Genomic DNA, 42661 nt, shown 5'->3' on the forward strand with positions numbered 1-42661 from the left:
CCGGCCAACCCGTCGCCCGGCAACGGCGGACCGCCGTCGCGCATCGACAGCGAGCGCACCGACCCGCAGCCGATCGCGTTCCGCGAGGTGTTCCCCACCGAGGCCATCACGCTCGGCGGACGCACCTTCACCCGCGACCGCTGGTCGCTCAACCGGGACCCGTCGTACGCGGCCAGGGGCTCGATGCTCCAGACCCTGCGGCAGGAGAGGTGCCGCAAGATCGTCCGTGCCACCTTCATCCACCGGGCCAGCTCGCTGGCCGTCACGTCCGGGCTCGCGGTCATGCCGACGAAGGAGGCCGCGCTCACGGTGAGCCAGGCCGGTGACCCCGGCAATTACGAGTGGTTCCGCGGCATGGGCGGCAAGCACACCCCGAACCTCGACCGGGCCGGCGGGTACGCCGCGACCACGGTCCGCGGCCGGTACGTCGCCTACGCGTACGTGCAGTGGGCGAACGGCAAGGAGGCCCTGCCCGGCGACCCCGTGATCAAGCAGGCGGCCCGCCAGTTCCTGGACTACGACCTGCGCGCGGTCAAGGCCCGCGCCAAGAACTGACCCGCCCCCCGCGTTGAGTTGCGGCGTGTTGTTATGGCGCGTTCCATAACAACAACACGCCGCAAGTCAACGGAGTTCGTCGCTCTGGGAAGGCTCCTGCTGGGGCGGCTCGTCGGCCCGCTCCATCGCGGCGGCCGCGGCGGCGGCGTTGAGGGTGCGGACGCGCCGGGTCTCCTGGGCGCGCCTGGCCAGGCTCTCGGAGCCCGGGTAGCGAATCTCCTCCAGCGACAGGCCGTGGGCGGCCGCCACATTCACGCCTGAGTCGCGTACACGGGCGGCGAGCACCTGCGCGGGCCACTCGACCTCGCGCCGCCCGTCCCCGACCATCAGCAGCGCCCCGACGAGCGCGCGGACCATCGAATGGCAGAACGCGTCCGCCTCCACGGTCGCGAGAGCGAGGTACGGGTCGCGGTCGTCGCGGGCCCAGTCGTAGCGCAGCAGCTCCCGGATCGTCGTCGCGCCCTCCCGCTTGCGGCAGTACGCGGCGAAGTCGGCCTCCCCCACCAGACGCCCGGCGGCGTCGTTCATCCGATCCAGGCTCAGCGGCCGCGGATGCCACAGCACGTCGTGGCGGCGCAGCGGCTCCACGCCGACGGGGTTGTCGCACACCCGGTACACGTAGCGGCGCGACAGCGCCGAGAAGCGGGCGTCGAAGCCCTCCGGCGCGACCGAGACGCGCCACACCCGCACATCCGGCGGCAGCAGCCCCGCGAGGCGGCGCGGCATCGTGCCGTTGATCGCCGAGTAGGCCGCGACCGGCACCACCAGATGGGCGACCTGTCCCCGGGCGTGGACGCCGGCGTCCGTGCGGCCGGCGACGGTGAGCATGGGCGGTGGATCCAGGCGCAGCATGCGCGCCAGCGCGTCCTCGATGACGCCCTGGACGGTCCGCTGGTTCGGCTGTCTCGCCCAGCCCGCGAAGCCCGACCCGTCGTAGGAGATATCGAGCCGGAGTCGTACCAGTGCGGTCATGTCAGCCGGATTGTCCCTCTGCAACGTCCGTCCGTTCCCCCCGATGAGCCAGTTCATCGGGCACCTTTCTGACACGCTCCCCCGGCGATCGTCGCCCCCCTGCCATGACCATGAGATCAAGTCTGGCAAAGATCAAGGCCCGCCGTCCCGTTCGGAACGGCGGGCCCTAACGAAGATCGAGCAAACGCTCGGCCAGGTCACGCGGGCGGATTACTCCTTGTCGCCCTTGGACTCGGTGGCCTCGGCGCTGTCCTCGGCCTCAGCCTCGGGCTCGGCCTTGCTGAGGGTGACGTCGCCCTCGGCGGGCACGTCCTCCTCGCTGACCTTCGGCGCCGCCTTGGCGGTGGCGGCCGGCATCGGCTCCTGCACCAGTTCGATGACCGCCATGGGGGCGTTGTCGCCCTTGCGGGGGCCGATCTTGGTGATGCGGGTGTAGCCGCCGGGACGGCCCTCGAAGCTCGGCGCGATCTCGGTGAAGAGCTCGTGGACGACGCCCTTGTCGCGGATCGTCCTGGCCACCAGGCGGCGGTTGTGCAGGTCGCCCTTCTTCGCCTTGGTGATCAGCTTCTCCGCCAGCGGACGCACCCGGCGGGCCTTGGCCTCGGTGGTGGTGATCCGGCCGTGCTCGAACAGCGCCGTCGCCAGGTTCGCCAGGATCAGCTTCTGGTGCGCCGGGCTGCCGCCGAAGCGGGTGCCCTTGGTGGGCTTGGGCATGGTGCTTCCTTCCTGCGCCGGCCGTACCAGGTACCGGCGTCAGCTGGTTCCGGACGGCCGGGGAACGCGTCTGTGAACACGGGCCCCGGCCGCCGGAATCGGGATTGTCAGTACTGCTCGGTCTCGGCGTAGCCCTGGTCGTCGTCGACGTAGGCGTCCGCCGCCGCGCTCGGGTCGAACCCGGGCGGGGAGTCCTTGAGGGACAGGCCCATGTCGTTGAGCTTCTGCTTGACCTCTTCGATCGACTTGGCGCCGAAATTCCTTATATCGAGGAGGTCCTGCTCGCTGCGCGCGACGAGCTCGCCCACGGAGTGGATGCCCTCGCGCTTGAGGCAGTTGTAGGAGCGGACGGTGAGGTTCAGCTCCTCGATCGGCAGGGCCAGGTCCGCGGCGAGCGCGGCGTCCGTCGGGGACGGGCCCATGTCGATGCCCTCGGCCTCGACGTTGAGCTCCCGGGCGAGGCCGAACAGCTCCACGAGGGTCTTGCCGGCGGAGGCGACCGCGTCGCGCGGCAGCATCGCCTGCTTGGTCTCCACGTCCAGGATGAGGCGGTCGAAGTCGGTGCGCTGCTCGACTCGGGTCGCCTCGACCTTGTAGGTGACCTTCAGCACGGGCGAGTAGATGGAGTCGATCGGGATCCGGCCGATCTCCTGGCCCGGCTGCTTGTTCTGCGCGGCGGAGACGTAGCCGCGGCCGCGCTCGACCGTCAGCTCCATCTCCAGCTTGGCCTTGTTGTTCAGCGTGGCGATGCGCAGGTCCGGGTTGTGGACCTCGACACCGGCCGGCGGCGCGATGTCGGCCGCGGTCACCTCGCCCGGGCCCTGCTTGCGCAGGTACATCACGACGGGCTCGTCGTGCTCGGACGAGACCACCAGCTCCTTGAGGTTCAGGATGATGTCGGTGACATCCTCCTTGACCCCGGGGACGGTGCTGAACTCGTGCAGCACGCCCTCGATCCGGATGCTGGTGACGGCCGCGCCGGGAATCGAGGAGAGCAGGGTGCGGCGGAGCGAGTTGCCGATCGTGTAGCCGAAGCCCGGCTCCAGCGGCTCGATGGTGAACCGCGACCGGTACTCGTCGACCTGCTCCTCGGTGAGAGTCGGACGCTGAGCGATGAGCATGGTGCTGCCTTCTTTCCGCGGTGCCCGCTATTTGACTACCGCGTTCTCGAGTGTTCCCCGAACCGCCGGGATCCCACGCGGGGACCCCGGCGGACGTTGAGCCCTACTTGGAGTAGAGCTCGACGATCAGCTGCTCCTGGACGGGAGCGTCGATCTGCTGCCGGACCGGCATCGAGTGCACGAAGATCCGCATCTTCTCGCCGTCCACCCCGAGCCACGCCGGGACGGGACGGTCGCCGACCTCGGCCTTGGCGACCTGGAACGGCGTCGACTCCAGCGACTTGGGCTTGACGTCGACGATGTCGGCCTCGCTCACGAGGGCCGACGGGATGTTGACCTTCTTGCCGTTGACCCGGATGTGGCCGTGGCGGATGAGCTGGCGGGCCATGTCGCGGGACTTGGCGAAGCCCCCGCGGTAGACCACGTTGTCGAGCCGGCGCTCCAGCAGCGTGAGCAGGTTGTCACCCGTCTTGCCCTGCTGGCGGTTCGCCTCGACGTAGTAGTTGTGGAACTGCCGCTCCAGCACGCCGTAGATGCGCCGCGCCTTCTGCTTCTCACGAAGCTGCAGCAGGTACTCGGTCTCCTTCGGCCGGCCGCGACCGTGCTCACCCGGAGGGTAGGGACGGATCTCGATCGGGCACTTGGGGCCCTCGCACTTGCTGCCCTTGAGGAACAGCTTCATCTTCTCGCGGCGGCAGAGCTTGCAGTCCGCACCGGTGTAACGAGCCATTGTTCTAGATCTCCCCTGCCTCAGACCCGCCGGCGCTTGGGCGGGCGGCAGCCGTTGTGCGGAACGGGCGTGACGTCCTGGATCGAGCCCACCTCGAGGCCGGTCGCCTGAAGCGAGCGGATGGCGGTCTCGCGGCCCGAGCCCGGGCCCTTCACGAAGACGTCGACCTTGCGCATGCCGTGCTCCATCGCGCGCCGGGCGGCGGCCTCGGCGGCCTGCTGCGCGGCGAACGGGGTGGACTTGCGCGAGCCCTTGAAGCCGACGTGGCCCGAGGAGGCCCAGGAGATCACGTTGCCGTTGGGGTCGGTGATCGAAACGATCGTGTTGTTGAACGTGCTCTTGATGTGGGCGTGCCCGTGAGCGACGTTCTTCTTCTCTTTGCGGCGCACCTTCTTGGCGCCGACACGGCTCTTAGGAGGCATCTGCTCTCTCTACTCTTGAGGTCATCGATCCGGTGACGGCCCCGCTCGGGGACCGCGCGGACTACTTCTTGCCGACCTTCTTCTTGCCGGCCACGGTCTTCTTCTTGCCCTTGCGGGTCCGCGCGTTGGTCTGCGTGCGCTGACCGTGCACGGGGAGCCCGCGGCGGTGCCGGATGCCCTGGTAGCACCCGATCTCGATCTTGCGGCGAATGTCCGCCTGGACCTCGCGGCGAAGATCACCCTCGATCTTGTAGTTCGTCTCGATCCAGTCGCGAAGCTTGATGATCTCTTCGTCGCCGATCTGGTGGACGCGCATGTCGCCGCTGATCCCGGTGCCCTCAAGGGTCTCCAGCGCCCGCGTGCGGCCGATGCCGAAGATGTAGGTGAGAGCGACCTCCAGGCGCTTGTCGCGCGGGAGGTCAACGCCGATGAGGCGTGCCATCGTGGGCAGTTCCCTTCATTTCGCGGAGGTATGGACGCATCGCCTCCGCACACACCCTGCCCGGGTGGCGGCCTCGGCCTCCGGCGGTCCGAGGGTGGTCCTCCACACGACGGTGCCGTACGTCCTTACCAAGGACGTACGGCCGCGTTGAAGGCTGCGATGCGCTTGCTGTTGTGCGGGCTGGCGTCAGCCCTGGCGCTGCTTGTGGCGCGGGTCGGAGCAGATCACCATGACCCGGCCGTGCCGGCGGATGACGCGGCACTTGCTGCAGATCTTCTTGACGCTCGGCTTGACCTTCACTGGGTCTCCTAGGGATCAGGGTCACCCCCGCGCCGCCACGCACGGGGAAGGCAACCCCAGTGGGATGGGATTTACTTGTAGCGGTAGACGATCCGACCGCGCGTGAGGTCGTAGGGGCTCAACTCCACAACGACGCGGTCGTCCGGCAGGATCCGGATGTAGTGCATCCGCATCTTGCCGCTGATGTGGGCGAGCACCTTGTGCCCGTTGTCGAGCTCCACCTTGAACATGGCGTTCGGGAGGGACTCGATGACGGTGCCCTCGATCTCGATGGCCCCTTCTTTCTTGGGCATGTCCTCCGCGCTTCACTGGTCGGGTCATTGGACTCGGCCCGGCTCCCCCGAGGAGAATCGGCCGCAACCCACCGCCACGACACACGAAGCGTCCGGAACAGGGAATCACGCGGCCGACGACGGACCGACAAAGGAGTCTACGTCAACCGGTCGCCCAATGCGAAATCAACGCATGATACGGGTGGGGAGACGACTCCCGACCCAAGCATACATCGCCGGGGACGTTGTACCTTTCGGGGAGAGATACGTTCGAGGAGGATCAGCATGCCGAGCTATGACTTCGCGCTGATCCTCAGCCGTCCCCTGTACGAAGACGAACTGGACCCGCTGTTCGACCGCACGCACGGCGCGGTCACGGTGTCGATCATCAGCAGGCCCGAGCACGACGACCGTCCTCCAGCCCCCACCCGCCGCCATCCAAACGACGAGCCCCGCTCGGAAGCCCGTCTGGGCAACGCGTCCTGCTCCTGGTCCGGCGGCACACTCGCCGCGGCGATCATGGAGGTGATGGAGCATGTCGAGTCCAGCGCGCCCGGCCTGCACATCCTCCGGGTCGAGGCCGACCCGCTGCTGACGATCCGCGACATCGCCGAGCGGGTGGGACGATCCCTGGACTCGGTCCGGCACGCGATCACCGGCTCCCGCGGCGTCACCGGCTTCCCGTCCTCGGAGATGTCGACCGCCGGCCACCGGCTGTGGCGCTGGTCCAAGGTCGCCGCCTGGTACGGCATCGACGACCCCCAGCTCATCGAGGCCGGGCCGACCGTCCAGGCGATCAACGGCTGGCTCGCCCTCCGCGACGTGGTCCCCGACGTGGCTCCCGCGCCCGAGGAGGTCACCTCGGCGTTGTCCCTGGTCATCCCGCACGTCGCCTGACGGCCGCGGCCCGCGGTCGGACGGTGCGGCCGGCGGGCACGAAGATCGTCTCGGCGGCCGGGGGCGCCGACCGGGCGCCTCGCCCGCGGGTCCATGATGGTGATTGGGCAAGGGGAGGGGATCGATGGCGATCATCGCGCAGCTGAGCGACATCCACCTCGCGGCCGGCCGCGACGGGCGGGTCGACGACGGTTCCGGGCCGGTCCGCGCCCTGCGGGCCGCCGTGTCGAGCCTGCTCTCCCTGCCCGCGCGCCCGGACGCCGTCGTCCTCACCGGAGACCTCGCCGACGGCGGGCTGTCCGCGGAGTACGCGCGGCTGCACGCGCTGCTGTCGCCGCTGCCGATGCCCGTCTACCCGATGCCCGGCAACCACGACGACCGCGACGAGATGCGGAAGGCCTTCAAGGACCACCCCGCCGTGGCGGGGATCGGGGGCGCGCCGCAGTCCCCCGTCCAGTACGCGGTCGACGTGGCGGGCGTCCGGCTCGTCTGCTGCGACACCACCGTGGACGGTCATCCGCACGGGCACATGAGCGAGGACCGGCTCGCCTGGCTCGACCGGACGCTCCGCGACGCCCCCGACACCCCGACCGTCGTCGCGACCCATCACCCGACTTTCCCGATCGGCATCCGGTTCATCGACGACATGCGGTTCGTCGACCCCGCCGGATTCGCCTCCGTGATCTCCAGGCACCGCCAGGTGGTCCGGGTGATCTCCGGCCACGTCCACCGCGGCTCGGTCGGCTCGCTCGCGGGGACCGTGTGCACCACCTGCCCCAGCACCTACCGTCAGCTGTTCCTCGACCTGACCCAGCCGGGCCGCGCCGCGGTCACCGGGGAACCCGCGGGGTTCGCCATCCACCTCGTCGGGCGGGACGGCACGGCCACGACGCACTTCGTCCCGACCGGCAACTACCGGCCGCTGATGGACGTGGAGTAAGCGCCGGAGGCGGGTCAGCAGCCGCTTCTGCGGCCGCCGAAGAGGGTGCCGATCAGCAGCATCGCGCCCCACGGGCCCGCGACCCAGATCCACCACGGGTACACCCAGCCCGTCGAGAGCGCGATGATCAGCCAGATCGTGAAGTTGATCCCGCTGACCGACGCCCACGCGGCCCACATCGTGCGGTTGCCGGTGACGTCCAGGCCGCTCCGCGTCGCGGCCCTGACCGGCGACTCGGTGCTCTTCGGCTGCGTCGCCGGGACGGGAAGCTGGTAGAGGTCCTCCTCCGGCAGGTCCGCGGTGACCTCCTCGAGCTGCCCGAGCGTCTTGGCCTCGTAGACCGCTTCCAGCCGCTCGTGCAGTTCGTCCATCGTGATCCGGCCCTCGCCGCAGTGGTCCCGCAGGCTCGCCGCCACCCGGTCACGGTCGGCGTCCGACGCCCGCATGTCAGGGTTCGGCGCCATCGTTCCTCCAGTCAGCGAGAAGCATCACTTCCCATTATGGGCGGAGGAAAGCCCCAAGCGCCCCCCTCGGCGGGTGTCCCGTCCGTCTGCGAGGACCCCCGGCGGACGCCTACTCTCCGAGCTTCCCGAACCACTCCCGGCCCTCGTCCAGGGCCGTCAGGACGCGGGGGCCGTCGGGCGTGACCGCGAACGTGTGCTCGAAGTGCGCCGAGGAACGCCCGTCCAGGGTGACGACCGTCCAGCCGTCCGCCAGTTCCACGGTCTGCTTCGTGCCGAGGTTCACCATGGGCTCGACCGCGAAGCACATCCCCGGCTCCAGGACGGGTCCGTGCCCCGGCTCGCCGTGGTTGGGGATGAGCGGGTCCATGTGCATCTCGGTCCCGATGCCGTGCCCGCCGTAGCCCTCGACGATGCCGTAGGCGCCCTGAAAGCGAATGTAAGCCTCGATCGCGTGCGACATGTCCGTGAGCCTGGCTCCGGCCGTTCCAGCCGCGAGACCGTGCCACAGGGACGTCTCGGTGACCTCCAGGAGCCGCCGCAGCTCCGCGGTGATCTCCCCGACCGGGACGGTGATCGCCGCGTCGCCGTGCCAGCCCTCCACGATCGCGCCGCAGTCGATGGAGATGACGTCGCCGTCGCGCAGCACCTTCCCGCCGTCCGGGATGCCGTGCACGATCTCCTCGTTGACCGACGCGCAGATCGTCCCCGTGAAGCCGTAGTAGCCCTTGAAGGACGGGACGCCGCCGTGGTCGCGGATGTGCCGCTCGGCGATCGTGTCGAGGTCCAGGGTCGTGATCCCCGGCTTGACCGCCTCCCGCAGCACCTCCAGCGTCCGGCCGACCAGGAGCCCGGCCGCGCGCATCAGCTCGATCTGCTCCGCGGTCTTCATCTGGATCGCGGGCCTGCGCCGTCTAAACATGTCTTCTCCGTGAACGGGACCGCCGGGACCGCTCAACGCGGCCCCGGCGGGCGGGTGCGGGGACGCCCTCCACGGCGTCCCCGCTTCCAACGTCACTCCCCAGCGGCCCCTGGGTCACTTCTCCAGCGGACGGAGGGCGGCCAAGGCGCGCTTGGTGACCTCCTCGACCGGGCCCGTCGCGTCTATGCCGACGAGGATGTGCTCGTCGGCATAGAACTGCACCAGCGGGGCCGTGTCCTGCTTGTAGACCTCAAGGCGGTGCATGACGACCTCTTCCTTGTCGTCGTCACGCTGGAACAGGTGCCCGCCGCAGTCGTCGCAGATGTCGTCCTGCTTGTCGTCGAAGTCGACGTGCCAGATGCGGCCGCAGCGGTCGCAGGTACGCCGGCCCGACAGCCGCCGGACGACCTCGTCCTCGTCGACCACCAGCTCCAGGACCATGTCGAGGCGGGCGTCCCACTCGGCGAGGATCTTCTTCAGCGTCTCCGCCTGGGGGACGTTGCGCGGGAAGCCGTCCAGCAGGAACCCGTCGCGCGCATCGTCCTCCCCGAGCCGGTCGCGGACCATCGCGATCGTGACCTCGTCGGGCACCAGGTCGCCGCGGTCCATGTACTGCTTGGCCTTCCGGCCGAGCTCGGTGCCGCCGCTCACGTTGGCGCGGAAGATGTCACCTGTCGAGATCTTCGGGATGGACAGATGAGATGCGATGAACTGGGCCTGCGTCCCCTTGCCCGCTCCAGGGGGGCCCACCAGGACGATACGCACTACCGCAGGAAACCCTCGTAGTTGCGCTGCTGCAGCTGACTTTCGATCTGCTTCACGGTATCCAGTCCGACGCCGACGATGATGAGGATGCTCGCGCCACCGAAGGGGAACTCCTGGGTCGCGTTCAGGAGTGCGAACGCCACCATCGGAATCAGCGACACGAGCCCCAGGTACAGGGCACCGGGTGTGGTGATCCGGGTCAGCACGTAGTCGAGGTATTCGGCAGTCGGCCGACCAGGGCGGATACCTGGGATGAATCCACCATACTTCTTCATGTTGTCGGCAACTTCAGTGGGGTTGAACGTGATCGCCACGTAGAAGTAGGTGAAGAAGATGATGAAGGCGAAGTAGACCGCCATGTGCCAGGCGTTGTCCTGCTGGAGGTAGGGCTGGACCTTCTGCAGCCACTTGGTGTCGGGCCACAGCTGGGTCGCCAGAACCGGCAGGTAGAGCAGCGAGGACGCGAAGATGATCGGGATGATGCCGGCCTGGTTCACCTTCAGCGGGATGTAGGTCGAGGTGCCGCCGTACATGCGGCGGCCGACCATCCGCTTGGCGTACTGGACGGGGATGCGCCGCTGGGCCTGCTCGACGAACACGACACCGGCCATGATCGCCAGGCCGACGATCAGCACCACCGCGAAGACGAAGCCGCCCTTGGCCTTGAAGATGCTCCAGAACTGGGCGGGGAAGACCGCCACCACCTGCGTGAAGATCAGCAGCGACATGCCGTTGCCGACACCCCGGTCGGTGATCAGCTCGCCCAGCCACATGATGACCGTCGTGCCGGCCACCATGATGATCACCATCGTGATGATCGGGAAGAGACCCGTCTCGTACAGGATGTCGTCCGAACCGGAGACACCCTGGAACAGCTGCCCCGTGCTCGCCATCGCGACGATGCCGGTGGCCTGGAGGATCGCCAACCCGACCGTCAGGTAACGGGTGTACTGGGTGATCTTCGTCGTGCCGGACTGGCCCTCCTTCTTCAGGGCCTCGAGTCGCGGGATCACCACCGTCAGCAGCTGAAGGATGATGCTCGCCGTGATGTAGGGCATGATGCCCAACGCGAAGATCGAAAGTCTCAGCAGCGCACCGCCGCTGAACAGGTCGACCAGGCCGTAGAGCTGGTTGCCCTCCTTGGCCGCGTCGGCGGTCTGCTTCAACACCTCCACGTTCACGTTCGGCGTCGGAAAGACCGAGCCGAGCCTGAAGATCAAGATGATGAACAACGTGAAGAGCAGTTTTTTACGCAGGTCAGGCGTACGGAAAGCCCGAGCGAACGCGGTCAGCACCATTCCTCCTGCGTGACTGGCGAGTTCATGGCCGCCGAGGGGCCGGTTACAGGTCCATGATTTCGGGCGGAGGATACCCGCTGAGATACCGGAGTGCGGAATCTCACCCGGATCGCCTTCGCCCGTGTGACTCTAACAGCAGATGCGACCGGGGCCGTCCCGCCCGGCGCGGGGGCCTCCCGGCCCCCGGCGCAAGGCGAACACGGCCCCGGCATCGAAGGTGTCCCTCTTACAGCTCGTCCGCGGTTCCACCGGCAGCGGCGATCTTCTCCTTGGCGGAACCGGAGAAGGCGTGCACCTTCACCTGGACCGCGACGGAGATGTCGCCGGTGCCGAGGACCTTGACCGGACGGCCGCGGCGCACCGCGCCCCTCGCCGCAAGGTCCTCCGCCGTCACCTCGCCGCCCTCGGGGTAGAGCTCGGCGAGCCTGTCCAGGTTCACCACCTGGAACTCGACCCGGTTCGGGTTCTTGAAGCCCTTCAGCTTCGGAACCCGGCGGATCAGCGGCATCTGGCCGCCCTCGAACCCCACGGGGACGGTGCTGCGGGCCTTGGTGCCCTTGGTGCCGCGACCGGCCGTCTTGCCCTTGGACGCCTCGCCGCGGCCCTTGCGGGTCTTGCGGCGGTTGGCGCCGGGGGCCGGACGCAGGTCGTGCACCTTGAGCGGGGTGCCCTCGGTCTCGGTGGCGTCGTCCTTCTTACCGAGATCAGCCGCCATGTCAGTCGACCTCCTCGACGGTGACCAGGTGCGACACCGTCCGGATCATGCCGAGCACCTCCGGGCGGTCCTCCCGGACCACGCTCTGCCCGATCTTCTTCAGACCGAGGGTGCGCAGCGTGTCACGCTGGTTCTGCTTCTCGCTGATCACCGACTTCGTCTGCGTGATCTTCAGATTGCTCATGTGTTCGCGACCTCCGGCCTCGGCTCGCTGCCCGCGGCGCGGGCCCGCAGCATCGCGGCCGGCGCGACGTCCTCGATCGGCAGGCCGCGCTTGGCCGCGATCTCCTCGGGACGCTTGAGCGCCTTCAGGCCCGCGATCGTCGCGTGCACGATGTTGATCGCGTTGTCGCTGCCGAGCGACTTGCTCAGCACGTCCTGGATGCCGGCGGCCTCCAGCACCGCGCGCACCGGGCCACCCGCGATCACACCGGTACCGGGGCTCGCCGGACGCAGCAGGACCTCGCCCGCCGCATCCCGCGCCTGCACCAGGTGCGGGATGGTGCCCTGGATCCGCGGCACCTTGAAGAAGTGCTTCTTGGCCTCCTCGACGCCCTTGGCGATCGCCGCGGGCACCTCCTTGGCCTTGCCGTAGCCGACGCCGACGGTGCCGTTGCCGTCACCGACGATCACCAGGGCGGTGAAGCTGAAGCGACGCCCGCCCTTGACGACCTTGGCGACACGGTTGATCGCCACGACCTTCTCGATGTACGACTGGCCCTTGTCGGCGCCACCGCGGCGGTCGTCGCGGCGGTCGCGACGGTCGCCACCCTGACCGCCGCCACGCCTCTGCGCTGCCATCAGTGGTTCCTCTCGTTAGCCATATCCCGGGGCATCAGACTTCCAGGCCCCCTTCGCGCGCACCGTCCGCGACGGCGGCGATGCGGCCGTGGTACTTGTTGCCGCCGCGGTCGAACACGACCGCGGACACCCCGGCGTCCTGGGCCCGCCGGGCGACGAGCTCGCCGACCTTGCGGGACTTGGCGGTCTTGTCGCCGGAGTCGGCGCGCAGGTCCGCCTCCATCGTCGACGCGCTGGCCAGCGTGTGGCCCTTGTCGTCGTCGATGACCTGGACGAACACGTGCCGGCTGGAGCGGGTCACGACCAGGCGGGGACGCACGGCGGTGCCGAGGACCCTCTTGCGCACCCGCAGGTGCCGGCGCCTGCGGGAAAGGGCACGACGGCTCGTGGCCTTGCCGGCGAGGCTCTTGGTGCCTGCCATGGTTACTTACCAGCCTTTCCGACCTTGCGGCGGACGTACTCACCCTCGTACCGCACGCCCTTGCCCTTGTAGGGGTCGGGCTTGCGCAGCTTGCGGATGTTGGCGGCGACCTCGCCGACCTTCTGCTTGTCGATGCCCTCGACGACCAGCTGGGTCGGCCGCTCCACCGTGAAGCTGATCCCCTCGGGGGGCTCGACGGTGATCGTGTGGCTGTACCCGAGCGAGAACTCCAGGTTCTGGCCCTTGGCCACCACACGGTAACCGACGCCCTGGATGACCAGGGTCTTCTTGTAGCCGTCGGTGACCCCGACGACCATGTTGTTGATGAGCGTCCGCGTGAGCCCGTGCAGGCCGCGCACCTTGTTGATGTCGTTCGGCCGGGTCACGGTCAGGGTGCCGTCCTCCATCTGAACCTCGATGGGCTCGGCGATGGTGTGCGACAGCGTGCCCTTCGGCCCCTTGACGGTGACCTCGCGGCCGTCGATGTCGACCTCGACACCGCTGGGCACGGTGATGGGGTGACGTCCGATTCGAGACATTTTCTAGAGCCCTCCCCTCACCAGACGTAGGCGAGGACTTCGCCGCCCACGCCGCGCTTGCCCGCCTGCCGGTCGGTCATCAGGCCGGAGGACGTCGAGATGATCGCGACGCCCAGCCCGCCGAGGACCCTGGGCAGGTTGTCCTTCTTCGCGTACACGCGCAGACCCGGCTTCGAGACGCGCTTGATCCCGGCGATCGAGCGCTCCCGGGTCGGGCCGAACTTCAGCTCGATGTTGAGCTTCTTGCCGACCTCGGCGTCCTCCACGCTCCAGCCGGTGATGTAGCCCTCCTGCTGGAGAATCTCGGCGATGTGCGCCTTGATCTTCGAGTACGGCATCGCCACCTGGTCGTGATACGCCGAATTCGCGTTCCGCAGACGCGTCAGCATGTCTGCGATCGGGTCGGTCATCGTCATGGCCTGCTGGCCCTCCTCGCCGCGGTTTCCTCGGGTCGATGGAACCCGTGGACCTTCGGCGCGGTCATGGGCACCTCACGGGTGCCCGGTCGGTCATTACTGGCCGGAGCCCGCTCCCCGGGAAAACCCTCCCCGGGGACGCGGTCACCAGCTGGACTTGGTGATGCCAGGCAGCTCGCCGCGGTGGGCCATCTCCCGGAAGCAGACGCGGCACAGGCCGAACTTCCGGTAGACCGAGCGCGGACGCCCGCAGCGCGAGCAGCGAGTGTACCCGCGCACACCGAACTTCGGCTTCCGCGCCGCCTTGGCGATCAGCGACTTCTTCGCCATGTGCTCAGCTCTCCTTGAAGGGGAAGCCCAGGAGCTTGAGCAGCGCCCGGCCCTCATCGTCGTTCTTCGCGGTCGTCACGACCGTGATGTCCATGCCCCGCTGCCGGTCGACCTTGTCCGGGTCGACCTCGTGGAACATGACCTGCTCGGTCAGCCCGAAGGTGTAGTTGCCGTTGCCGTCGAACTGCTTCGGCGACAGGCCGCGGAAGTCACGGATACGGGGCAGCGCGGTCGCGAGCAGCCGGTCCAGGAACTCCCACATCCGGTCGCCGCGCAGCGTGGCGTGCGCGCCGATCGGCATGCCCTCGCGCAGCTTGAACTGCGCGATGGACTTCTTGGCCCGGTTCACGGTCGGCTTCTGGCCGGTGATCAGCGACAGGTCGCGGATCGCGCCGTCGATCAGCTTGGCGTCCTTGGCCGCGTCGCCGACGCCCATGTTGACCACGATCTTGGTCAGCGTGGGGATCTGCATGACGTTGGCGTAGCCGAACTGCTCGCGCATCTGCCCCGCGATCTCCTCGCGGTAGCGGAGCTTCAGCCTCGGCGCCGGGACGGGACGCTCGGTTGCGGTCTCGGTCATCGGTCTCAGATCTCCTTACCGCTACGGCGCGAGATCCGAACCTTCGTGCCGTCATCGTTGATGCGGTAACCGACCCGTACCGGCTTGCCGTCCTCCACGATGGCGACGTTGCTGACGTGCAGCGGCGCCTCCATCGTGATGCGGCCGCTCTCGGCGCCGGCGCGCTGCTGGTCGGCCTTGATGTTCTTGGTCATGAGGTTGACGCCCTCGACGACGACGCGCTCCCGGCGCGGGTAGACGCGCAGGACCTTGCCCGTCGCGCCCTTGTCCTTGCCGGCGAGAACGATGACCTCGTCACCCTTGCGGATCTTCATCAGAGCACCTCCGGCGCGAGCGAGATGATGCGCATGAACTTCTTCTCGCGCAGTTCACGGCCCACCGGGCCGAAGATTCGGGTGCCGCGGGGGTCGCCGCCGTCCTTGATGAGCACGGCCGCGTTCTCGTCGAAGCGGATGTAGGAGCCGTCCGGGCGCCTGCGCTCCTTGCGGGTGCGCACGATGACGGCCTTGACGATGTCACCCTTCTTCACGCCCGCGGCGGGAAGGGCGTCCTTCACCGTCGCGACGATGATGTCGCCGACTCCCGCGTAGCGCCTACCCGAGCCGCCGAGAACCCGGATGCAAAGGATCTCCTTCGCACCCGTGTTGTCGGCGACCTTGAGTCGCGACTCCTGCTGAATCACGTTGACTCCTGTTCGTCACACCGGTTCTGATCGCCCGCGGGAGCGGGTGATCAGCCTGGTGGAACCAGTAATTACTTGGCCTTCTCGAGGATCTCGACCACGCGCCACCGCTTGGTGGCCGACAGCGGACGGGTCTCCATGAGACGGACGCGGTCGCCGACGCCACACTCGTTGGCCTCGTCGTGCGCCTTGTAGTTCTTCGTGCGGCGGATCACCTTGTGGTACCGGCGGTGGGTCACGCGGTCCTCGACGGACACGACCACGGTCTTGTCCATCTTGTCGCTGACCACGAGCCCCTCAAGGATCTTGCGGGAGGCCCGCTTGTCCGCCTGCTCGGTCGTCTGCTCGGTCATTCGTCTTCCTCCGCGGCGTCCTCGACCGTGATGATGCCGAGCTCGCGCTCCCGCATCACGGTGTAGATGCGGGCGATCTCGCGCTTCACGGTGCGCAGCCGCCCGTAGCTCTCAAGCTGGCCGGTCGCGGCCTGGAAGCGGAGGTTGAACAGCTCCTCCTTGGCCTCCTTGAGCTTGGTGACCAGGACGTCCTCGGTCTCGGTCCGCAGGTCATCGGCCGTCAGTCCCTTGGCCATCAGCCCTCACCCACTTCCCGCTTAACGATCTTGCACTTCATTGGAAGCTTGTGGATCGCGCGCATCAGCGCGGCCCGGGCGATCTCCTCGTTGGGGTAGGAGAGCTCGAACATCACGCGTCCCGGCTTGACGTTGGCCACCCACCACTCGACCGACCCCTTGCCGGAACCCATGCGGGTCTCGGCGGGCTTCTTGGTCAGCGGACGGTCCGGGAAGATGTTGATCCACACCTTGCCGCCACGCTTGATGTGCCGGGTCATCGCGATACGCGCGGCCTCGATCTGCCGGTTGGTCACGTACGCGCCCTCGACGGCCTGGATGCCGTACTCACCGAACGTCACCCGCGTGCCGCCCTTGGCCATACCGCGGCGCTTCGGGTGGTGCTGCTTGCGGTGCTTGACCTTGCGAGGGATCAGCATGGGTTACTCAGCTCCCCTCACCCTGCGGAGCAGCCTCGGCCGTCTGCGCCGGCTGCTCGGAACTCTGCTGCTGCTTCGGCGCGGAACCGCCGCGCTCGCCGCCACCGCGCTCACCGCCGCGGCCACCACGGCCACCACGGCCGCCGCCACCGCGACGCTCGCCACCGCGACGCTCACGGCCGCCACCGCCACCGCCACCGGCGGCGCGCTGCTGTGCGGCCTGCTGCTCCCGCTCGGCGCGGGTCGAGGCGGCCTCGCCCTTGTAGATCCACACCTTCACGCCGATGCGGCCGAACGTCGTACGGGCCTCGTAGAAGCCGTAGTCGATGTCGGCGCGCAGCGTGTGCAGCGGGACCTGGCCCTCGCGGTAGAACTCCGACCGCGACATCTCGGCGCCGCCGAGACGGCCGCCGCACTGCACCTTGATGCCCTTGGCGCCCGACTTCATCGCCGACTGGATCGCCTTGCGCATGGCGCGGCGGAACGCGACCCGGCTGGACAGCTGCTCGGCCACGCCCTGCGCGACGAGCTGCGCGTCGATCTCGGGGTTCTTCACCTCGAGGATGTTCAGCCGGACCTGCTTGCCGGTCAGCTTCTCCAGGTCGCCCCGGAGGCGCTCGGCCTCCGCGCCGCGGCGGCCGATGACGATGCCCGGCCGGGCGGTGTGGATGTTGACCTCGACACGGTCACGGGTCCGCTCGATGTTCACCTTGGAGATGCCCGCCCGGTCCATGCCCTTCTGCAGCATGCGCCGGATCTGGACGTCTTCCTTGACGTAGTCCTTGTAGAGCTTGTCGGCGAACCACACGGACTTGTGGTCGGTGGTGATGCCGAGCCGGAACCCGTGCGGGTTGATCTTCTGACCCACTACCGGGCCCTCCTCGTCTTCTTACCGCCGCCGGCCGCCGCGCTGGCCTCGTCCCGCGACTCCACGACCACGGTGATGTGGCTCGTGCGCTTGTTGATGCGGTACGCCCGGCCCTGGGCGCGGGGACGGAAACGCTTCAGCGTCGGCCCCTCGTCCACCCACGCACGGCTCACGACGAGCGTGTCCGAGTCGAGCTTGAAATTGTGTTCGGCGTTGGCGATGGCACTCGCCAGCACCTTGCCCACAGGCTCACTCGCAGCCTGGGGGGCGAACCGCAGCACCGCCCGCGCCTCCGCGGCAGGCAGGCCGCGGATGAGGTCCACCACGCGGCGGGCCTTCATGGGCGTGACGCGGACGAACCGCGCCTGGGCCCTGGCTTCCATCGCTGTTCCCTCTCTCCGTACGATCTACTGCTCAGCCGCGCCTGCTGCGGCGGTCTTCCTTGACATGGCTGCGGAACGTGCGCGTCGGCGCGAACTCGCCGAGCTTGTGCCCCACCATGGCGTCGGTGACGAACACCGGCACGTGCTTGCGGCCGTCGTGCACGGCGATCGTGTGACCGATCATGTCCGGCACGATCATGGAGCGCCGCGACCACGTCTTGATGACGTTCTTGGTGCCCTTCTCGTTCTGTGCGTCCACCTTCTTCATCAGGTGGTCGTCCACGAAGGGGCCCTTCTTAAGGCTACGTGGCATGACGAGCGACTCCTACCGCTTCTTCTTGCTGCGACGACGGACGATCAGCCGGTCGCTCGACTTGTTCGCCTGGCGAGTGCGGCCTTCCTTCTTACCGGCCGGGTTCACCGGGTGCCGGCCACCGGAGGACTTGCCCTCACCACCACCGTGCGGGTGGTCGATCGGGTTCATGGCCACACCGCGGACGGTGGGGCGCTTGCCCTTCCACCGCATGCGGCCTGCCTTGCCCCAGCTGATGTTCGACTGCTCGGCGTTGCCGACCTCGCCGACCGTCGCGCGGCACCGCACGTCCACCATCCGCATCTCGCCGGACGGCATGCGCAGCGTGGCGTACTTGCCCTCCTTGGCCAGCAGCTGGACGCCGGCGCCCGCGCTGCGGGCGATCTTGGCGCCGCCGCCGGGCCGCAGCTCGATGGCGTGGACGACGGTACCCGTCGGGATGTTGCGCAGCGGCAGGCAGTTGCCCGCCTTGATGTCGGCGCCCGCGCCGTTCTCGACGCGGTCGCCCTGCTTCAGCCCGCGCGGGGCGAGAATGTAGCGCTTCTCGCCGTCCACGTAGTGCAGCAGCGCGATCCGCGCGGTGCGGTTGGGGTCGTACTCGATGTGCGCGACCTTCGCCGGGACGCCGTCCTTGTCGTGCCGGCGGAAGTCGATCACGCGGTAGGCGCGCTTGTGCCCGCCGCCCTGGTGCCGGGTCGTGATGCGGCCGTGGTTGTTGCGGCCGCCCTTCTTGGGGAGCGGACGCAGCAGCGACTTCTCGGGCTCGTCACGGGTGACCTCGACGAAGTCGGCCACGCTCGAGCCGCGACGACCCGGAGTCGTCGGCTTGTAGTTACGGATGCCCATCTTATTCGTTCATCCCTTGTCTGCTTCGGCGCGCCCGGCTAGGCCGGGCTGCCGAAGATGTCGATCCGCTCGCCCTCGGCCAGGCTGACGATGGCGCGCTTGGTGTCCTTGCGCTTGCCGTAGCCGAACCGGGTGCGCTTGCGCTTGCCCTGCCGGTTGAGCGTGTTCACGCTCGTCACCTTGACGTCGAACACCGCCTCGACGGCCTGCTTGATCTGCGTCTTGTTGGCGTCCGGGCGGACGATGAAGGTGTACTTGTTCTCGTCCAGCAGCCCGTAGCTCTTCTCCGAGACGACCGGCGCGACGATGATGTCGCGGGGGTCGGCGATCTTGCCCATGTGCGACCCTCCTTACTTCTTCGCCGCGCGCGAGATGAACTCGTCGTACGCCGTCTTCGTGAAGACGACGTCGTCGTTCACCAGCACGTCGTAGGTGTTGAGCTGGTCGGAGACGATCACGTGCACGGTCGGCTCGTTGCGCAGGCTCTTCCAGGTCAGCTCGTCCTCGCGGTCCAGGACCACCAGGACGCGCTTGGCCTCGGTGACCGCGCGCAGGGCCTTCAGCGCCGTGCTCGTCTTCGGGGTGTCGCCCTCGATGAGGTGGTCGACCACGTGCACCCGGCCGAACCGAGCGCGGTCCGACAGGGCGCCGCGCAGCGCGGCCGCCTTCATCTTCTTGGGCGTCTTCTTGGTGTAGTCCCGCGGCTGCGGGCCGTGCACGATGCCGCCGCCGGCGAACTGGGGAGCGCGGACCGAACCCTGGCGGGCCCGGCCGGTGCCCTTCTGCCGGTAGGGCTTCCTGCCGCCGCCGCGCACCTCGCCCCGGGTCTTGGTGGAGTGCGTGCCCTGCCGCGCCGCGGCGAGCTGCGCCACCACGACCTGGTGGATCAGCGGCACGCTGGTCTTCGCGTCGAAGACCTCGGTGGGCAGGTCGATGTCGAGCTTCGAAGTCACTTGCCCGTCCCCTTCACTGCGTCGCGGACCAGCACCACGGCGCCGTTGGGACCGGGAACCGCGCCCTTGATGAGCAGCAGGCCCTTCTCCGCGTCGACGGCGTGGAGGGTCAGGTTCTGCACGGTGGTCCGGGCATTGCCGTGCCGTCCCGCCATGCGGAGGCCCTTGAAGACGCGACCGGGGGTCGCGCAGCCGCCGATCGAGCCGGGCGAACGGTGCTTGCGCTGGGTGCCGTGCGAGGCGCCGAGGCCCTTGAAGCCGTGGCGCTTCATGACACCGGCGGTGCCCTTGCCCTTGCTCGTCCCGGTGACGTCGATCTTCTGGCCGGCTTCGAAGACGCTGGCGGTGATCTCCTGGCCGAGTTCGTACCCGGTGGTGTCGTCGGCCCGCAGTTCGACGAGGTAGCGGCGCGGCGTGACGCCGGCCTTCTCGAAGTGACCCGTGCGCGGCTTGTTCACCTTGCGCGGGTCGATCTGCCCGAAGCCGAGCTGGACGGCGCTGTAGCCGTCCTTCTCCTGGCTGCGGAGCTGGGTGACGACACACGGCCCGGCCTGGACGACGGTCACCGGAACGATCCGGCCCTCATCGTCGAAGACCTGGGTCATGCCGAGCTTCTCGCCCAGGACGCCCTTCCTCTGCGTACTCATTCTCGGTGCGTCCCTTAGAGCTTGATCTCGATGTCAACGCCGGCCGGAAGGTCGAGCCGCATCAGCGAGTCGACCGTCTTGGGCGTCGGGTCGATGATGTCGATCAACCGCTTGTGCGTGCGCATCTCGAAGTGCTCGCGGCTGTCCTTGTACTTGTGCGGCGAGCGGATGACGCAGTACACGTTCTTCTCGGTCGGCAGCGGCACCGGGCCCGCGACCTTGGCGCCCGTCCGCGTCACCGTCTCAACGATCTTCTTCGCGGAGGTGTCGATGACCTCGTGGTCGTAGGCCTTGAGCCGGATGCGGATCTTCTGTCCCGCCATGGTGGCCTCGGTGTCCTTTGCTGTTGCGAGTGATCCTCTCCGGAGGAGAGTCCACTCAGTGCCGCTGTTTACTTCGGTGGTCGTGGCACGGCGGCCCGGCTGCGGGTTTCCCCGGCGGCCGGGCCGCCGCGCACGAGAGTGGTGTTACTTGAGGATCTTGGTGACGCGACCCGAGCCGACGGTCCGGCCACCCTCGCGGATGGCGAACTTCAGGCCCTCCTCCATGGCGACCGGCTGGATCAGCTCGACCTTCATTTCGGTGTTGTCGCTCGGCATGACCATCTCGGTGCCCTCGGGGAGGCTCACCACGCCGGTCACGTCCGTGGTCCGGAAGTAGAACTGCGGACGGTAGTTGTTGAAGAACGGCGTGTGCCGGCCGCCCTCGTCCTTGGACAGGATGTAGACCTGCGCCTCGAACTCGGTGTGCGGGGTCGTGGTGCCCGGCTTGATGACGCACTGGCCGCGCTCGACGTCCTCGCGCTTGATGCCGCGCAGGAGCAGGCCGACGTTGTCGCCCGCCTGGCCCTGGTCGAGCAGCTTGCGGAACATCTCGACGCCGGTGACCGTGGTGGTCGTCGACTTCTCCTTGATGCCGATGATGTCGACGGTCTCGTTCACGTTGACGACACCACGCTCGACGCGGCCGGTGACGACCGTGCCGCGGCCGGTGATCGAGAAGACGTCCTCGATCGGCATCAGGAACGGCTTGTCGATGTCGCGGACCGGCTCCGGCACGCTCTCGTCGACGGCCGCCATGAGCTCGACGATCTTCTCGCCCCACTCGGCGTCGCCCTGCAGCGCCTGGAAGGCGGAGACGCGCACGACCGGGACGTCGTCGCCCGGGAACTCGTACTCGGTGAGCAGCTCGCGGACCTCGAGCTCGACGAGCTCCAGGATCTCCTCGTCGTCCACCATGTCGCACTTGTTCAGCGCGACGACGATGTAGGGGACGCCGACCTGGCGGGCCAGGAGCACGTGCTCCTTGGTCTGCGGCATCGGGCCGTCGGTCGCCGCGACCACCAGGATGGCGCCGTCCATCTGCGCCGCACCGGTGATCATGTTCTTGATGTAGTCGGCGTGACCGGGGCAGTCCACATGAGCGTAGTGGCGGGCCTCGGTCTGGTACTCGACGTGCGCGATGGAGATCGTGATCCCGCGGTCCCGCTCCTCCGGCGCCTTGTCGATGTCCTCGAACGGCGTGAAGGGGTTGAGGTCCGGGAACTTGTCGTGGAGCACCTTGGTGATCGCCGCGGTAAGCGTGGTCTTACCGTGGTCGATGTGTCCAATGGTGCCGATGTTCACGTGCGGCTTCGTCCGCTCGAACTTGGCCTTCGCCACTGGTTGCTCCTTGTTGCGATCCTCGGCCGTTTAGACGACCGCTTCGATGTACGTCCTGGTGATCTGTGAACTCGCGCGGGCTATTCGCCGCGTGCCTTGGCGATGATCTCCTGCGCGACGTTCGAAGGAACCTCGGCGTAGGAGTCGAACTGCATGGTGAAGACAGCCCGGCCCTGGGTCTTGCTCCGCAGATCACCCACGTAGCCGAACATCTCGGACAGAGGCACGAGCGCCTTGATGACGCGCATGCCGTGCCGCTCGTCCATGGACTGGACCTGCCCGCGGCGGCTGTTGAGGTCGCCGATCACGTCGCCCATGTTGTCCTCGGGCGTGGTGACCTCGACCGCCATCATCGGCTCCAGCAGCGTGGGGGACGCCCTGCGGGCGGCCTCCTTGAACGCCATGGAACCGGCGACCTTGAACGCCATCTCCGAGGAGTCGACGTCGTGGTAGGCGCCGTCCTGAAGGGTGACCTTGACGCCCACCATCGGGTAGCTGGCGAGGACACCGAACTCGGCGGCCTCCTGGCAGCCCGCGTCGACCGACGGGATGTACTCCCGCGGGATGCGGCCACCGGTGACCTTGTTCTCGAACTCGTAGCCGTCGGACCCGCCGCCCAGCGGCTCCAGGTCGATGATCACGCGGCCGAACTGGCCGGAGCCACCCGTCTGCTTCTTGTGGGTGTACTCGACCTTCTCGACCTTCTTGGTGATCGTCTCCCGGTAGGCGACCTGCGGCTTGCCGACGTTGGCGTCGACCTTGAACTCGCGCTTCATCCGGTCGACGAGGATCTCCAGGTGGAGCTCGCCCATGCCGGAGATCACGGTCTGGCCGGTGTCCTCGTTGGTGTGGACGGTGAAGGAGGGGTCCTCCTCGGCCAGCCGCTGGATCGCGGTGCTCAGCTTCTGCTGGTCGGCCTTGGTCTTCGGCTCGATCGCGACGTGGATGACCGGTGCCGGGAAGTTCATCGACTCCAGCACGATCGGGTTCTTGTCGTCGGCCAGCGTCTCACCGGTGGTGGTCTGCTTCAGGCCCATCACCGCGACGATGTCGCCGGCGCCCGCGCGCTCGATCTCGGTGCGCTTGTTGGCGTGCATCCGGTAGATCTTGCCGATGCGCTCCTTGCGCTCCTTGACGGAGTTCATCACGTTCGCACCGGACTCCAGGACGCCCGAGTAGACGCGCACGAAGGTGAGCTTGCCCAGGTGCGGGTCGCTCGCGATCTTGAACGCCAGCGCGGAGAACGGCTCCTCCTCGCTCGGCTGCCGGGTGAGCACCTTCTCCTCGTCGCGGACGGCGTGGCCCTCGATGGCCTCGACGTCCAGCGGGGAGGGCAGGTACCGGACGATCGCGTCCAGGAGCGGCTGCACGCCCTTGTTCTTGAAGGCCGTGCCGCACAGCACCGGGGTGAGCTTCGCGGCGATCGTCGCGCGGCGGATGCCGGCGTAGAGCTGCTCGACCGTGGGCTCCTCGCCCTCCAGGTACAGCTCCATGATGTCGTCGTCGTTCTCGGCGAGCGTCTCGACCAGCTTGTCGTGCCACTCGCGCGCCTGCTCGGTGTGCGTGTCGGGGATGTCGACGGTGTCGTACATCTCGCCCAGCTTGGCCTCGGGGTTCCAGACCAGGGCCTTCATCGCCACGAGGTCGATGACGCCCTTGAAGTCGGCCTCGGCGCCGATCGGGAGCTGCAGCGGGAGCGGCGTCGCGTTCAGGCGGTTCTCGATCATGTCGACGCAGCGGTGGAACTCCGCGCCGACCCGGTCGAGCTTGTTGACGAAGCACATGCGGGGCACGCCGTACCGGTCGGCCTGGCGCCACACCGTCTCGGACTGGGGCTCCACGCCGGCGACACCGTCGAACACCGCGACCGCGCCGTCGAGCACCCGCAGGTTGCGCTCCACCTCAACGGTGAAGTCGACGTGCCCGGGGGTGTCGATGATGTTGATCGTGTGGTCGTCGTCGTCCACGGACCAGTGGCAGGTCGTGGCGGCGGAGGTGATGGTGATCCCCCGCTCCTGCTCCTGCTCCATCCAGTCCATGGTCGCGGCGCCGTCGTGGACCTCGCCGATCTTGTAGCTGATACCCGTGTAGTACAGGATCCGCTCGGTCGTCGTGGTCTTGCCCGCGTCGATATGGGCCATGATCCCGATGTTGCGGACCTTGGCCAGGTCTACACCGGTTTTGGTAGCCACTGTCGTCCTCGCGTCGTCTCGTCGGTGCGGTTCCCGCCGGGTTACCAGCGGTAGTGGGCGAAGGCCTTGTTGGACTCCGCCATCTTGTGCGTGTCCTCGCGCTTCTTGACAGACGCGCCGAGGCCGTTGCTGGCGTCGAGCAGCTCGTTCATCAGCCGCTCGGTCATGGTCGTCTCGCGGCGCTGCCGGGCGTACACCACCAGCCACCGCAGGGCGAGCGTGGTGCTGCGGGCCGGCCGCACCTCGACCGGGACCTGGTAGGTCGCGCCACCCACGCGGCGGCTGCGGACCTCCAGGGTCGGCTTGACGTTGTCGAGGGCGCGCTTCAGCGTGACGACCGGGTCGTTGCCGGTCTTCTCGCGGGCGCCCTCGAGGGCGTCGTAGACGATGTTCTGCGCGATCGAACGCTTGCCGTCCAGGAGAATCTTGTTGATGAGCGCAGTGACCAGCGGCGAGTTGTACACCGGGTCAGCGATCAGCTGGCGCTTGCCAGCGGGGCCCTTGCGCGGCATCAGCTCTTCTCCTTCTTCGCGCCGTAGTGGCTGCGTCCCTGCTTGCGGTTCCGGACGCCCTGGGTGTCCAGCGTGCCGCGGATGATCTTGTACCGAACGCCGGGGAGGTCCTTCACACGGCCGCCGCGCACGAGCACGATCGAGTGCTCCTGCAGGTTGTGTCCGACACCGGGGATGTAGGCCGTGACCTCGATCCCGCTCGACAGCCGGACACGGGCGACCTTCCGGAGCGCCGAGTTCGGCTTCTTGGGCGTCGTCGTGTAGACGCGCGTGCAGACGCCCCGCCGCTGGGGGCTGCCCTTGAGCGCGGGCGTCTTGTTCTTGGTCACCTTGTCCGTCCGGCCCTTTCGGACCAGCTGCTGGATCGTGGGCACCGCGTCTCCGTCTTCACTCGTACCGAGCCGGTAAGTCTTCTGCTGCAATCACCACCTCAGTCGAGGCTGTGACCTGCCGGTTTCCCGACCTCTCCGACCCACGCGGTCGGGCGTGTCGTCACCTCACGGAAATCCAACCGCGCGATGCCGTCACAGACCGCCCGGCCCGTACCAGGGCCGAATCAAGCCGGGGAGTGAGTCTCTACCATCCGATGCGTCCGGGCGGCCGAGGCCACCAAGCCCACCGACGATGAGAAAGGCTCATTGGATGCGGCGCTGGGGCTGGCCTCATGGACCTCGCCGACGCACACGCATAGCGACCCGCACACAGCGGGCACAAGTGAAGAGGTTACCGGCCGCCGGGCCATAGTGCAAAGCGAACAGGGCACTACCGTGTCCCCGCCCTCCGGCGCAAGCCCGCGGGCTCGGAGAACCTTCTGCCCGCGACCTACAACGGCCGAATGCCGACGAGCGTTCCCACCGGTTCAGAGTGGGAAGACCCGTCGGCATTGTGTCCCACGCCCCCCTGATTGGGGAAGACGTGGAGAGGCTTTTACGCCGGGCTAGAGGACGAAGGCGACCACCAGCACCGCGATGATGACCACGATGGCGACGGCGCCGCCGATGAGCAGGAGCGTGTTCTTGTTGCCCTTGCCCTCTTCGGCCGCCCCGTAGCCGGGCTGCTGACCGTACTGCCCCTGCTGGCCGGGCGCCTGCTGGCCGGGCGCCTGCTGGCCGCCGTACGGCGCCGGCTGGCCGGGCTGGCCGTAGGCCTGCTGACCGAACTGCTGCTGTTCGCCGGGCTGGCCGTACTGCTGTTGCTGCTGTTGCTGCTGCTCGCCGGGCTGGCCGAACTGCTGCCCGTATCCCTGCTGCTGGGGCTGCTGGCCGAAGTCCTGCTGCTGGCCGTAGGGCTGCTGGCCGAACTGCTGCTGCTCGCCGGGCTGGCCGAAGCCCCGCTGCTGCTCGGACTGACCGAAGCCCTGCTGCGGCTGTTCGCCGGGCTGGCCGAAGCCCTGCTGCTGGGGCTGCTGGCCCCATTGCTGCTGACCCATGTCCATCCGGGTGTGGTCGGCCATGCCCTGGGGCGGGTCGAACGTCTCTTTCGGCCGCGCTTCCTCTGCGCCGCTCTCACCGGGCGGGCGGTACAGATCCTCCACCGGGTTCCCGGTCGGCTGCGAGCCGGCGCCGAACCCGGAATCGGGCGGCGGCACCATCATCGTCCGCTCGGTGTCGGCCTGGCCCGGCCGCCCCGGCTGACCGGGCGGGACACCGCCCGGCTGCGACGACTCCGGCGACCACGGCTCGGCCATCGTGGGCGGCGCGGGCGGGATGCCGCCGGGCTGCGACGACTCGGGCGACCACGGCTCCGGCGCGGGCGGCTCCTGCCGGCGTTCGGGGCCGGTGGCGACCGGGATGTCGGTACCGGGCGACCAGTGCAGCGTCGCCTGGTCGTCCACCACGGGCCGCTGCGTCTCCCCCTCGGGGGCGCCCGCAGCCGCACCCGGGACGATCAGTGTGCGGTCCTGCGGCTGCTCGGGCTGGGGCGGCGCCTGCTCGGCGGGCGCACCGGCACCGGCCTCGGGCGCCGGGTACGCGCCGCCCTGACCGCCGAACGGGGACTGCCCGTACTGCGGCTGCTCCTGCGGCGCGCCGTGCATGGGCTGCTGCGGATACCCGGGCTGCTGAGGCTGGTCGAACTGGGTCTGCTCGTACTGGGACGGCCGGCCGTACTGCGGCTGCTCGGGCTGCCGGCCATAGCCGGGCTGCGGCTGGCCCTGGGGCGGGCCGTAGGGCTGCTGTTCCCCCGGCGGGCCGTACTGCTCCTGCGGCGGCGGGAAGCCGCCCGGACCGGAAGGCGCACCGTACGGCGCCTGCCCGCCCGGCTGCTGCCCGTACTGGGGCTGCTGCTCCTGCGGACCGCCGAACTGCTGGCCGGGCGCCGGGGGCTGCTCGCCGTACTGCTGCATCGGCTGCTCGACCATCGTGGGGGGCGGCGGAGGCGGCGAAGGCCGCTCCTCCTCGCGGGGCTCCTGCTGCGACTCGGGCGGCGTCGCCCCGGCGTTGCCGCCCAGCTGCGGAGCCCCGAACACCACGGTGCGGTCGCCCAGCGGCCGCGCCGGGGGCTCCTGCCCCTCCGGCGGCGTGGGCCGGCCCTCGTCATCCGGCAACGGCCGCTGCGGTCCCTGCGTGCCGTCATTCTCGGTCATCGTCGGGCTCCTTCAGCGCCGTCGTCCCGGGGCCTCCCTGGCTCCCGGAAGTCCAGAGGCGCGCGGCGCATAACACGGCCTCCGAACCTTGTCACCCATGTCCCCACGTGGCGGTCTCGCCATGCGTGGGCGTTCTCGTCCCCAGCCTGCCCCGATTTCCTGTGGTATCGCAAATCACCACTCTTCATAGATGCAAGCGAATCCCGGAGCGTTCCCGTCCGAGGGCACCGCCTTCGGTTTTCCGCCAAGAGATCCACGTCGCCGGCGCCGGACCACCGCGGCGAAACGTCGGCTCCAGCCCACTTGCCAGGACGCGGTCGGCGCCGGTTTCTGTTCTCGGTCAAGAATGCCCGAGAACCGGGTGCGGCCGGTAGGGCGCCTCCAGCCGCGCGACCTCCCCGTCGTCCAGCTCCAGTGTCTCCGCCGCGACCGCGTCCTCCACATGGGTGAGTTTCGTCGCTCCCACGATCGGGGCGGTCACCCCCGGCCTCCCGAGCAACCACGCAAGGGCCACCTGCGCCGGCGGGACGCCCCCGCTCCTTCGCGACCTCACGGACGGCGCCGACGACGTCGAAGTCGGCGTCCGTGTAGAGGGTGTCTCCGAAGGCGTCGTTCCGGGACCGTACGGTCTTGCGCTCACCGCCCCGGCGCGGTGACCTGGTGGACATGTTCGTCTCTGAGGCCGTGCTCGCCAGCTCGAAGAGGCGTCATTCTCCTCCGGCCCTCAAGACACCGAGTGGCCTAAGGCCGGTGAGCTGAAGGACGTGGAAGAGCAGCTAGACGCGCTGACTCGTCAGTGGAACGCACGCCAGATCACCAATGACCTGTTCTTCAAGCTGGTCCCTGGGCTGGAGCAGACGATCACCCGGCTTCGCGGGGAGAAGAACAAGCATGAGGCCGCCATCGCGGCGAAAGCGGCGCAGCGGGACACAAGCGCCTCCGAGGTGCGGCGCCGTTGGTACCTGCCGGAAGAGGAGGGCGGGTTTCCGATCTCGGTGAAGCGGACCTACATCCGCTCGGCCCTGCACGCGGCAACAAGAAGTTCGACCCCGACCTACTGGACCCGGTCTGGCGAACCGACTGACTGGAGCGGTGCCCGGCTAGGGAAGTAGTCGGCAACCGCCCTGGGCTGGGACGTCGCAACCCCGGTTCCCGTCCGATCATCTCAAGCTCCCGACCCCCGTCAACGAGTTGGCCTCCCCTCCTGGCCGCCACCGACAAAGCCCTCGGATCACCCCTATGCGACTAGGCAATACCCCTCGCCCCGGCACCCGTAAGACGAGGCCACTCCTCTACCTGGATGTAGATGGTGTCCTGAACCCAGAGGCACCACTCGCCGGGTTCACGGAGCACACCGTCGGTCGGCTCACCATTCGGATCAACCCGGACCACGGCACGTGGCTCCGCGATCTCTCGGTCCACTACGACCTGGTGTGGGCGACGACGTGGGAGGAACACGCCAACCAGCACATCGGCCCGCTCCTTGATCTGCCACCGCTCCCGCATGTCGCGATCTCCAACTACGTCGCTCAGGCCGGTGATCCACGCACCCCGCTGCTGCAACTCCCGCGCATGCGCAAGTGGGCCCCGATCCTCCGCCATGCGGAGGGCCGCCCCTTCGCGTGGGTGGACGACGTCATCCCACTGACGATCCGCCGCCAGGCTTTGCCGCATCGCCGTGCCCTGCGCCTGATCTCCGTCCGTCCAGAGGATGGGCTGACCCGCCGCCATGTGGACATGCTCCACCGGTGGGCCGTGCGGTTGAAGCGGCGTGCGTGATTCTGCTCCCGCTCGGGGTGGAGTCCCCGCCTGCGGCGTCCCTGTTCTAGAGACGGCCACAGATAGGCCATGTCCTCGCGGAGTGCGCGGGCGGCCTTGTAGGCGGTCGTCCGGTGTGGAGTCCTGCCCGTGCTGACCCATCGCTCGGCAGACTTGGGGTCCACGCCTACGGCTTCCCCGCCCCCGCGAGGGGTCCCCGCGCAAGTCCGCAACCGGCCAGCGGCGCCAGGTGTTCTAACTGCTAGCACAAGAAAGTCCCCCGGGCGTTGCACCCAGGGGAGTCGGGAGGTGCGGCGCTCGTTATCGGAGCGCCTCCACCGCTCCGCGGCCGGGGACTGTGAGTACCGGTCGTACAACCATGCCTCGAACTCGTCTCCGGAGAGATCGACCTTGAGAGGCCGACCCCACACGTAGTCGAAGTTCAGGCCGCGCTCCTCGATCAGGGCGCGCGCGTCCGCGACGGTCGTGTGCTTCTGGCCCTGCGGGTTGTGACTCCCGAGGCCGACCGGCTGGGTGTTGTTGACGAGAGCCGCAAGGACTTCCGCCTTGTCCAGACCTTGAATGTTGATCATGGCCGCGTAGCGGATGGGGCGGTCTACGGCGCCGGAGTCCTCGGCTCCCTTGGTGGCGTACTGGCGATGTAGCGGGCGACGTGCTTGTCGGCGATGCCGTCCAGCTCGGCGGCGACCTGGATCGGTTGGGTGTCGAGCTGGCGACCCCACCGCAGGACGAGAGGTGGTCTGGTCTCGTCGGGGTGCGGGGCCGGTATCTCGACTTGTGCGGCGGCGGTGCGAAGTGTGCGCTCCAGTAGTTCGGCAGTGGCCCATGCGGGCGGGGGCTGGTCGGGCCGCCGGGTCCGTCGAGTCTGACGACGGCGTGGAAGTGGATCAGGCCGCGTCGCTGCCCTGCCTGCGGATCGTCGGGCTGATGGCGGGCTCGGCATCCTTCCGGCCGGCCATGCGGGCATAGCGGGTCATCTCGTCGGGGGCGGCACGGCTGCACCTTTCCGGCCTTGGTCCGGTGGGTGTGGACGGCGCCGAACGACGGGGCGGTGAGAGTGAGGAACACGCGCGGATGGTCACTGACCTGCTGGGGGACGCCCTTCCCGCCGGTCAGTCCGGAGATGATCAGGTGGTAGGTGTCGTCCCGGTAGACCTCGGCGCAGGCGGCGCAGCGGGACGCGCGGCGGTTCCCCCACGCGGTGATCAGGTACCCGGTCGGCTCGTCGGTCGTCGAGTAGGACTCGATCAACTCGCCGGTCTCGCCGTCCAGCGTGATCCACTCCTCGCGCAGCCTGACCGGCTGCTCACACCCTCCGGCGGAGCGGATCATCTGGTGCCAACGGTCGAGATCCGGCATCGCGGCGCGCTGGACGGCGGCCTCCATCTCGGGCGGTAGTTCGGGCATCTGCGGGGCACTCATGCCGCATCCCGCAACGTCTCGGGGGTCTGGTCGTCGGCGTCCTGGTCCTGCTCGGCGGGGGTGCCTTCGGGGGACCGCGCAACCCCGAGGATCGTTCCGAGACCTTCATCCCCAACGTCCCAAGACGTACCTGTTCCATGCCGGCTCCTCTCGACCCTCTCCACGGTGCCCCCACACCGACGATCACCAACCCGTCCGAAGGATGCGGTCCACCACATCTGCATCCGCCTGAGGGTGACTGCTTCTCCGCCGCCCAGGGGGTGAACGTGCCTGGGCGCGGTGAGCGGGCACTGTCCTTGGTGAGCCATCTCCGAGATGCTCCCGCGTCGACCGCGCGGCCAAAGCAAAGCAAGGGACGGATCATGACAAACAAGACTCCCCGCCTGTCCGTGGTGTCCGCCGACACGATCGAGTACTTCGCGGTCGTCACCTTCATGACCGGGGCTGGGCCGGAAACCTTCGCGGAGACGGTCCACCTCGACCCGAAGCTGGACGACATGGACCGGTGCCGTGCGGTGATCTCAGCGATCCCCGGGTGCCCGGGTAGGCAGGCGGTCATGTTCTGCTCTGTGGAACCCAACCGGCTCAGCGAGACGATCGAAGAGTTCGAGAGCTTCGTGTTCTCCACCCAACTGGTCGAGGGCTACGGAGTCAGGTACAGCAGCAGCCGGTACACCAACTCGGATTCGGCTCCTGCAGAGACGCTTGCGGTCCAGTTCTCGACCCATTACACCGACGAACTGACCCGAGAGCTGCTCTACAGGACACATCTGTCGAGTGCCCCCTATCGCGTCGACGCCGTCTTCGGCTTCTCGATCGTCTTCAGCAAGATCGACTAGATCGGTGAAGCGAGACGCTCGATGAACCGCGGGGTGCCGGGTCCTGAACAAGACACCCGTTGGTCGTGAGGCCATGGGGCTGCGCGCCGTACCAGGCGCGCCCGACCAGGGGCCCCGCATACGCCGGGCCCTGTCCTTTGTGTACAGGCGACACGTGGACGTCGGGCGACCGGCCCATCTGGAACGGTGCGTGACTCTGCTCCCGGCGGCGTGGCTTGGGAACGGTTTGACCCATTTCTCCCTTGCCAGGCATGATCACACCGACAACTCAAGACTCCATCGCTCTCAGCCATCACCTCGGTGATGGACGCCCGGTGTCTGAGGTTCGAATAGTGCCGAAAACACGGGGTGAGAGCGAATCAGGTCGATCTGTGTCGACGCTGATTGGCCCCCGTGTCCTCAGGCCTGTCCAAAGGAGAGAGTCAGTGGGTACATACAAGGACCAAGGCGACGCGTCCGAGCAGACCGGCTCGCAGCCGGATCCCACGCCCGTCCAGACCGAAGCCGACACGGTGGAGGACCTGGAGGGCCAGGACGACGAGTAAAACTCGGTCCTCGGACGGTGTTCGGCTGAGCCGCCCTCCGCGGCTCCTCTGCTGACTCGTCCGTGATCCCATTTGCGGCCCCGCCTCCTGCAGGAGTCGGGGCCGCCCTTTCGGCGGGACGGCTGACAGCCCGCCGGGGTCGGTGAGCGAGCCTCGCGTCATCGATGGCCCGTGCATGTGGTCCGGCTCCCGCGGCCTCAGCGTTCTCCGCGGTGGACCGCCATGCGACCACCAACCCGACACCGGCGAGTTCCGCCCCGGTGGGCACCTGGCGCAGCACGACCAGACCGATCACGGTGGCGGTCGCCGGCAGCAGGGCGCCCATCAGCGCGTACGTGGCGCGGCTCAGCCGCGCCGTCGCCGGCTGGTCGCACACATAGGGGATGACGGACGCCCCCTCCCCGGTCGACTGACGGCGGCGTCAGCGGTGTCCGCGGTCGGGAGGTGCCGTGCGGAGGCCGGCCAGGAGGGCGATGAGGGTCTGTTCGGACGCGGCGCGGGCGGTGCTGCGGTCGGGGGCGTGTGCGATGAGCAGGGCGGCCTCGATCACGGCGCTCAGGACGAGGTGGGCAAGGACGTCCACGGGCTGCGGCGTGAGGACCTGCTCGTCGATGGCCGACTGGAGCCCCGCTTTGATGAGGCCCAGCCCGTGGGCGGCCTCGATGTCCCGCCAGGCGGCCCAGCCGAGCACCGCGGGCGCGTCCCGCAGCGCGATCTGGACGACCTCGGGCTCCTCGCAGATGTCCAGGAACGCGGAGACTCCGGCCGTCGCGGCCTGCCAGGAATCGGCGGCGCCGCCGATGGCCTCGGCGACCCGGCCGACGATCTCGCCCTCCATCTGTTCGAGTACGGCCCGGAACAGCTCCCTCTTGTCGCCGAAGTGGTGGTGCAGGGCCCCGCGGGTCAGACCGGCCACGGCGACGATCTCCGCTGCGGAAACGCCGGCGTAGCCGCGCTCGGCGAACAGGGCCCGCGCGGACGCGACCAGCGTCTCCTTCGTCCGGCGCGAGCGGTCCTGGGTGCGGCGCGGGCTCATCGGCGCGGTGCCCGCGCGGCGGCGAACTCGACGACCAGCTCGGCCAGCGCCGCGGGCCGGTCCTCCGGGATGAAGGTCGCGGAGTCGGCCACGGAGACGAGCCTGGCATCGGGGAACAGGGCGGCCAGCCGCCTGGCCAGCGACATCGGGAAGAGCCGGTCGTTCTCGGCCCACGCCAGCAGCACGGGCCGGTCGAACGAGCCGAAGGACCGCGCCGCGGCGAGCGTGAGCCGGGGGTGCACACCGACCAGGAAGCGGCACAGGTCGCGCCGCACACCGGCGTCGGCGCGCGCGGGCCGCAGGTAGGAGTCCATCGCCTCGTCGGGCATGGGCCGCCGTGAGAGCCACCCGAAGGTGAACGGCAGCCGCCAGGCCACGCGGGGGCGCAGCGCCTCCGCCAGCAGCCGGCCGAAGCCGGGCAGCCGCGCCCCCCACGGGAGGAAGCGGAAGATCGGCGGAAAGAAGCGCTCCAGCGCGTCGCAGGACGCGAGCACCACCCGGCCGATCCGTTCCGGACGCCGGGCCATCAGCATCTGGACCAGCGCCCCGCCGGTGTCGTTGGCCACCAGGGTGACGTCCGTCAGTTCGAGTGCCGCCAGGAAGTCGCCGATGAGATCGGCCACTCCCGCCGGGCTGAGGTCCGCGTCGGGCCGCATCGGGATCCCGTGGGACCCCAGCGGCAGGTCCGGGCTCAAGCACCGGTGACCGGCGCCCGCCACCGCGGGCACGACGTTCCGCCACAGGTCGGCGTTGACCAGCAGGCCGTGCACGAACACCACCGGCGGCCCCTCGCCGGTCTCCCGGTAGGAGATCACTCCCTGCGGCAACTCGATCTTGTTCGGTTCTCCCAGCGATTCACTGCGCGCCATGTCGCCTCCCGTCTCGCCGCACCAGGAAAACATACATACGGTATGTATGTATAGCCTGGGCGGCGGATCGCCCGTCTCGTCACGACGGCCCGCCACGTCCTCGGCGTGCCGGGTGGCCTGGTTGTGGTACTCATCCGCGATGGGCGATATGCGAATGGCGATGACCTACGAGCAGTTGCTGGGTGTTTTCGGCGCGGACACGGTGGTGCGCGTGCCCGGCGCGAGCGTCGCGCACGAGCCGACGCGGCGGTGGCTGGCCGACGTCGGGCTGCCGCGGGAGGCCGCGAATCTGCGGCTGGACTCCGCAAGCGGGCTGCCCACCGCGGCGGAAGCCTCGTCGCAGACGCTGCCCGCGGCGATCGGGAAGATGCTGGTGCTGGGGACGGTGACCGAGCAGGGCGGCACGGTGCTGCTGGACGGGACGACCGGAGCCGTGTACGAGGGTTACCTCGCTCTCCTGAGCGACGCCCGGTTCCAACCCGAGTTGCTCGCCTCGGATCTGTCGTCCCTGGTGGGGCTGATGACCGCCGTCACGCGGATGCACCGCGACCAGGGCGAGTTCGCGCGCTTCGCCGGCCGGCGCGGACAGGCGGTGGCCGCGGAGATGACCGAGAACCTGCTCGGGGTGATCCGCGAGCACGACCCGCGGCTGCTCGACGTCTCCAGCGAGATCTCCGGGCATTGGCGGGTGGCCGCCCACATCGCGCCGCTGGACCGGGTCGCCGGACCGGGTGAGGACCTCGCGCTGGAGCTTCCTCCCGGTCTGCTGGCGAAGGCGTTCGAAGACGATCTCCGCCGTTACGAGGACGCGGATCTCCCCGCCGTGCTCACCCACGAGCCCACGCGGCGCTTCCTCCGCGAGCATGGGCTGGCGAACACGAACTACTGCCTGCTCGACGAGCAGGCGCAGACGCTCACCGACTACTTCCACGGCAACCGCGACGCCTATCCCGACCTCTTCACCGACTATTTCCGCGGTCACTTCGCCGACGACGGCGAGACGCTCAGTGAGCATGTCGGCAACCTGATCCGGCTGGGCTCCATCGCCGATGAGATCGACCTGGTCATGGAGGGCGCCACCGGTCGGCTCCTCGGCTGGTACAGACCGGAGGGGAAGCACCGCCCGGTCAACGTCGACGTCTCGGCGATGGCCTTCGCGCAGTGGTTGATCCGGCAGGTGCAGCTCCTCGACCCCGTCCAGGACCTCATTCAGGCGGAGGCCTCGATGATCACGAACCTGACGCGGATACTGGCCGGAACTGCTCGAGGACGGCTGCAACGCCGGCATCTTCGCGTGACGCGGACCGGGCTCCGGCACCGCGGCGGCTTGTTCCGGCTGTTCGGCCGAGAACCTGGCTGGCCGTCGCGGCGGTCGCGGCCGGCGTCACGGGGTGGCGGCAGTCCTGGCGGGTCTGGCCGCCCGCACCGGACGCCGAAGCCGCACGCGCATTCGGTCTGCCCGCTGCCACCGCGTCCCGCCCCTACACCGGACAGCGGGCCTCAACCGGCCGGACCGCGATCCGAGACGTCGTTGACCTACCGCTCCAGGGTCACCGGACGAACTCGGCGCGGACGCCCAAGAGCCGGACCGGGCGCCGTCTGGTGAACATGTCGAGGGCGGCCAGGGCCGCTTCCTCGATCCGGTGCGCCTCGGTCACGGGCGTATCCAGCGTGCGGCCGTGCGTCTGAGTGATGAACGGCGCGAACCGGACCTTGACGATGACGCGGGCGGCGTTCCTTCCGTCGTCGGCGACGTCCTGCGCGACCCGGCGTGCCAACTGGGCGACTTCGCGGCGCACGTCCCGCCAATCGTCCAGGTCATGCTGATAGGTGGTCTCCCGGCCGCAAGAACGAGGGACGTGCGGTGCGTCGCTCACCGGCGAGTCGTCCCGGCCCTGGGCGAGCCGAACCAGCCAGGGGCCGATCGTGGGGCCGACCGCTTCGGCGAGGACGACCGGTTCGGCCGCCGCGAGTTCACCGACCGTACTGATGCCGAGGTCCCCCAGCCGCTTGGCGGTCTTGGTCCCGATGCCCCACAGCGCATCCGCAGGCCGGTCGCCGAGCACCTCGAACCAGGTCTCCCCGGTGAGCCGGAAAATCCCGGCCGGCTTGCCGAAACCGGTCGCCAGCTTCGCCTGGAGCTTGTTCTCACCGATGCCCACCGAGCACTCGAGCCGCGTCGCCGCGCGCACCCGGTCGCGGATCTCCCGGGCCATCGCCTCCGGATCGCCGTCGACGGCCAGGAACGCCTCGTCCCAGCCGAGCACCTCGACCACGACGCCGAAACTCCGCAACGCGGCCATGACCTGGTCCGATACGGCCTCGTAGTGTTCCCTGTCCACGGGCAGGAACACGGCGTCCGGACATCGCCGCGCCGCCGTGCGAAGCGGCAGCCCGGAATGCACGCCGTAGGCACGGGCCTCGTAGGACGCCGTGCTGACCACGCCGCGCTTGGCCGGATCGCCGTCACCGCCGACGACGACCGGCCGCCCGCGAAGCTCCGGACGGCGCAGCACCTCGACGGCGGCGATGAACTGGTCCAGATCAACGTGCAGGACCCAACGAGCCACCCCACCATTGTCCCTCTACCAGCGCGAACACCACAGGGCCGGGACGTCGGGCGGCGACCCTCGCTTGCCGCCATGGAAAGTCGTGAGTTGACATACCGGAAACCAAGGGCACAGTTTCCAATACGGAAAGACACGATGACGCCGTGGCCGCCGGCCCGCGACCGACTCCCGGCGAAGCCGCGGCGGCACTGCGCGAGGCCGAACAGGCCCGCGCCGCCGTGTCGGGCGTCCGCACCCCGTTGTGGTACTTCGTCGCCCTCGGGATCTGGGTCGCGCCGGTCGGCCCCCTGGTGTCGCTGGCTCCGGACACACCCGCGGGGGTGGCGGCCCTCCTGGGCGGGGTGGCGATCTGGTGCGCGGGACTCGCGACGCTCTTGCACGTGGTCGTCAGGCGGATGCGGGTGCTGATGTGGCCGTCCGGCCGGCGGACGTGGACGCTCCCCGTGGTCATGCTCGTGCTGCTGGGCGCCCACGCCATCGTGCAGAGCGCCACCGACCTGCCTTGGAGCTCCGAGGCCGTCACCGTGGCCGTCGGGGCGGCGATCATCGTCTTCGGCGTGCACCACCGGCTCACGGGCGGCCGGTCGTCATGACCCGGCCGGCCCCGTCCGCCGACGCGTTCGACGCCGTCATCCACGCCCCGCAGCGCCTGCGCATCTGCGCGATGCTCGACCCGGCGACCCAGATCGAGTTCAGCCTGGTCCAGGAGCGGCTGGACGTCAGCGCCTCGGTACTCAGCAAGCACGTGAGCGTCCTGATGGACGCCGGCTACGTCGAGCAGCACAAGGCGGTCCGCGACACACGGCAGCGAGTGTGGCTCCGGCTCACGGCCGAGGGCCGCGCCGCCTACCGGGGCCACGTCGCCGCCCTCCGCAAGATCGTCGACCAGTCACCCGATTGACGCGCTTACCGGCGCGAATGCCGGGGATGGGGCCCGTGCCGAACCGCCCGGCCGACCGCGTACCCGAGGCCGATGTGCCTGACCACCGTGCCGGGGCAGCGACCGACGACTGCCGTCTTCAACTTCTGGTACGAGATCGGCGGCCCCCGGTCGGTGATGGAGGTCCCCCTCCCCCGTGCCCCGCGACGGCCATCCGGCGACTAGACCACCATTAAGGGGACCTTGAAGGCGGGCATGACCGGCTCCCCCGCTGATCAGTGGAAGTGAACCCAGAGTAGCGACCCTGGCGTCACACAACCCGATCAAGGCCTCATTCGGCCACTCACTCCGGTGTCACCCGACCACTACTGCGGCGCAGCCCCAATGCACATCTCCGTGCGCGTAATTCAGGTGCCGATAGGCCTTGACACTTGAGGCCGGACAGCAGCGCCGCGAACGCACGCCGCGTCACCAACGGCTTCGACCGGGTCGACACCGAAAGCTGAGTGCTCGTCACCGCTCGGCGGGTTCATAGGAAGGGCAAAACCAGGGCGTGGTCGATCTGCCAGGCGACCGAGGTGAGGGAGCCGCTGGTCAGGCTGGTGCCGGTGAGGGCGACGGGACCGGTGACGGTGTTCTTGCCGGGTGGAGTGGCCAGGAGCGCCTCGACGCGCTGGACGACACCGGAGTCGGCGAATGCCGGCAAGGGCGACGCGGAGGAGTGGGCCAGGGCGACCTCGGCGATGGTCCGCGCGACGAGGGAGCGGTCGCCGACGGCTTCGGCGGCCTCCTCGTCCGCCCAGCGCTCCAAAGCGAAGCGCAGGCGAGCATTGAGCCCGCGCAGAAGGGGGACGGTGCCCGCGGCAAGTGCCCCCACCGCGAGGTAGCGGTGGTGGCCGTGGCGCAGGTGCGACGCCTCGTGCTGGAACACCACCCGCAACTGCGCGGGGTCGAGGACCCGCAGGAGGCCGCGGGAGACCAGGACCCCACCGCCGCGGCCGGGGACGGCGAGTGCCACTGGCGCGTCCGAGTCCACGATCGTCCGGGACGTCCGCGCCGCGCCGCGGACCTCGCCGACCCACCGGCGCGCCAGCTTGAGGATCGTGTAGCCGCACAGGCCGGTCAGGGCGATGGCCGGGATGCCCAAGACGGCGGGCACGGGCTGGTCGTCACCGAAAAGCGCCCATTCGGGCAGCCGGTGCGCGTCGCGGGGGAACAGGGTCGCGGCGTAGTTGACGGTGACGAACACGAGCGTCCCGACGACGGCGGCGACGGCGCTGGCGGCGACCGTGGCGAGCAGCCGCGACGTCCACGCCGGATGCAGCGGCATTGGCACCGCGCCGAGGACGCTTCCGAGCGCCACCGAGAGGACGGTGGGCAGGAACGTCAGCCAGGTCACGCGCTTTCCCCGTGGCGAGGGCGGTCCAGGACGGCGCGCAAGGCCCGCTCCTCGTCGGAGGTGAGCGTCTGGACGAACCGGCTGAGCACGCTGGACGGGTCGCTGGCGTGCCGCAGGTGGTCGCGCATCCGGTCGGCGACCAGGCGGGACTCGTCCACCGCCAGCCGGTAGCGGTAGAGGCGGCCCTCGCGCTCCCGGGTGACCAGGCGCTTGGCGTGCAACCGGAACAGGATGGTGTTGACGGTGGTGTAGGCCGGGTCTCCGGGGACGCGGTCGCGCAACTCGGCTGTGCTCATGGCGTCATCCGCCCCGGCGAGCGCGGCCAGCACCTCGGCCTCCAACCGCCCCATCGGCCGTCGCGCCATCCCCCACCTCCATCGTCGCCCCAACTTTAACCGCCGGACAAGGAAGTGGCCCTTCGCGACGGCGAAGGGCCACTCGTGTGGGACGCCGTCACCGCGTGACGACGGCGGGGCGGCGTGCGACGGTCAGACCGTCGACCACCGCCTCTGCTGCTCGACGACCACGTGCTGGGCGCAGAACGCGTTCTCGTCGGTGGAGCCCGGCTTGCCGCGGTTGGAGCCCGACGCTTCCAGCGCGTTGACCTCCGCGGCGACGACCTCGAACTTTCCCGAGCCGAAGAACTCGCGCGCCAGCCGGTCGGTCCCGGCCTCGATCTCAGCCGCGTTGGCGCCCGGGACCGTCCGAAGGTGGGCGATCCGCTTCAGCGAATCCCGGTACCCGGGGTAACGGCGGTGGACAGTCACGTCCCTGACCACGTACTCCTTCTTGGTGTCGAAGGTGTACGTGCCGAACACCGACTCCGCGATGTACTCGGTGGGGAACGCCAGCTCGTCCGAGCCGAAGTAGGCGTGGCCCACGCGCCTCATCTCGTACTCGGCCTCTTCGGCGTTGTCGGCGAAGATGAGCGGGATGATAAGGCCGAAGTTCAAGTTGTTCATGAGGGTTTCTCCTTGCTGACGACGCGGCCGCTGGGACGGCGTCGTCTGATCTGGTTTGTGCCTTGCGACGGGAACCGTCCCCGCGAACCCGGCCTGCGCAAGCCAGAACCGCTGAACTACGCGGAAAAGCGAGTGACCCTTCGCGTAGGCGAAGGGTCACGTGTGGGAGGCCGTCACCGCGTGATGACGGCCGGAGAGGTGCGGCGTGCGACGGTCAGTCCGTCGACCACCGCCCCGACTGCTGGGCGACCACGCGCTTGACGCAGTAGACCCGCTTGCCCTCGGAACCCAGCTTGTTGCCCTCGGGTGCCGAGGCTTCCAGCGCGCCCGGGCTCCCGCCGCCGACGCGGACCTCGTGGTCCGAACCGAAGAACTCCCGCACTCGGCGGTCGATCTCGGTCTTGATCTCAGCGGCGTTGCCCCCACGGACGTCCGAGAGCTCGAGGGTCCGCAGGAGCGTGTCCTGGGACGAGGAGCCAGCGCGCCTCACGCTCAGGTCCCGGACCTCGTACGCCTTCCTGTTGTTGAAGGCGTCCGTGGCGGACACCGGCTTCGCGGTGTACCCGGTGGGGAGTGCCAACTTCACGTCCGGGCCGAAAAAGTTGCGCGCCTCGTCCTTGATCCGCTCCTCGATCTCGGCGGCGTTGTCGCCCAAGACGAGCGGGATGTTGAGAACAAAGTTCAGGTCGCTCATGAGAGCTCCTCCATGTTGGACGACACGGCCGCTGGGACGGCGTCGCCCGATCTTGTTTGTGTGTCTTGCGACAAGGACAGTCCTCAGGAACCCGGCCTTGGCAAGCCCGAGCCGTGCGCGAACCGGAGCCGCACCTTGGCCACCTGGTCGATCACCGGTGTGAGACAGACGGTACGGCCGCGGGCCGCGTAGGAGACGACCACCTCCGCTGCGTGAGCCGTCCGCGGACCTCTCCCCCTGCGGCGACGCGAAGCCCGCAGCTGACGTGGTGGACGGCCTCCTCGAACACCGCATGTACCCGTCCACCTGGTGGGCGGCGTCCGGTCACGTCGTCCGCTCAGGCGGCTTCGAGGCGCTGGACGGCCTCGGATCGGAGGGTGGCGGGGTCGGCGCTGAGCTCGCGGAGCAGCCGTGCCGCAGGGCCCGCCGGGTCTGCCAGCAGTTCCGCGAGCAGGTGGGTGGTGCCCGCGAAAGGGTGGCCGAGGCGATGCGCGGACAGGCTGGCCAGGCGTAACGCGGACAGCGCCGTGCGACCGTGGACGGCGTCGTTCACCGGCGCCGGGGGCAATGGCGGCCAGCCCTCGGTCGGCAGGCCGGTGAGGTCATGCTCGGGATCGTCCGGCGCGGGCTCCAGTCGTACCGCCGCCGCCCACGCCTCCAGACCCGGACGGACGCCGTGTGCGGCAAGGATCAGGCCGGCCTGGTTCCACCGGGCGACCCTGTCCGTCAGTCGCGTGTCGGCCTGGTCGAGTTGCCCGTGCAGGTCGATCACGCTGAGCAGGACGTGAGCGGCCGTGACGACGCCGTGGCCGGTCTGCAGGGCCTTGCTCACAGCGTCGCCCTCGATCGAATGCAGTATCGGGTGGCCGTAGCGGGCACCATGCTGACGGAAAGGACGCCGGAACTGACGGACGAGCCACCACTCCACGGCCCGCCAGAACCAACGCGACGACCGTGACCCGGAACCGGGAGCCTGCCCGGAGAGTTTCATGACGCTGACCGCCCACGACGTCTGGCGGTTGTCGTCGCGCCGTAGGCCCTGGCCATGCTCGATGCGTCGCAGGTCCTCGCCGGGGACCCAGCGGGTCAGCGACTCGGCGCCCGGGCCGGGCAGCTTCAGCAGGGCCGTCACGAGGTGACGCGGCTCGGCGTATCCGTGCTCCTCGTCCGCGGCCTCGGCGATCGCGTCGTGCACGGCGTATCGAACGGCGGGCGAGAACACCGGCACTGCGGTCCGGCCTTTGCGGCGGTGGTCCACTCCTCCGGAGTAGGCCACCTCTCCCAGCAGCACGGCGGCTCGGTAGGCCACCTCCCGCCCGAAGACCGACTCCCACTCCGTCGAAGGCGGGGGCGGATCGGTCCGCGCGGTCTCGCCCCGCCAGCCGACGTTGTCCACCAGCGGACGCAGGAGTGGGCGGCCATCGGAAGTCCTGACGCTGAGTGCCGCGCAGTCCAGGACGAGTTCCGTCCCGATCTCATCGACGCCTGCACGGCACGCACGCCGGTAGGCCCAATAGAGAGCCACCCGGAACGACCCGCTCGCCGGTTCGGCCATCGGCATCTCCGATCCTCCAGCGGACCGTAACCGTTCCAGGGTTTCGCCGCCGAGTCTCCTGACTCATTCGCAGCGGGAACCGACTTCTTCGCGGGTGACGCGGAGCGCCCCAGACGACCGGTGGCGATACCCCGCGCCTGGACGGAGCCGGATCCCGCGGAAGAAGGCTCCTAGGATGCCGGTTCATGGCGATGTTCCTGCATCTGACGGCGGCTGCGAACGCGCCGCGCATCCGGCGGTCCGGGATCCGGGCGGGCGACCACGGACCCGGCGGCGAGCGCGGCGTGTACTGCTTCCCGGTGTTGCGGTCGTATACGCTCACCCACCAATGGCTGCGTGAACTGGCCCGTTTCGGTGGCCGGGGCAGGCTCGTGGCCGTCCACGTGCGGCTGGACGACGACGAGCATGTGCTGGTCGGGCGCTATGCGGACCGGACGCGCTCCACCGTCCCCACAGCAGAGGCGGTCCGGCGGATCGCCGCGCTGGACGACCCGCGCGGGTGGGAGGTCTTCGTCCCCCGGGCCGTCCGGCCGCGGGAGGTGCACCGGATCCGCGCCGCGCCGCAGGTCGTGGGCTGGCGGTACAAGCCGGACGCACACGGCGTCCGTCCCTGCACCTGCTTCGGATGCCGGGTACGCGGAGAGTACGGGGCCCGACGCCTGCGCGAGCGGTCGCCCCATCCGCAGGACGGTCCGCCACCGCCTGCCAGGGGCCTGCTCGCCGACGTGGCGGCGGCAGGCGACCCGGGAGACCCGGCCGTGCTGCGGGAGGCACTGCACTGGTTCGGCATACGGCGGCGGGGCCCGCTCCCCCAGCTGACCCACCTCGCCGCCCATCCCCACCCCGGCG

At 69.1% G+C, this 42661-nt stretch carries 58 protein-coding genes; 11 read left to right on the forward strand and 47 right to left on the reverse strand.

What is annotated here, in order from left to right; genetic code table 11:
- A partial coding sequence (locus tag E1281_RS40015; RefSeq protein ID WP_165958816.1) for a hypothetical protein occupies window positions 1-555 on the forward strand: 555 nt, incomplete at its 5' end.
- Window positions 556-621: 66 nt separating this feature from the next.
- Here E1281_RS40015 and truA read toward each other — a convergent pair.
- From truA to infA, 8 genes are all read right to left on the reverse strand, one after another.
- Complete coding sequence (gene truA, locus E1281_RS07270; protein WP_207943158.1) at window positions 622-1527, reverse strand: tRNA pseudouridine(38-40) synthase TruA; 906 nt, start codon at window positions 1525-1527, stop codon at window positions 622-624.
- Between the two features lie 210 nt (window positions 1528-1737).
- Window positions 1738-2241 (reverse strand): 50S ribosomal protein L17, encoded by a 504-nt coding sequence (gene rplQ, locus E1281_RS07275; protein WP_131876378.1) that lies wholly within the window; start codon window positions 2239-2241, stop codon window positions 1738-1740.
- A gap of 107 nt (window positions 2242-2348) precedes the next feature.
- Complete coding sequence (locus E1281_RS07280) at window positions 2349-3362, reverse strand: DNA-directed RNA polymerase subunit alpha (protein WP_131876379.1); 1014 nt, start codon at window positions 3360-3362, stop codon at window positions 2349-2351.
- A 103-nt stretch (window positions 3363-3465) separates the two neighbouring features.
- Entirely contained in the window at window positions 3466-4092 is a 627-nt protein-coding gene (rpsD, locus tag E1281_RS07285; RefSeq protein ID WP_131876380.1) for a 30S ribosomal protein S4, read from the reverse strand.
- A gap of 20 nt (window positions 4093-4112) precedes the next feature.
- The gene (rpsK, locus tag E1281_RS07290; RefSeq protein WP_021596710.1) at window positions 4113-4514 is read right to left on the reverse strand and encodes a 30S ribosomal protein S11; all 402 of its coding nucleotides are present in this window, start codon (window positions 4512-4514) and stop codon (window positions 4113-4115) included.
- A 61-nt stretch (window positions 4515-4575) separates the two neighbouring features.
- The gene (rpsM, locus tag E1281_RS07295) at window positions 4576-4956 is read right to left on the reverse strand and encodes a 30S ribosomal protein S13 (RefSeq protein ID WP_131876381.1); all 381 of its coding nucleotides are present in this window, start codon (window positions 4954-4956) and stop codon (window positions 4576-4578) included.
- 186 nt (window positions 4957-5142) lie between these two features.
- Window positions 5143-5256: a 50S ribosomal protein L36 gene (gene rpmJ / locus E1281_RS07300; RefSeq protein ID WP_131876382.1), complete on the reverse strand. Its 114-nt coding sequence runs from the start codon at window positions 5254-5256 to the stop codon at window positions 5143-5145.
- A 71-nt stretch (window positions 5257-5327) separates the two neighbouring features.
- Window positions 5328-5549 (reverse strand): translation initiation factor IF-1, encoded by a 222-nt coding sequence (gene infA / locus E1281_RS07305; protein WP_034519601.1) that lies wholly within the window; start codon window positions 5547-5549, stop codon window positions 5328-5330.
- A gap of 264 nt (window positions 5550-5813) precedes the next feature.
- On the opposite strand from infA, the gene E1281_RS07310 reads away from it, so the two are divergent.
- A complete protein-coding gene (locus E1281_RS07310; protein ID WP_131876383.1) occupies window positions 5814-6425 on the forward strand; it encodes a hypothetical protein in 612 nt (203 codons plus the stop codon).
- Between the two features lie 124 nt (window positions 6426-6549).
- Window positions 6550-7365, forward strand: a complete 816-nt coding sequence (locus E1281_RS07315) for a phosphodiesterase (protein ID WP_131876384.1) — start codon at window positions 6550-6552, stop codon at window positions 7363-7365.
- A gap of 14 nt (window positions 7366-7379) precedes the next feature.
- On the opposite strand, the gene E1281_RS07320 is transcribed toward E1281_RS07315, so the two are convergent.
- The 31 genes from E1281_RS07320 to E1281_RS41735 all read right to left on the reverse strand — a co-directional run bounded on the left by E1281_RS07320 (window position 7380) and on the right by E1281_RS41735 (window position 27743).
- A complete protein-coding gene (locus tag E1281_RS07320) occupies window positions 7380-7829 on the reverse strand; it encodes a DUF1707 domain-containing protein (protein ID WP_131876385.1) in 450 nt (149 codons plus the stop codon).
- A gap of 109 nt (window positions 7830-7938) precedes the next feature.
- The gene (gene map / locus E1281_RS07325) at window positions 7939-8748 is read right to left on the reverse strand and encodes a type I methionyl aminopeptidase (protein ID WP_131876386.1); all 810 of its coding nucleotides are present in this window, start codon (window positions 8746-8748) and stop codon (window positions 7939-7941) included.
- Window positions 8749-8862: 114 nt separating this feature from the next.
- On the reverse strand, window positions 8863-9513 hold the full coding sequence (locus tag E1281_RS07330) for an adenylate kinase (RefSeq protein WP_131876387.1): 651 nt from the start codon (window positions 9511-9513) through the stop codon (window positions 8863-8865).
- On the reverse strand, window positions 9513-10808 hold the full coding sequence (gene secY, locus E1281_RS07335; protein ID WP_131876427.1) for a preprotein translocase subunit SecY: 1296 nt from the start codon (window positions 10806-10808) through the stop codon (window positions 9513-9515). Before secY ends, E1281_RS07330 begins: the two co-directional genes overlap by 1 nt.
- Before the next feature lie 229 nt (window positions 10809-11037).
- On the reverse strand, window positions 11038-11526 hold the full coding sequence (gene rplO, locus E1281_RS07340) for a 50S ribosomal protein L15 (RefSeq protein WP_131876388.1): 489 nt from the start codon (window positions 11524-11526) through the stop codon (window positions 11038-11040).
- A 1-nt stretch (window position 11527) separates the two neighbouring features.
- Entirely contained in the window at window positions 11528-11710 is a 183-nt protein-coding gene (gene rpmD / locus E1281_RS07345; RefSeq protein ID WP_131876389.1) for a 50S ribosomal protein L30, read from the reverse strand.
- On the reverse strand, window positions 11707-12330 hold the full coding sequence (rpsE, locus tag E1281_RS07350; protein ID WP_131876390.1) for a 30S ribosomal protein S5: 624 nt from the start codon (window positions 12328-12330) through the stop codon (window positions 11707-11709). The genes rpmD and rpsE overlap by 4 nt, the downstream gene beginning before the upstream one ends.
- A 31-nt stretch (window positions 12331-12361) precedes the next feature.
- Window positions 12362-12748, reverse strand: a complete 387-nt coding sequence (gene rplR, locus E1281_RS07355) for a 50S ribosomal protein L18 (RefSeq protein WP_131876391.1) — start codon at window positions 12746-12748, stop codon at window positions 12362-12364.
- A 2-nt stretch (window positions 12749-12750) separates the two neighbouring features.
- Complete coding sequence (gene rplF / locus E1281_RS07360; protein WP_131876392.1) at window positions 12751-13287, reverse strand: 50S ribosomal protein L6; 537 nt, start codon at window positions 13285-13287, stop codon at window positions 12751-12753.
- Between the two features lie 17 nt (window positions 13288-13304).
- A complete protein-coding gene (gene rpsH / locus E1281_RS07365; RefSeq protein WP_131876393.1) occupies window positions 13305-13703 on the reverse strand; it encodes a 30S ribosomal protein S8 in 399 nt (132 codons plus the stop codon).
- Between the two features lie 144 nt (window positions 13704-13847).
- Window positions 13848-14033, reverse strand: coding sequence for a type Z 30S ribosomal protein S14 (locus E1281_RS07370; protein WP_131876394.1), 186 nt, complete (start codon window positions 14031-14033; stop codon window positions 13848-13850).
- 4 nt (window positions 14034-14037) lie between these two features.
- Window positions 14038-14613, reverse strand: coding sequence for a 50S ribosomal protein L5 (rplE, locus tag E1281_RS07375; RefSeq protein ID WP_131876395.1), 576 nt, complete (start codon window positions 14611-14613; stop codon window positions 14038-14040).
- A 5-nt stretch (window positions 14614-14618) separates the two neighbouring features.
- Window positions 14619-14927 carry a 50S ribosomal protein L24 gene (gene rplX / locus E1281_RS07380; RefSeq protein ID WP_131876396.1) on the reverse strand — a complete coding sequence of 103 codons (309 nt, stop codon included), beginning with the start codon at window positions 14925-14927 and terminating at the stop codon, window positions 14619-14621.
- A complete protein-coding gene (rplN, locus tag E1281_RS07385; protein ID WP_131876397.1) occupies window positions 14927-15295 on the reverse strand; it encodes a 50S ribosomal protein L14 in 369 nt (122 codons plus the stop codon). Before rplN ends, rplX begins: the two co-directional genes overlap by 1 nt.
- A gap of 71 nt (window positions 15296-15366) precedes the next feature.
- Window positions 15367-15648, reverse strand: coding sequence for a 30S ribosomal protein S17 (gene rpsQ, locus E1281_RS07390; RefSeq protein WP_131876398.1), 282 nt, complete (start codon window positions 15646-15648; stop codon window positions 15367-15369).
- Window positions 15645-15884 (reverse strand): 50S ribosomal protein L29, encoded by a 240-nt coding sequence (rpmC, locus tag E1281_RS07395; RefSeq protein WP_131876399.1) that lies wholly within the window; start codon window positions 15882-15884, stop codon window positions 15645-15647. Before rpmC ends, rpsQ begins: the two co-directional genes overlap by 4 nt.
- Window positions 15884-16303 carry a 50S ribosomal protein L16 gene (gene rplP / locus E1281_RS07400; RefSeq protein ID WP_131876400.1) on the reverse strand — a complete coding sequence of 140 codons (420 nt, stop codon included), beginning with the start codon at window positions 16301-16303 and terminating at the stop codon, window positions 15884-15886. Before rplP ends, rpmC begins: the two co-directional genes overlap by 1 nt.
- Before the next feature lie 7 nt (window positions 16304-16310).
- Window positions 16311-17171: a 30S ribosomal protein S3 gene (gene rpsC, locus E1281_RS07405; RefSeq protein WP_131876401.1), complete on the reverse strand. Its 861-nt coding sequence runs from the start codon at window positions 17169-17171 to the stop codon at window positions 16311-16313.
- Complete coding sequence (gene rplV / locus E1281_RS07410) at window positions 17171-17554, reverse strand: 50S ribosomal protein L22 (protein ID WP_131876402.1); 384 nt, start codon at window positions 17552-17554, stop codon at window positions 17171-17173. Before rplV ends, rpsC begins: the two co-directional genes overlap by 1 nt.
- A gap of 31 nt (window positions 17555-17585) precedes the next feature.
- Entirely contained in the window at window positions 17586-17867 is a 282-nt protein-coding gene (rpsS, locus tag E1281_RS07415; protein WP_131876403.1) for a 30S ribosomal protein S19, read from the reverse strand.
- 12 nt (window positions 17868-17879) lie between these two features.
- Window positions 17880-18713 carry a 50S ribosomal protein L2 gene (gene rplB / locus E1281_RS07420; RefSeq protein ID WP_131876404.1) on the reverse strand — a complete coding sequence of 278 codons (834 nt, stop codon included), beginning with the start codon at window positions 18711-18713 and terminating at the stop codon, window positions 17880-17882.
- Window positions 18714-18751: 38 nt separating this feature from the next.
- Window positions 18752-19051, reverse strand: coding sequence for a 50S ribosomal protein L23 (rplW, locus tag E1281_RS07425; RefSeq protein WP_131876405.1), 300 nt, complete (start codon window positions 19049-19051; stop codon window positions 18752-18754).
- A gap of 12 nt (window positions 19052-19063) precedes the next feature.
- Window positions 19064-19666: a 50S ribosomal protein L4 gene (rplD, locus tag E1281_RS07430; protein ID WP_131876406.1), complete on the reverse strand. Its 603-nt coding sequence runs from the start codon at window positions 19664-19666 to the stop codon at window positions 19064-19066.
- Window positions 19663-20313 (reverse strand): 50S ribosomal protein L3, encoded by a 651-nt coding sequence (gene rplC, locus E1281_RS07435; RefSeq protein WP_131876407.1) that lies wholly within the window; start codon window positions 20311-20313, stop codon window positions 19663-19665. The genes rplD and rplC overlap by 4 nt, the downstream gene beginning before the upstream one ends.
- A gap of 14 nt (window positions 20314-20327) precedes the next feature.
- A complete protein-coding gene (rpsJ, locus tag E1281_RS07440) occupies window positions 20328-20636 on the reverse strand; it encodes a 30S ribosomal protein S10 (RefSeq protein ID WP_018657599.1) in 309 nt (102 codons plus the stop codon).
- Window positions 20637-20780: 144 nt separating this feature from the next.
- Window positions 20781-21974 (reverse strand): elongation factor Tu, encoded by a 1194-nt coding sequence (tuf, locus tag E1281_RS07445; RefSeq protein WP_131876408.1) that lies wholly within the window; start codon window positions 21972-21974, stop codon window positions 20781-20783.
- 80 nt (window positions 21975-22054) lie between these two features.
- Window positions 22055-24166, reverse strand: a complete 2112-nt coding sequence (gene fusA / locus E1281_RS07450) for an elongation factor G (protein ID WP_131876409.1) — start codon at window positions 24164-24166, stop codon at window positions 22055-22057.
- A 41-nt stretch (window positions 24167-24207) separates the two neighbouring features.
- Window positions 24208-24678, reverse strand: coding sequence for a 30S ribosomal protein S7 (rpsG, locus tag E1281_RS07455; RefSeq protein WP_131876410.1), 471 nt, complete (start codon window positions 24676-24678; stop codon window positions 24208-24210).
- The gene (rpsL, locus tag E1281_RS07460) at window positions 24678-25052 is read right to left on the reverse strand and encodes a 30S ribosomal protein S12 (protein WP_131876411.1); all 375 of its coding nucleotides are present in this window, start codon (window positions 25050-25052) and stop codon (window positions 24678-24680) included. Before rpsL ends, rpsG begins: the two co-directional genes overlap by 1 nt.
- Before the next feature lie 563 nt (window positions 25053-25615).
- Window positions 25616-27262 carry a hypothetical protein gene (locus E1281_RS07465; RefSeq protein WP_131876412.1) on the reverse strand — a complete coding sequence of 549 codons (1647 nt, stop codon included), beginning with the start codon at window positions 27260-27262 and terminating at the stop codon, window positions 25616-25618.
- Between the two features lie 340 nt (window positions 27263-27602).
- Window positions 27603-27743: a hypothetical protein gene (locus tag E1281_RS41735; RefSeq protein ID WP_243716680.1), complete on the reverse strand. Its 141-nt coding sequence runs from the start codon at window positions 27741-27743 to the stop codon at window positions 27603-27605.
- Window positions 27744-28026: 283 nt separating this feature from the next.
- On the opposite strand from E1281_RS41735, the gene E1281_RS07475 reads away from it, so the two are divergent.
- From E1281_RS07475 to E1281_RS41115, 4 genes are all read left to right on the forward strand, one after another.
- Window positions 28027-28374, forward strand: coding sequence for a hypothetical protein (locus tag E1281_RS07475; RefSeq protein WP_131876413.1), 348 nt, complete (start codon window positions 28027-28029; stop codon window positions 28372-28374).
- A 127-nt stretch (window positions 28375-28501) separates the two neighbouring features.
- Window positions 28502-29041 (forward strand): HAD domain-containing protein, encoded by a 540-nt coding sequence (locus E1281_RS07480; RefSeq protein WP_131876414.1) that lies wholly within the window; start codon window positions 28502-28504, stop codon window positions 29039-29041.
- A gap of 1784 nt (window positions 29042-30825) precedes the next feature.
- Window positions 30826-31302: a hypothetical protein gene (locus E1281_RS07485; RefSeq protein WP_131876415.1), complete on the forward strand. Its 477-nt coding sequence runs from the start codon at window positions 30826-30828 to the stop codon at window positions 31300-31302.
- 757 nt (window positions 31303-32059) lie between these two features.
- Window positions 32060-32227 (forward strand): hypothetical protein, encoded by a 168-nt coding sequence (locus tag E1281_RS41115; protein WP_207943159.1) that lies wholly within the window; start codon window positions 32060-32062, stop codon window positions 32225-32227.
- A gap of 41 nt (window positions 32228-32268) precedes the next feature.
- On the opposite strand, the gene E1281_RS40030 is transcribed toward E1281_RS41115, so the two are convergent.
- Entirely contained in the window at window positions 32269-32883 is a 615-nt protein-coding gene (locus E1281_RS40030; protein ID WP_165958818.1) for a TetR/AcrR family transcriptional regulator, read from the reverse strand.
- Complete coding sequence (locus E1281_RS07495) at window positions 32880-33752, reverse strand: alpha/beta fold hydrolase (RefSeq protein ID WP_131876416.1); 873 nt, start codon at window positions 33750-33752, stop codon at window positions 32880-32882. Before E1281_RS07495 ends, E1281_RS40030 begins: the two co-directional genes overlap by 4 nt.
- Window positions 33753-33891: 139 nt before the next feature.
- Between E1281_RS07495 and E1281_RS07500 the strand changes: the two genes are divergently transcribed.
- Complete coding sequence (locus E1281_RS07500; protein WP_165958819.1) at window positions 33892-35358, forward strand: SUKH-4 family immunity protein; 1467 nt, start codon at window positions 33892-33894, stop codon at window positions 35356-35358.
- Here E1281_RS07500 and E1281_RS07505 read toward each other — a convergent pair.
- On the reverse strand, window positions 35303-36322 hold the full coding sequence (locus E1281_RS07505; RefSeq protein WP_131876418.1) for a DNA polymerase IV: 1020 nt from the start codon (window positions 36320-36322) through the stop codon (window positions 35303-35305). The genes E1281_RS07500 and E1281_RS07505 overlap by 56 nt on opposite strands.
- Window positions 36323-36465: 143 nt before the next feature.
- On the opposite strand from E1281_RS07505, the gene E1281_RS07510 reads away from it, so the two are divergent.
- Both E1281_RS07510 and E1281_RS07515 read left to right on the forward strand, forming a co-directional pair.
- Entirely contained in the window at window positions 36466-36915 is a 450-nt protein-coding gene (locus E1281_RS07510) for a hypothetical protein (RefSeq protein WP_131876419.1), read from the forward strand.
- A complete protein-coding gene (locus E1281_RS07515) occupies window positions 36912-37223 on the forward strand; it encodes a transcriptional regulator (protein ID WP_131876420.1) in 312 nt (103 codons plus the stop codon). The genes E1281_RS07510 and E1281_RS07515 overlap by 4 nt, the downstream gene beginning before the upstream one ends.
- Before the next feature lie 508 nt (window positions 37224-37731).
- Here the strand turns inward: E1281_RS07515 and E1281_RS07520 are convergent.
- From E1281_RS07520 to E1281_RS07540, 5 genes are all read right to left on the reverse strand, one after another.
- Window positions 37732-38601 (reverse strand): M56 family metallopeptidase, encoded by an 870-nt coding sequence (locus E1281_RS07520; RefSeq protein ID WP_131876421.1) that lies wholly within the window; start codon window positions 38599-38601, stop codon window positions 37732-37734.
- The gene (locus E1281_RS07525; RefSeq protein WP_131876422.1) at window positions 38598-38966 is read right to left on the reverse strand and encodes a BlaI/MecI/CopY family transcriptional regulator; all 369 of its coding nucleotides are present in this window, start codon (window positions 38964-38966) and stop codon (window positions 38598-38600) included. Before E1281_RS07525 ends, E1281_RS07520 begins: the two co-directional genes overlap by 4 nt.
- A gap of 123 nt (window positions 38967-39089) precedes the next feature.
- A complete protein-coding gene (locus E1281_RS07530; protein ID WP_131876423.1) occupies window positions 39090-39563 on the reverse strand; it encodes a hypothetical protein in 474 nt (157 codons plus the stop codon).
- A 214-nt stretch (window positions 39564-39777) separates the two neighbouring features.
- Window positions 39778-40257, reverse strand: coding sequence for a hypothetical protein (locus tag E1281_RS07535; protein WP_131876424.1), 480 nt, complete (start codon window positions 40255-40257; stop codon window positions 39778-39780).
- A gap of 337 nt (window positions 40258-40594) precedes the next feature.
- The gene (locus E1281_RS07540; protein WP_131876425.1) at window positions 40595-41818 is read right to left on the reverse strand and encodes a Clp protease N-terminal domain-containing protein; all 1224 of its coding nucleotides are present in this window, start codon (window positions 41816-41818) and stop codon (window positions 40595-40597) included.
- A 179-nt stretch (window positions 41819-41997) separates the two neighbouring features.
- Between E1281_RS07540 and E1281_RS07545 the strand changes: the two genes are divergently transcribed.
- The coding region (locus tag E1281_RS07545) for a HEAT repeat domain-containing protein (protein ID WP_207943160.1) at window positions 41998-42661 on the forward strand (664 nt) is incomplete at its 3' end.

The sequence above is a fragment of the Actinomadura sp. KC345 genome (assembly GCF_004348515.1).
GTDB lineage: Bacteria > Actinomycetota > Actinomycetes > Streptosporangiales > Streptosporangiaceae > Spirillospora.

Coding starts and splice junctions, on each gene's coding strand:
- E1281_RS07500 (WP_165958819.1), top strand. CDS start 33,892: ATGGGCGATATGCGAATGGCGATGACCTACGAGCAGTTGCTGGGTGTT.
- rpsD (WP_131876380.1), bottom strand. CDS start 4,092: ATGGCTCGTTACACCGGTGCGGACTGCAAGCTCTGCCGCCGCGAGAAG.
- truA (WP_207943158.1), bottom strand. CDS start 1,527: ATGACCGCACTGGTACGACTCCGGCTCGATATCTCCTACGACGGGTCG.
- E1281_RS07530 (WP_131876423.1), bottom strand. CDS start 39,563: ATGAACAACTTGAACTTCGGCCTTATCATCCCGCTCATCTTCGCCGAC.
- rplE (WP_131876395.1), bottom strand. CDS start 14,613: ATGACCGAGACCGCAACCGAGCGTCCCGTCCCGGCGCCGAGGCTGAAG.
- E1281_RS07525 (WP_131876422.1), bottom strand. CDS start 38,966: ATGGCGCGACGGCCGATGGGGCGGTTGGAGGCCGAGGTGCTGGCCGCG.
- rplV (WP_131876402.1), bottom strand. CDS start 17,554: ATGGAAGCCAGGGCCCAGGCGCGGTTCGTCCGCGTCACGCCCATGAAG.
- rpsJ (WP_018657599.1), bottom strand. CDS start 20,636: ATGGCGGGACAGAAGATCCGCATCCGGCTCAAGGCCTACGACCACGAG.
- E1281_RS07370 (WP_131876394.1), bottom strand. CDS start 14,033: ATGGCGAAGAAGTCGCTGATCGCCAAGGCGGCGCGGAAGCCGAAGTTC.
- E1281_RS07480 (WP_131876414.1), top strand. CDS start 28,502: ATGCGACTAGGCAATACCCCTCGCCCCGGCACCCGTAAGACGAGGCCA.
- rplC (WP_131876407.1), bottom strand. CDS start 20,313: ATGAGTACGCAGAGGAAGGGCGTCCTGGGCGAGAAGCTCGGCATGACC.
- E1281_RS40030 (WP_165958818.1), bottom strand. CDS start 32,883: ATGAGCCCGCGCCGCACCCAGGACCGCTCGCGCCGGACGAAGGAGACG.
- rplR (WP_131876391.1), bottom strand. CDS start 12,748: ATGGCAGGCACCAAGAGCCTCGCCGGCAAGGCCACGAGCCGTCGTGCC.
- rplQ (WP_131876378.1), bottom strand. CDS start 2,241: ATGCCCAAGCCCACCAAGGGCACCCGCTTCGGCGGCAGCCCGGCGCAC.
- E1281_RS07280 (WP_131876379.1), bottom strand. CDS start 3,362: ATGCTCATCGCTCAGCGTCCGACTCTCACCGAGGAGCAGGTCGACGAG.
- E1281_RS07535 (WP_131876424.1), bottom strand. CDS start 40,257: ATGAGCGACCTGAACTTTGTTCTCAACATCCCGCTCGTCTTGGGCGAC.
- E1281_RS07465 (WP_131876412.1), bottom strand. CDS start 27,262: ATGACCGAGAATGACGGCACGCAGGGACCGCAGCGGCCGTTGCCGGAT.
- rpsK (WP_021596710.1), bottom strand. CDS start 4,514: ATGCCTCCTAAGAGCCGTGTCGGCGCCAAGAAGGTGCGCCGCAAAGAG.
- rplO (WP_131876388.1), bottom strand. CDS start 11,526: ATGGCGGCTGATCTCGGTAAGAAGGACGACGCCACCGAGACCGAGGGC.
- E1281_RS07315 (WP_131876384.1), top strand. CDS start 6,550: ATGGCGATCATCGCGCAGCTGAGCGACATCCACCTCGCGGCCGGCCGC.
- E1281_RS07485 (WP_131876415.1), top strand. CDS start 30,826: ATGACAAACAAGACTCCCCGCCTGTCCGTGGTGTCCGCCGACACGATC.
- rplW (WP_131876405.1), bottom strand. CDS start 19,051: ATGGGCAAGATCGCCGACCCCCGCGACATCATCGTCGCGCCGGTCGTC.
- rpsQ (WP_131876398.1), bottom strand. CDS start 15,648: ATGACCGAGCAGACGACCGAGCAGGCGGACAAGCGGGCCTCCCGCAAG.
- rpsM (WP_131876381.1), bottom strand. CDS start 4,956: ATGGCACGCCTCATCGGCGTTGACCTCCCGCGCGACAAGCGCCTGGAG.
- rplX (WP_131876396.1), bottom strand. CDS start 14,927: ATGAAGATCCGCAAGGGTGACGAGGTCATCGTTCTCGCCGGCAAGGAC.
- E1281_RS07320 (WP_131876385.1), bottom strand. CDS start 7,829: ATGGCGCCGAACCCTGACATGCGGGCGTCGGACGCCGACCGTGACCGG.
- E1281_RS07540 (WP_131876425.1), bottom strand. CDS start 41,818: ATGCCGATGGCCGAACCGGCGAGCGGGTCGTTCCGGGTGGCTCTCTAT.
- E1281_RS07495 (WP_131876416.1), bottom strand. CDS start 33,752: ATGGCGCGCAGTGAATCGCTGGGAGAACCGAACAAGATCGAGTTGCCG.
- E1281_RS07515 (WP_131876420.1), top strand. CDS start 36,912: ATGACCCGGCCGGCCCCGTCCGCCGACGCGTTCGACGCCGTCATCCAC.
- E1281_RS07310 (WP_131876383.1), top strand. CDS start 5,814: ATGCCGAGCTATGACTTCGCGCTGATCCTCAGCCGTCCCCTGTACGAA.
- rplP (WP_131876400.1), bottom strand. CDS start 16,303: ATGCTGATCCCTCGCAAGGTCAAGCACCGCAAGCAGCACCACCCGAAG.
- rplB (WP_131876404.1), bottom strand. CDS start 18,713: ATGGGCATCCGTAACTACAAGCCGACGACTCCGGGTCGTCGCGGCTCG.
- rpsS (WP_131876403.1), bottom strand. CDS start 17,867: ATGCCACGTAGCCTTAAGAAGGGCCCCTTCGTGGACGACCACCTGATG.
- rpsG (WP_131876410.1), bottom strand. CDS start 24,678: ATGCCGCGCAAGGGCCCCGCTGGCAAGCGCCAGCTGATCGCTGACCCG.
- infA (WP_034519601.1), bottom strand. CDS start 5,549: ATGCCCAAGAAAGAAGGGGCCATCGAGATCGAGGGCACCGTCATCGAG.
- rpsH (WP_131876393.1), bottom strand. CDS start 13,703: ATGACGATGACCGACCCGATCGCAGACATGCTGACGCGTCTGCGGAAC.
- rpmC (WP_131876399.1), bottom strand. CDS start 15,884: ATGGCCAAGGGACTGACGGCCGATGACCTGCGGACCGAGACCGAGGAC.
- rpmD (WP_131876389.1), bottom strand. CDS start 11,710: ATGAGCAATCTGAAGATCACGCAGACGAAGTCGGTGATCAGCGAGAAG.
- map (WP_131876386.1), bottom strand. CDS start 8,748: ATGTTTAGACGGCGCAGGCCCGCGATCCAGATGAAGACCGCGGAGCAG.
- rplF (WP_131876392.1), bottom strand. CDS start 13,287: ATGTCTCGAATCGGACGTCACCCCATCACCGTGCCCAGCGGTGTCGAG.